The sequence below is a fragment of the Acinetobacter sp. 3657 genome, assembly GCF_031456775.1.
Classification (GTDB): domain Bacteria; phylum Pseudomonadota; class Gammaproteobacteria; order Pseudomonadales; family Moraxellaceae; genus Acinetobacter.
The window spans coordinates 115,344-173,014 of record NZ_JAVDVH010000006.1; the positions used below are offsets into that span (position 1 = coordinate 115,344).

Sequence of the window (57,671 nt, forward strand, 5' to 3'; positions counted from 1 at the left end):
GTTTGGGAGCAGTATAAATGCTCATACTGATCGCATAAACCCCAAGGAAGCCTCCGACCCATAAAAACCAAGGAATATGTGAAAGTTCACTTAAATCAGGTTTTGCTGTACTTTGAAAATAGACTAAAAATCCCAAGATCACTGTACCGACTAAAAATGATAGAAATGCAGCTTGCAGTGGAGAATGTAAATATTCTCTCAGTTGAGCATTAATCGCAGTTTGAAAGGCCATTGCCACACCGACACCTAGGGCGAGGGGGAGAAAAAGGAGCAATTGGCTAGAAATTTTCATCATATGATTGGTCTAATTGTTATTTATGCTGACAGTCTAACTGAATACAAACATGATGGTAAGTCAGTTGGCGTGTTTGAAGTCACAACAGCGTCTAAGGTAGTCGTGTTAAAATAATGAGGTTCTGTTATTGAGCCTGTACTTTGAGTCATTTAAACCCAGCAAATATTCCACTTTCACTGTATATCCATATGCCTTGGTGCGTGCGTAAATGTCCTTATTGTGACTTTAATTCGCATGCGGTACCTGATGGGCAATTGTCCATGGATTTAGAGCAGCAATACTTGGCTGCATTGGTGGCCGATTTTGAGACGCAAGTGAAAATGGCGCAAGGACGTTCAATTCATAGTGTATTTATTGGGGGAGGTACACCATCTCTCATTTCTGCCCAAGGTTATACATGGCTCTTTGATCAGCTCAAAGCGCGTCTAAATTTTGAAGCAGGATGCGAAATTACCTTAGAAGCCAATCCCGGCACCGTAGAACATGATCCCTTTGCAGATTATTTGGCTGCGGGCATTAATCGCTTGTCGATTGGCGTGCAGAGTTTTGATACCGAACATTTACAACGCTTAGGACGGATTCATTCCGCCAACAATGCGCTTGATGCGATTCAGCAAGCCCGACAAGCGGGTTTTGAACGGGTCAACGTGGATTTGATGCACGGTTTGCCACAACAGACGCAAGAACAGGCTTTAATGGATCTTAGGCTTGCGGTTGAGCACGGAGCGACACATATTAGTTGGTATCAACTGACCATTGAACCGAATACGGTTTTTTTCAGGACTCAGCCAGTATTACCAAAAGATGATGTTTTGGAATATATCCAAGAGCAAGGCGAGGCGTATTTAAAAACCAATGGTTATCTCAATTATGAGGTTTCCGCATGGCGTAAAGAATTGCCATCGACGCATAACTTGAATTATTGGCAATTTGGGGACTATTTAGCGATTGGAGCAGGGGCACATGGCAAAGTCACTTATCCTGATGGTGTTTATCGTTTCCAAAAAACACGTTTGCCTAAAGATTATTTAGCCAAGGTTCCTGCCGATCACGTACAAATGAAACGAATCGAAGCAGATGAGTTGCCATTTGAGTTTATGATGAATGCCTTGCGTTTAAATGAAGGTGTAAATGCTGAGTTGTATGCGCAACGGACTGGACTGGATTTGAATGATTTGAGCGAAACCTTAAATCAACTTCGTGACAAGAAGTTATTGGTTGCAGATCTCAATAAAATTGCTTGTACTGAACAAGGGCATGTCTTCTTGAATTCGGTATTAGAAAAGTTTTTATAAGGAGAGGGTGACTTTGAGTAAAAGTACTTGAAGTCATTCAATATATTTTGTCATCGTTTAGACATATACAATTTATATGATAGCCAATAAAAAAAACCTCATCAAAAATGATGAGGTTCTTTAGAATTTGGTGGGTCGTCCGCGATTCGAACGCGGGACCAACGGATTAAAAGTCCGCTGCTCTACCAGCTGAGCTAACGACCCTGAAAGAATTTTAGAGTAACACTCTAAAATTTTTGCAAGACAAGCGAAGCGCGTAGTCTTACAAAGTAAATCCTTTTCAGGAAATCAAAACAAATAAGTGGTGGGTCGTCCGCGATTCGAACGCGGGACCAACGGATTAAAAGTCCGCTGCTCTACCAGCTGAGCTAACGACCCTGAGCGAGGATAAGTAAAACAACGTTTTACCCGAGCGCAAGAGATGAGAAGCAACGCTTCGCAAGTAGATTTCTCTTACATTCATACTCGAACTGACTCAGAGAGAAGTAAAACTTCTAAACACTGTATCGTTTTGATGCTGCGTATTCTAGCAACTTATTCAGCTAACACAAGAGGAAATTTAAAAACAGTCGCATGATTGTTTATAAAAAGCACGATTTCCTCTTGTTTAGCTAAAAAACGAACTAGAAACGGTATTGATAACTTTGAATATTGTCAAAGATTTCAGCATTTACATCACAATAGCGCGTTGCGCCTGGTAGTAAAACCAATAAACGCTCATCGGTTTTACTTGGATTAAAGCCATCATCTTTCAGCTTATTCTTTTGATATTTAAAAGTACCTGTGGTTTCAACTTTAGCCTGTACACGTAGAAATACTGGGATTGCATATGCAGGTAAGCATTTCTTGAATACATCGACCATATCGGTGAGGTCGGATTCATTTAGCTTTTCACCATCTACAAGTGTGATGGCTGCCATACCTGCACGACCATTGGTATTTGGGATTTCTACTCCATACACTACTGCTTCGACAATTTTATCATATTCGCAAACCATGTTTTCAACTTCAGTTGTAGACACATTTTCGCCTTTCCAACGGAAGGTATCTCCTAAACGGTCTACAAACTGCGCATGACGGAAGCCAATATCACGAACTAAATCGCCAGTATTGAAGTATGAATCGCCTTTGACGAAGACATCTTTCAAGATCACAGATTTGTTCTTTTCTGGATCAGTGTAGCCATCAAATGGAGAACGGCTGGTAATTTTACCAACGAGTAAACCAACTTCACCTGTCTTCACTTTCTTGCAGTAGCCTTTTTGGTCACGAACAAGTTCATTCTTTTCTTTGTCAAACTCAACAATGGCATAAGGCGTAGGAGAGAAGCCAACGGTATTGTCAAAGTTGAAAATGTTGCTAAAGCCAACGTTACCTTCACTTGATGCATACAGCTCAAGGACTTCTTCAACACCGAAGCGCTCTTTGAATTTGCTCCAAATGTTTGGACGCATACCGTTACCAATCATTTTGGTGACACGATGGTTACGATCAAGCTCTGTGACAGGAGCATCCATGAGATATCGGCATAATTCACCAACATAACCAATCGCTGATGCATTGAATTTTTGTACGTCTTTCCAGAATGCACTGGTTGAGTATTTACGGCGTACCGCTAATGTTGCGCCACCTGCAATAACACCACACCAACAAACCACGACACCAGTGGCATGATAAAGGGGCAATGTCACGTACATCACGTCATCTTTACCTAGATTGAGGATATGACCGTAAGTACCGTAAGCTAGCGTCCAGCGGCTATGGGTAAAGATTACAGCTTTAGGCAAGCCGGTTGTACCTGAGGTGTAAATATAAAATAAACCATCTTTACCCATTACGGTACGTGTGGTTGAAGGATTGAACTTTGGAAATTGATCAATTTCTTGAGCGAGGTTGGCATAGCCTTTAGGTGCTGTTCCAGCATCTTTAAGCGTTTCTTGATCCGCAAACCAATGAAATCGATCTTGAGCAACCTTGAGGTCTTGACGAGCTTCATCAATTGCAGCACGAACTTCTTCACCTGCAATCACAGCGATTGGGTTGACTAAGTTGATGCTATGCGCCAGCACTTTACCAATTTGAGAGGTGTTGACCAGTGCAATAGTCACTCCAATTTTTGCTAAAGCAACGATCGTAGCAATCAATTCAGGACGGTTTTCCACCATCACCGCGATGACATCACCTTTTTTTGCACCAAGCGATAAATAGTAATGCGCAATTTGGTTGGCCCATTCATTCAGTGCTTGGTAGCTGTAGCTTTGATCTTCAAATAATAACGCGATACCTTGCGGGTTGCGCTTTACTGCTTTTTCAAAAGCGACCCCTAAGCCAGCTGGAGAAGTTGGCGTTCGCAAATATGCTTGTTTAAGACCATTCAGAATATGAGGTACTTTGGTGAGAAAGTTTGGAAGTCGAGTTGCGACATCACCAAGAGTAATAATATCGGTCTGCGTAGTTTGGCTCATATCAATCCTATTTATTTTTCGATCAATCCAAAGGTGGCTATCTGTGAGAACATAACCATTAACATCATTGTTAGCGATGTTGTTTTTAATCGCAAGTTCCTAGAGCAATCAACCTAATTTGACAAAATAACAAAAAAGCCTAGTCACCGAAATGACTAGGCTCTTGATTATTGAGTGCGATTTAGCAAATTACTCATTGCTAGGAACACTCTTTTTCGGTGGACGTCCACGTGGGCGACGAGGGCGGTTAGATTTTTCTTTCTCGATTCTAGCCGCAGCCTCTTCTTCTGATTCTGGTGTTTCAGGATCAGAAGTTGGCTCCTCAGTTTCAGTCGCTTGTGCTGGTTCTACTGTTTTCTCTACAGCAACTGCTTTTGATTTCGCAGCAGGTTGTGGTTTTTCAACCGTTTTAGCAGGAGTTGCTTCAACTTCAGAAACTTCGGTTGTTGCCAGTTCTAGCGGTTGTTGCTCAGGCGTTACCGCAACGGTTTCCTCAGCGACAGCAGCAGTGACTTCTGTTTCCTTCACTTCTTCTTTAACGTCAGTGTTTTCTACAGGTACAGGCACTGCTTCTACTGGAGCTGGAGCCGCAGTTGAGCTTAAATGCGCTTCTTTGGCTTGTTCAGCAGCAAGTTTAGCTAAACGACGACGCTCACGAGGGTCATTTGCAACACGAATAGAAGATGCTTCAGGTGGCGTGAGTGCTAACACTGGTGCCGGTTCTGCTTCTTCGGTTGGTTTTTGGCTCGGAAGTTCAACGTCACGAGTAACTGGGCGTTTCTCCTCAGTTTCGGTTGTTTCAACCACGAGGCTGCTTGCATATTGTTCAGCGAACTTTTGTAAAGCACGATTGAACGTCGTAATTAAACCAAATTGCTCAATTAAAATGGTGCAATCTTCACCATAGACATGACGAATCAAGCTGCTAAGTGTGTATTGTCCCAAGCTTGGAATTTGCGATGGGGCAATTTTCGGCACCGCTTTTTGGTTCGTTTGAGCTTTACGCTGCTGACGATGGCGCGAACGTGGATCATTCGCTGCACGTTTTGCTGGTGCTTGTGCGACTTCAGCGACTGGTGTTTCTACAACCACTGGTTGTTCTGACACAGGTGCTGTCTTCGCAGTTTCTACCACAGGTTGAGCTGGCTCTGCTTTTACTGCAGGAGCAACTTTCTGTTGTGGATTAAGTGCAACAATTTCACTTTGACCTTGATCAATGTTCACAATCAATGCTGTGTTCATTGGTTCAGTACGTGGCGCATCAATCACAGCAACTTTAACTTGTTGTGGATTCTCTGCTGCTGGAGCAGCAGGTGCTTCATTTAAAACGCTTTGATCACGGTGACGATTTGGTCGATTTGGTCGTTGTTGATTGCGTTCACGACGTGGCAACGGTGTAGCATCATTTCCATGAGCAGCATCATTCTGCTGTTGTTGGTTTTGAGGCTCTTGTGGTTGCTGACGTTTCTGCTGGCGCTTCATCTCACGTTGTTCGTGACGCTGTTCTTGACGAGAGAGCTGTACGACTTCTTCATGCACAGGAGCAGACGCTTGTGGTTCATGTGCATGAACATGCACGTGTTGTTCGCGTTGCTCTTTGTGTTTACGCTTCTTCTGATTTTGCGATTGGTTTTGAGATGCATGTGGACGATGTGGTTTTTCGTCTTTATCAAAAGATTCGCGTGCTTCTTGTTTCACAGGCGGTTGTGACATATAAGCATTGTTGCTTACAGGTGCTGTTACCACTTCTGATGCAACAGGTGTTGGGATCGCAACTTGACCAAATTGGCCACGACTAATCGCACCATTGTTCACCATTTGTTCAATGCTTGCCGCAGCATTTTGTGCAGAACGAGACTGATCAGTGGTTTGTGCTTGTTTTTGAACAAATAAGTTCTCTAACCATGCACATGGACTCGTTGAAGTCTGTGGTTTTGCTTGAGTTTGTGATGGTTGTTGAGCAGCTTGCGTTTGGCCAGCTTTTTTCTGTGGTGCCGCTGTCTGGTTTTTGACAGGTGCAGCATGTTGATGCTCAGCATCCTCTATATGCCATTCAGAAGATTCATAGCCCAGTTCTTTTTCACTTGAGCGAGTTGCTTCTGTACGTTCATAGCTTGAAGGTGCAAAACCTTCTGGATTGAACTGGATTTGATAATGCGGTGTTTCTAAGTGTGGGTGAGGAAGGATCGTAACCCGCACATTTGAGGTTTGTTCAAGATAAACAAGACTATGACGCTTTTCATTCAATAGGAATGCTGCGATTTCAACAGGCACTTCAACTTGAACTTCACCTTGACGTTCACGTAATGCAATTTCTTCAACTTTACGCATGATCGAAAGTGAAAGAGAACGTAAGTCACGAACCATACCTGTGCCATGACAGCGAGGGCAGACATAACCTGTTGCTTCTTCTAAAGACGGACGTAAGCGTTGGCGGCTCATTTCCATCAAACCGAAACGTGATAACTGACCGAACTGAATACGTGCGCGATCACTTTGCGTTGCTTCACGGAGTTTAGCTTCAACCATACGTTGGTTGCGGTCTTTGGTCATGTCGATAAAGTCGATCACCACCAATCCACCAATATCACGTAAACGCAATTGACGAGCGATTTCTTCTGCAGCTTCTAAATTGGTATTTAAAGCAGTTTCTTCAACATCATGTCCGCGTGTTGATTTTGCAGAGTTGATATCAATCGAAACAAGCGCTTCTGTTTGGTCGATTACGATTGAACCACCAGAAGGAAGCTTTACTTCACGTTCATAGGCAGTTTGGATTTGGCTTTCGATACCAAAGTGAGCGAATAAAGGCTCATTCAAGGTATAGGTTTTCAATTTGTCGAGTTGGCGTGGCATGACTGCTTTTACGAAGTTATAGGCTTCGTTATACGCCTGTTCGCTATCAATTAAGATTTCTGAAACATCATCACGTAAGTAGTCACGGATTGCACGTGTGACCACACCCGCTTCTTGATGTACCAACATTGGCGATGGGCCAGTGCTTGAGGTGCTTTGAATTTGAGCCCAAAGGTCAAGCAAATGTTGTAAGTCGAGTTGCAGTTCTTCTTGCGTACGACCGATACCGGCAGTACGTACAATCACGCTCATGCCGCGAGGAAGGTTTAGTGACGCTAAAATTTCTTTCAGTTCTTCACGCACTGAACCTGAAATCTGACGGCTAATACCACCACCTTTCGGGTTGTTTGGCATTAATACTAAATAGCGACCAGCAAGTGAGATGAAGGTCGAAAGTGCAGCACCTTTGTTGCCACGTTCTTCTTTTTCAACTTGAACCAGTAACTCAGTCCCTTCGGTGATGAGTTCACGGATATTTGAGGTTTGGCGAGGGTCAGCTTTGAAATACGAGTTTGCAATTTCTCGCATTGATAAAAAGCCTTGACGCTGTGCGCCGTACTCGACGAAAACCGCTTCTAAAGACGGTTCAACACGAGTGACATGACCTTTATAGATATTTGATTTTTTCTGTTCACGAGTACGATTTTCTAAATCGAAATCGTAAAGACGATTATCAGTGATAAGTGCAACGCGAACTTCTTCGGCGTGGGTTGCATTAATCAACATACGTTTCATGGGTGTGACACCTAATAGTGATGCACACAAACAACGAGCTCAATACTTTTGAACAAACATCAAGTTGGCGCGATCAAGACTCAGAAGCAACTTTATATATGATGCTCTGAAACCACTGACTGTAATATCCAGTTTCGGGCTTTGATACGATTCTTTCGATGTAAGCAATTCTGCTTCAATCTTGGAGCTATTGGTATTTCATCCATGTCATGCATCTGTGAAATACCACTAGACCCGATGTAATCAAAGTGTCCTGTACGCTTCACTGGCGGGTGAGCGGTGCATTGGATGGTGACTTTCATTGTCTTAAGCATTGAAGTCGATCCATCTGGAAGTCTCGATACGGAATGATCATCGTATCTGTGCTTGGCAGTTCCAATGCATCAACGCTTTAGCCTGAATGCGACATCAGGGAGCAAATTGTCTGATGTGGATCAGTTTACGTTTAATAACCAACAAATTTGCTGGCGACATATTTTTTATGAACAAACTGTATGTGCAGATGCACAATTAAACGCAACAGTTTGTCATTTTGCCGATATAATAAGCCTTCGGCGTCGGCATAATTCTTTAGGACCTATTCGAGCTATTGGTGAGTTTCTCATCTATTTGAAATTTTAACTAAATAAAATTTTTGATTTGACGCTCACTTACGAGGGTATCCGTGTGATGAATATACCAAACCTTGCGGCATCTGCCTATGGGCTAAGTTTAGGTTTCTTGTGAAATAACTTAGCTAAATGATCATTTTTTAATCATATTTAGTAAATCTTGGATTAATCGAGCGTATGAATTCTACACAGCAATGGCAAAGTGTCACTTGGTTTGAAGTGGATGAGCATCAATTAGGGCAGCGAATTGATAACTTTTTATTTACCCGATTGAAAGGTGTGCCAAAAAGTCGAATTTATCGTTTAATTCGCGAAGGGCAAGTTCGTATCAACAAAAAACGCGTGAAAGCAGAGACGCGTTTGGCGATTGGGGATCAAATTCGTGTCGCACCAATTCGCTATGAACAAAAAGATGAAAGCGATGTACCTGTGAGTGATGGTGTGGCGCAAAGCTTACTCAGTCGTGTCGTGTATGAAGATGAAGGTCTGTTGGTGGTGAATAAGCCATCCGGTATCGCAGTACATGGTGGTAGTGGTGTTGCGTATGGCTTAATTGAGGCTTTACGTGCCGCGACGGGGAAAAAATATTTAGAGTTGATTCACCGTATTGACCGTGATACCTCTGGTTTGGTGATGATCAGTAAAAAGCGGAGTACCTTAAAACTGCTACAGGATTTACTACGCGAGCACAAAATACAGAAAACATATACTGCGATTGTAAAAGGGCAAGTCAGTTTGGATCAACAAATGATTGATGCACCTTTACTTCGCTATGAACTTTCTAACGGTGAGCGTCGGGTTCGAGTCACCAAAGAGGGAAAACCGAGTAAAACCGAATGGAAGGTGGTAGAGCGCTTTAAAACAGCTACCTTGATCAATGCCTCACCGTTATCGGGTCGTACCCATCAAATTCGTGTGCACGGTTTAAGTATTGGTCATCCGCTGATTGGCGATGATAAATATGGACACAACACACCTTATGCGGGTCCAGAAGCAAGACGCTTGTGTTTACATGCGATGCGTTTGGAAATACCAAACTATCCCGTGATTGAAGCGCCGATGCCTGAGGATATGCAACAGGTGATAGACGAGTTGAGAAAAAAGCCTTGAGCCAAATTGATAAAATAGCAATCAGTCACAGCATTGAGCTGGTGATTTTTGATTGGGATGGCACTTTATTCGATTCAGTTGGGCAGATTGTGGCAAGCTTGCAACATGCAGCACAACGATTCGAGCAACCGTTAACGGATGAAGCTGCGAAAAGTATTATTGGTTTAGGCTTGCCTGAAGTGATGCAAATCTTATTTCCTCAAGTGCCACATTTACAGCAAGATATTTTGCAATGCTATGCAGATCATTATGTTGCTAACTCTAAAGGTGATGCTTGGTTTAGTGGCGTTGCTGAATTACTCATGGATTTAAAGCAGCAAGGTTTGAAACTTGCGGTTGCCACAGGAAAAAGTCGGAAAGGTTTAGATCGTGTACTCAGTCAAACCAGTAGCCATGATATTTTTGATATTACCCGTGCTGCCAGTGAAACCAAGTCCAAGCCGGACCCGTTGATGTTGCAAGAAATTCTTGCCGAAATGCAGGTGGATGCGGCACGTGCGATTATGGTGGGAGATACCAGTTATGATCTTGAGATGGCACAAAATCTGAATATGCATCGTATCGGTGTGAGTTATGGTGTGCATAGCATTGAAACTTTACAACGTTATCAACCTTTAGCGATTGCTCATAATGTTCAGGAATTACAGGGTTACTTACAGCGTATCTTGCAGGTGAATGCTTTAACAGAAAGTTAAGCCATTTGAAAATGATAAAAAGATGGGGAAGTACGCTTTCCCATCAGCCATAATAAAAATAGGAAAACCATGAGTCGTTCAATTCGTTTACTCAACCTTTTACAACTGTTAAGAGAATATCGCTTTCCTGTGACTGCACAGGTATTGGCTGAGCGTTTGCAGATCAGCCAACGTAGTATTTATCGTGACATTGAGAGTTTACGAGCACAAGGGGTCAATATAGAGGCTGCCGCTGGTTTAGGTTTTCAACTTAAAGAAAATTTCTTACTCCCGCCGATGACCTTAAATGAAACTGAAATAGAAGCGATTTTCTTGGCTTTAAATTGGTTGAATGACATTCCAGATCAAGCCTTAAAAGCTGCATCAACTTCGGTGTTAGCTAAGTTAAATGCAGTATTACCTGAACATTGCCAGCATTTATTGCAGCAGACGACATTAAGGTCAATCCAAACATGGCTACCTGTCGATGAGCGATTGGTTGAACAAGTTCGAGTCGCTATTCGTCAACAAGTCAAAATCTTGGTCGATTATGTAGATGAGCAGCAGCGAGTGAGTTCAAGAGTGCTGTGGCCATTTGCGCTCGGGTATTTTAATGATCGTATTGTGTTAGCGGCTTGGTGTGAGTTGCGTAACGGATTTAGACATTTCAGAATTGATCGAATACTACAACTGAGTTTAAGCCAAGAATTATATCCGCACATTAAACAACAACTTTTCCAACGATGGTGGCTACAAGAAGTCTGCCATTCGACTACTGACAAAAACTGACAATCAAAACCATTACATTTAAATAAGACCAACAAACAAGGAAAAATGAAAATGACACTTAAACTTTATACCAATTCTCAATCTCGTGGTGTGGTGGTCGATTGGCTACTGATCGAACTTGGCATTGAATGTGAACGCATTGAAGTTGCCTTTGAAACCGAAATGAAAACGCCTGAATATTTAAAAATTAATCCCTTTGGCAAGGTTCCTGTTTTGGTTGATGATGGGGTTGTCATTTATGAGTTAGGCGCTATTTGTGCTTATTTGGCAGATAAGTTTATAGAAAAAGGTTTAGCACCTGCATTGGATGATCCTCAGCGCGGTATTTACTATCGTTGGCTGATGTTTATTTCTGGACCGTGGGATGCTGCATCGACCAATAAAATGCTCGGTATAACTATAAAACCAGAACAGAAGATGTTTGTTGGATATGGTGACGATCAAGATGTTTATACTGCTTTTGTGCAGGGCTTAAGTGAAGCGGATCCATATTTATGTGGGGCCCAATTTACTGCGGCGGATGTGATGGTTGCCGCGATGTTATTTTGGCAGTTAAAAATGAATGAAATAGAACCTCATCCTGCAATAGAACGTTATTTAGAAAATGTCAGCCAACGACCAAGTTATCAACAGTTCGCTGCATTTTTTAGTAACGTATAAAAATAGATCTCTTTCTTCAATCCCCTTGCGGAACTTCAATCGTTCCTCATGCTCCCTATGGGAGAAATATAAAGAGGCTAAATAATGATGAAACAGTTCTAATAAAATAAAGCAGAAAACAGTCGTATTAATCGGCTGTTTTTTTTTATTCATTTTAGGTTTTAGAAAAAATGGATTACGTCAGCTTACATAAATTAAGTAAACAATGAGGATCAGCAATAAAATTATATTGACTCGACTAGAGAAAATCAGCATAACTAAGAACCTTATGTGAGGATTGAAGTCGATAATTTGGATGAAATAAAATCCTTTAAAAATTATACAATCTATTGATTTGATAAAATTTAGATTGAAAGACTTCTTATCATTTAATACATATTCGCTGATGCCTCATGCGATTGGATTCCACCAAAGAAGACGTACATGAAAGATAAGCCGACATTAACCTATCAATTGCCGACACAATCTTGCTTGAGCCACACTTGGGAGAAACCTCCATTTCCACACGAGGCTTCTGAGCATTCTGGTATTGATCGTTTTTATAATCTAGAAAGACCTTTAACATCGTTGGGTCGTAAAGCTTTATTTAAATGGCTTGCGACGCGTAAGTCTTTTACATGGCGTGTTGATCCTGCGCAAGAATTGAATCTGCGTAATCAGATGTTGGAATTGCCGCAAAACCGTCCGCATGCAGATCTCAATGATTGGCAAATGTGGTTTATTGGTCATGCTACTGTTTTGATTCAAATCGGCCCTTATAATTTTTTGACTGATCCAGTTTGGTGTGAATATGCCAGCCCAAGACAAGGGCGAGGGCCGCAGCGTGTGTGTACCGCAGGCATAGCTTTAGAGCATTTGCCAACTATTCATGGGGTTTTGCTGAGTCATAATCATTATGATCACATGGACTTAGCAACTCTGGATTGGTTACATCAGAAGTTTGAAATGCCAATTTATACAGGTTTGGGCAATGGCTATTACATGCCGAAGCACTTTCATGTCATTGAAATGGATTGGTGGCAGGAGATACCGTTTCATGATGAATTAAAGATCGCTTATACCCCTGCGCAGCATGCTTCTGGACGAGGATTTAGAGATCAAAATCGGGCGTTATGGGGTGGCTTTTCACTTTTAGCTAAAACGGGGCATTGTTTCTTTGCGGGTGACTCGGGCTATGGGGGACACTTCAAACAAATTCATGAACGTTATGGTGATGCAAGGGTTGCATTATTGCCTATTGGTGCATATGAACCGCGTAAATTGATGCATTATGTGCATATGAATCCACAGGATGCATTCCACGCTCATTTAGATCTCCATGCCCACCGTTCTTTGGCGATTCATTATCGAACTTTTCAGTTGACGGATGAAGACCGTGATACGCCAGAACATGAATTGATGCATGCAATGAAATCATCTTCAAGATTGATTAGTCCTTTTTATTGTATTCGTGAAGGGCATTTCATACGCGCTTAACATTTAAGCTAAATCTTGATTTGTTATTTTTAAATATGAGAAAACTATGCTCCTAGACGCTGTACATCCTGAAAACTATGCAGAACTACTAGCCGTTTGGGAGGATTCTGTTCGAGCAACACATGATTTTATTAGTGAAGATGATATTGCCTTTTTTAAGCCAATCATTATAGAACAGGCTTTTCCAGCAGTTACTTTAAAGTGTATGAAAAGTGATACAGGTGCGATTTTGGGCTTTGTTGGTGTGGCAGAGAAAAAGATTGAGATGTTGTTTATTCGAAATGCAGCACGAGGTCAAGGCATTGGCAAGCAGTTGTTATTTTATGCTGTTGAACAGCTTGGTGCGACTAACGTAGATGTCAATGAACAAAATCCACAGGCAGTTGGTTTCTATGAATGTTTAGGCTTTAAAGTCATTTCTCGTTCCCCACTGGACGGATTGGGCAAACCTTTCCCAATTTTGCATTTGAGTTTGTAGCTTTAAATTGTTTGGGTAAAAAAGCCATCCGAGGATGGCTTTTTTGTACTTCAAAAGTTAAAGAAAGCTTGGTAAATGTCTCGCTGGATCGGTTGCACGTGCGGCTTGAGCATCGGCCACCGTTAAACCTAATGCTTGTGCAACACCTTCACCATAAGCGGGATGACACGCATAGCAGTTACGAATATGGCGATATTTAATAAAGTCTAGTGCATCACCCATCGCGCCTGCTGTATTGTCAAACAATGCCTGTTGTTGCTCAGGTTTCATCAGTTCGAACAGGGCACGGGGTTGGCTAAAGTAGTCATTATCGTCTTCACGGAAATCCCAGAAATCAGCATCGCCATTGATTTTCAATGGTGGCTCTTTGTACTGCGCTTGCTCTTGCCATTGACCGAAACTATTTGGTTCGTAGTGTGGTAAAGCACCGTAGTTGGCATCGGTACGCCCTTGACCATCACGGTGATTACTGTGAACAGGGCAGCGCGCCGCGTTGACTGGAATTTGTTGATAATTCACACCTAAACGATAACGTTGGGCATCAGCATAGTTGAATAGACGTGCTTGCAGCATTTTGTCTGGTGAAACGCTAATGCCAGGAACGAGGTTGCTCGGTGCAAAGGCGGATTGTTCAACATCCAAGAAAAAGTTTTCTGAATTACGATTTAGCTCAAACTCCCCAACTTCGATGAGTGGGTAGTCACCATGAGGCCAAACTTTGGTTAAATCAAATGGATGGTAGGGAACTTTTTCAGCATCTTGTTCAGGCATGATTTGTACACACAACGTCCATTTTGGATAGTCGCCACGTTCAATTGCGTCAAATAAATCACGTTGATGGCTTTCACGATCTTGACCAACCAATTCACCTGCTTCTGCATCAGTGAGGTTTTTAATGCCTTGTTGTGTTCTAAAGTGGAATTTTACCCAGTAGCGCTCATTGGCTGCGTTAATAAAACTATAGGTGTGGCTACTAAAGCCATGCATATGACGATAGCTGGCAGGAATGCCTCGGTCTGACATTACAATGGTCACTTGATGCAGTGCTTCTGGCAGTAAAGTCCAAAAATCCCAGTTATTGGTTGCGCTACGCAGATTGGTTTTAGGGTCGCGTTTCACTGCTTTGTTTAAATCTGGAAATTTACGTGGGTCACGTAAAAAGAACACAGGCGTGTTATTTCCGACCATATCCCAGTTGCCTTCTTCAGTATAAAACTTAAGGGCAAAACCGCGAATATCACGTTCCGCATCAGCGGCACCGCGCTCACCAGCAACGGTGGTAAAACGGGCGAACATTTCAGTTTTTTTACCGATTTCACTAAAAATTTTAGCGCGAGTGTATTGGGTAATATCGTGGGTGACTGTAAATGTACCAAATGCACCTGAACCTTTGGCATGCATACGACGCTCAGGAATCACTTCACGCACAAAGTTGGCAAGTTTTTCATTTAGCCACAAATCTTGGGCAAGGAGTGGTCCTCGCGCGCCCGCAGTTAAACTATTTTGGTTGTCAACGACGGGCGCACCAAAGTCTGTTGTAAGTTGGCTATAAGGACATTTTTTGTCATCTTGGCTCATGTTTCTTCTCCATCAGGGTGATCTGCATGAAATCAGCCTGACTATTAGACCGTTATGAAAGTTGGACCGTTACAGCCTAATCATGGCTTGATTGGGTATCGTGATAGATGCCTAAATAATAATTACCATGATTAGGTGTAGCCTTTGTACTTTTTACTCTAGGTGGATAAAACTCTTTTTTCCAATGGATTAAAGTTGATGTCTTAAATGCTTTATTCGATTGAAGCTGTTTAAATCTTAAACTTTAACTTAATTCATGTTGATATATGAATTGTTAATAAAGTTAAAAAATATTTAAAAAATAGATGTTTATTCTATATTTTTCTGGGATGGTAGCGGTCAAAATGAAAAACTACTTGCATGAAGACAGCATGAATATATTTAGACGTTGTAGCGCAAATATATGTTGGTGTTGTGTAAATAAGGTGATTTTGCAACTTCAATTAATATGGGATTTCTAAGCTTAAATGCTAGAAATATGTAAGTGAAAATGAATTGATTTTATTTCATGGTATTTTTGAGTCTAACTGTTTTGGGATAGAAAAATGAAAAAAATTGCTTATGGCTTAGGTTTGTCAGTGACTCTTCTGGCTGGTTGTAGCTCAGTTGCTCCCCATAGTGGCTTGAAAACTACTCAATCAAATACAGTAGCGGTCGAATTTGTTGGAAATAATATCTATAGCGTGCCGGAACAGCAGGGTACAGTCAGTTTATATGCTTTGGAAACAGGTTTGGCCGATGCGCCTGCGACCTTAATTCAACAAAAGCAAGTGCAGGTTTCTCAAGTTCCGTTTACTGTGAATTTTACAGTGCCAGCAGATCATAAAAAGCTGATTCAACCGACGGTCCGCGAGGACGCTGAGATTACTTATTACGTAACATGGGAGTCGGCTACTCAGAATTTGACAGGCAAAGATGCGATTGTGATTGACTACGACCGAAAATTCCCTCGTGTTAAATTGGGAAGCGGCAAGCAACAGATTTATTTAAAATAATAAGATGTGGCAAGAAAGGGTGACACTCAGAAGAGGATCAACCTTTTTTATTAGTGTTGATACGCTAGATTTCTCTGTTCTAGGCGTTCACCAAACGATTTGATTTAACCATATCCGCTAAACCATGTGTTCTAAAATAATGCTCTAACCAGCTCTTAATCAGCAATGGATTATTCATACGCAAAACTTCATCTAATAGCCGTTTTGCATCACTCATTGGAATATGACAAATCGCCTTTCGTACCCTTAAAATATTACTTGAGCTCATAGAAAGGGTGTCGAAGCCCATTGCCATCAACAGAATTGCGGACAAGGGATCACCTGCCATTTCCCCACAAATACTGATCGGTTTTTGATACTTATGGCAATCTTGTACCAGTTGTCGCAGTGCGCGTAAAACCGAGGGATGCAGATGTGAGTAGACATTGGCCACATGCGGGTTATTACGATCGACAGCCAATAAATATTGCGTTAAATCATTTGAACCAACGGAAAAGAAATCAACCAGTTCCGAAAATTCATCAATTTGAAACAGCACGCTTGGCACTTCAACCATAATGCCGAGTTTGGGTTTGGTGATTTTGACTTGCTCTTCTTCTTGAACTGCAATCCAGTCACGCTCAAATAAGTACAGCACTTCTTCCACTTCACTGACACTGGTCACCATTGGCAGTAAGATATGAAGGTTGTTTAAACCAATACTGGCTTTTAGCATCGCACGGATTTGTGCAGAAAAAATCTCAGGATGATCCAGCGTAAAGCGCAAGCCACGCCAGCCCAATGCAGAGTTCTCTTCTTCAATACTAAAATACGGCAGATCTTTATCCGCACCAATATCCAGTGTTCGCATAGTCACAGGTTTATTGGCGAAATGACTGAGTTGTTGGCGGTAAATCGCACGTTGTTCTTCTTCACCAGGGAAGCGTTCACGCAGCATAAATGGAATTTCACTACGATATAGCCCGACACCTTTGGCACCGCGTTGCACCCCACGCACCACATCAATCATTAAACCGGTATTGACGAACAAGGGGATCGCGACGCCATCGGGTGTGATCGCATCTTTGGTCTCATACTGCTTTAAATCTTTGGCAATTTGTTCTTCTTCTTTTTGGACTTCTTTATAACGTTGGCGTAATCGACGTGGTGGATTGACGAAGATCCGTCCTTGATAGGCATCGACAATCATCTCAATGTCGTCAAGCGTGGTAATCGGTAACTCGGTTACGCCCACAACTGTTGGAATCCCGAGTGCACGTGCCACAATCACCATATGTGAATTGGCTGCACCTTCAGAGGTCACAATCGCTGCAATATTATCAACAGGAAGTTCAACGAGCGCAGCAGTACTGATTTCTTCACCGATGAGGATGCTATCAGGGCTAAGCTCACGATGACTGGTATCATTTTCCTGCAAGCAAGCGAGAATTCGACGACCTAAGTCTTTAAGGTCGGAAACTCGTTCTCGTAGGTAGTCATCTTCCATTTGTGCAAAGAGGGCGATGTGTTTATCAATCACCTTCCGCACCGCACCTTGTGCCCAACTTCCTGAGCGAATATGGTCTTTAATTTCACTTGGCAGTGCATTTTCATCCAACATCCGTAAGAACACGCTAAATAAAGCACGCTCTTCCGACATGAGGGAATCTTGCATTTTTTCATCTAAGGACTGAATTTCTATACGAACTGAAGCAATCGCTTGATCGAGTAATGCTAATTCATCGCTAATGTCTTCAGCTTCGCGATCTGGAATCACGGCTAAATCAGCAGGGGGGTAGAGTACAATCGCACGGCCTAAGGCGATGCCACCCGCACCAGACACACCCTGAAAGGTTTTATAGGTAGAGCCGCCATTGGGTTTGCGGAAAACGTCAATATTCCCTACGGCATGGGCATGCGCGATCACACCAGATAGTTGTGCACATAGCGTGACCAGAAAAGATTCAGCCGCTTCACTAAAGTCTTGTGATTCCTTATTTTGAACCACCAAAACACCCATGACCTTACGGCGATACATCACGGGTACGCCAAGGAATGAGTTAAATAGTTCTTCACCTGTTTCCGGCAAATAAGCAAAGCGTTCGTGTTTTGGTGCATTGTCTAAGTTGACAATTTCTTCACGTTGACCGACTAAACCGACCAAACCAGTACCGACACTTAAAGAGACTTGTCCAACGGATTCAGGGTTTAAACCTTTTGAGGCCATCAACACATAACGGCGATTACGCTCATCTAAGAGATATATAGAGCATACATCCACGTGCATCGCTTCAGCCACATGATTGACCATAATGTCCAAAGAGTCATGCAAACTGACGGACGCATTGATTTCTTGCACAATGCGTCTGAGGGTGTCGAGTTGCATGTTTGACATGGATGTTTACTCCAATTTATAAATCGTTATATGCCTATTTATAACAGCTCTCTTGTTGAAAATCATTGCTTAAAATGATGATTCTATAACAATTAACGCTGAGGTAATTGTATGCACAATTCCATCATGGCTTTACGGTAAACATCACGTTTGAAGTTGACCACTTGACCCAATGGATACCAGTAACTCACCCATTGCCATTCATCGAACTCGGGTGGGTCTGATAGGTTTAACTGAATATGATGGGGCGAAGCCGTTAATTTCAGTAAAAACCACTTTTGCTTTTGTCCAATACATATCGGATCTGAATCTGACCGAATGTACCGATGTGGCAAACGATAACGCAGCCAACCTTTAGTTTGCGCTATAATTTGGACGTGTTCGGGCAATAAACCGACTTCTTCTCTCAGTTCACGGTAAAGTGCCTGCTCAGGGGTTTCTCCAAACTGGATACCTCCTTGTGGAAATTGCCAAGCATTGTGACCAATGCGTTTTGCCCATAAGACGTGTCCGTCATCGTTTGCCAAAATGATCCCGACGTTGGGTCGGAAACCTTCTGAGTCGATCATTTGGCTACCTAAATTTTGTCTATATCGTTGACTTTGATATCGGGGACAGTCACGCTTGCACGTCCAACTCGAAAAAGATCAAAGTAAAATGTTTAAAATTGCTATGATCTTAACGAATTTTTAGTGACTTACGGAAATAGATTTACGTTTTTTTTCTTTAATTTGCATTTAAATGAGCATTTATATGAAATTGGCTTTGTTTGATTTAGATCACACCCTGTTAAATACCGATTCTGACCATTCGTGGGGTGAATTTTTGGTCAATGAAGCTTTGGTCGATCCAGTTCATCATCGTCAAATGAATGACAAGTTTTATGAAGACTATAAAGCAGGGCAACTTGATCCGATTGCTTATAATGAATTTGTTTTTGAGTTTTTGACCAAACATGACAATGAGTATTTAACGGAACTTCATCAGTTATTTATGCAAAAAGTGATTCGTCCACAAATGCGCCCTAAAGGTTTTGAGGCAATTCAACGACATCAAGCGTTGGGGCATGCGATTGTTGGGATTACTGCGACCAGTGATTTTATTACTGCACCGATTTTCCGTGAATTTGGCATTACCGAAATTATTGCCACCAATGCTGAAGTGATTGCAGACAAATACACAGGTAAAGTAACGGGCGTGCCATGCTATCAAAAAGGTAAGTTGGTGCGCTTGGATCAATGGTTAGCAGGTCGTGAAGTAGAGGAGTCTTGGGCTTATTCGGATTCGATTAATGACCGTTTCTTATTAGAGTATGCAACCCATGCCATTGCGGTGAACCCTGATGACCGTTTAGAAACACTCGCTCAAGAGCAAGCATGGGAAATCCAAGACTGGTCGATTTAGGTCATCATCCTAATTAACTCTTCAGCAGCTTTAGACTGAATGCGGGCAGGGTGCCACACCATGCCCAATTTGCGCTGCATATCTAGATTCAAATCTAATTGTTGTAAATCATGATTGAGTAATGTCTTTGGTAACACTGACCAACCTAAGCCAATCGAAACCAACATTCTGATGGATTCTAACGGGTTATTGCTCATGCTGATCTTAGGCTTTAAGCCTTTTTTCTCAAATTCAGCCAGAGTGATTTGACTGGTATAAGTGTGTGCTGCTGGAAGTAAGCTTGGGTAGGCAATCAGGTCTTCGAGCTTCAGGTTTTGTTGTTGTGCTAAAGGATGAAAGGGCGACGCGACAAAAACCAAAGGATCATTCCAAATCGTCACATAACGCAGACGATCATCCCCAACAGGTGGCAAGGTCAAAAATGCAAGTTCTAATTCGCCAGCGAGTACGTGCTCATGCGCTTGTTCAGAATCGACGAAATGAACATCTAAAGTGACTTTGGGAAAATGCTGCACAAAGTTTTTGAGTGGTTCTGCCAAATGATGCAATCCAATGTGATGGCTGGTTCCGATTTTTAAGCGACCTTGTACCTGCGCTTGCTCATGGCTTAAAGTATGATGAATCTCGCCAAGTTCGTTGAGCCAACCTCTTACTTTAGGCAACAGTGAGTGTGCAGCATAGGTAGGTTGTATTCCCCGTCCTGCGGATTCAAATAGCTTGACATCAAAGTACTGTTCTAAGCTATGAATCCGTTTGGTGACCGCAGGTTGAGTTATAAATAATTGTTCTGCCGCGATAGAAATAGAACCTGTTTCCATCACTTTTACAAATGCTTCAAATGCAGCAAGGTTCATAGGGATGTATCCAAGAACATTTTAAAAATTTAACCAAGAGCTTGATTTACTTTATGTCATTTAACCAAAACGACTCCAAACTTTTTCATGGAAGAAAAAAGCAAATGCCTGTACGGTTGGTTCAAGTAAGCTCAAGGTTGCGGACACGAGTAAGTTTCCTGTAATCGCATAGGCGACTAGCATAGCAACACTAATATGTAAGATGTAGTAACTCAAGGTCTTTTTGAGCGTCCGTTGATTGTTTATCACGAATTGTTGAATATTCGCCATTGTAAGCACCATCGTAAAACTTAATTATTTAAATGATAATCATTATTGTTTGTAAAGTAAAAAAGAAATTTTGATTTATGGTGATTGGATTTGTGAATGTATCTTTTACTGGTGCTGTAAAATCAACAACAACTTGAACACCCATTCTTATTCTAGTTGGATACTTTAATATACTTACTCATAAATTAAAGCGTCGCTTTACTTGGACAAGTTTCAAAAACTACACGACTTTTTATCCCATTTTTTGCGCATAGGCTCACTCTCCAAATTGAATATATGTGATCGCTTCCCTTCGACATGCTCAGGGGACATTACGCTGAGCATGTCGAAGGTTTTTTAATTGAATGACTACTTTTATGGATGAGCTTATGAAATTTTAGATTGAGCCTAAAGCATTTGTTTTAAATTCACTGATACATTCATCCGCATGTGATTTAAGAGCAGCCTTTAACACAGCAGCATTATTTGCAATTAATTGGTCATAAGATGGTGAATTTTTTTTGTCGTCTTGTTTTTTTGAACAAATGCTTTCAGCAATGACTTTTTTATTCTTAGTATCAATCAATCTTAGTTTTGCAGCGTATACAACTCGATAGTTATTCCAATCTGAAGTGTAGTAAATAGACTGCCAGTATGTTGTTTGAACATCGAGTAGAATATCTGCCTCTTTGTGCTGTTCAGCAAGTGTTTTAATATTATTCGTTGCGGTCGTAGATGTGCTTGTTGTGATATGCGTTATCCCTAGTTGGCTCTCTAGTGTTTTCGCTAGTTCATTCGCTATATAGATCGCAGGATCTTCTACCTGATTTTCGTTGATGATCTTGTTGCCACTAGATATCTGAGCAGCCAGTCCAAGAAGAGCAAACTGTACATTTAATGCCGTAGTTGCTAAGAAAGATGGTTTTTCTCTTTTGGAGATAATCAAGGATGTTGGATTTGATGCTTTTACAGTATTTACATTAAGTTTCTGAGTTGGGGTGCTTGCACATCCAGTGAAGAGAGAGACGAATATAAAAATAGATGGGAATATAAGTTTTTGCATTGATTTTGTATCCGAAAGGCGTGAGTTGCTTTATAAATTTCTGAGGAATTATACAAAATTAGTTATTTTTTGGTTAACTATATTTTTTTATGAGTTATTAGATAGGTATTGTCGTCTTATCTCATGGTTGATGTATTTAAAGTACATTAAATTTTATCAAGGAAATCCTAAGTCATTCCAAAAAGTTTGTTAATTTATAAAAATGATAAATTAGATTTATGTAAAACCATTGTTATAATCAGCTTAAGATTAAATTACCCAGTCCTATGACAAGCACGATGGAGAGCGATGACATGGCAGGCAAGACATTGTATGACAAATTATGGGATGACCATTTAGTAACGCAACGCGATGATGGTTCGTGTTTGATTTATATTGACCGCCACTTATTGCATGAAGTCACCAGTCCTCAAGCCTTTGAGGGTTTACAGCTTGCTGGTCGTCAACCATGGCGTTTAAGTGCCAATGTCGCAACACCTGACCACAATGTTCCAACCTCTAAAAAAGAGCGTGAACAAGGGATTGCAGGAATTGAGGACGAAACCTCTCGTATCCAAGTGCAAACCTTAGACGATAACTGTAAAACATTTAATATCGTTGAATTTGGGATTAATGACATTCGCCAAGGGATTGCGCATGTTGTAGGCCCAGAGCAAGGTTTAACTTTACCGGGTATGACCGTGGTTTGTGGTGACTCGCATACGGCAACGCATGGTGCTTTTGGTTGTTTGGCACATGGGATTGGGACATCAGAAGTTGAACATGTATTGGCAACACAATGTTTAGTACAGAAAAAATCTAAAAATATGTTAGTCCGTGTGGATGGTGTATTGGGCAAAGGCGTGACATCGAAAGATGTGGTTTTGGCCATCATCGGCAAGATTGGTACGGCTGGTGGTACAGGTTATGCAATCGAGTTTGGCGGACAAGTGTTCCGTGATATGTCGATTGAAGGTCGTATGACAGTGTGCAATATGGCAATCGAAGCGGGTGCCCGTGTTGGTATGGTTGCAGTGGATGACAAGACTATTGCCTACGTAAAAGATCGGAACTATGCACCTAAAGGCGAACAGTGGGAACAAGCGGTAGAATATTGGAACACTTTACATTCTGATGAAGACGCTGAGTTTGATGCTGTCGTTGTATTGAATGGCGCAGAGATCGAGCCACAAGTGTCTTGGGGAACCTCTCCAGAAATGGTGATTCCAGTTACGCAAGCAGTACCGACTTTAGAACAAGCCAAAGATGATGTACAACGTAATGATTGGACACGTGCTTATCAATATATGGGCTTAAACGCGGGTCAGGCTTTGGCTGATATCCAATTGGATCGCGTCTTTATTGGTTCATGTACTAACTCTCGTATTGAAGATATTCGTGCCGCTGCCGAAGTCGTGAAAGGTCGTAAAGTCGCTTCAAGTATCAAACAAGCGATGATTGTTCCGGGTTCTGGTTTGGTTAAACAGCAGGCAGAGCAAGAAGGTTTGGATCAAATTTTCTTGGAAGCAGGTTTTGAATGGCGTGAACCGGGTTGCTCAATGTGTTTGGCAATGAATGCGGATAAGTTACAACCAGGTGAGCATTGTGCATCAACCTCAAATCGTAACTTTGAAGGTCGTCAGGGCAATGGTGGGCGTACCCATTTAGTCAGTCCAGCGATGGCGGCTGCGGCAGCGATTGCAGGTCATTTCGTTGATGTTCGTTCATTCTAAGGGAGCAAAATCATGGAAAAATATACTGTAGAACAAGGTATTGTTGCACCTTTAGATCGTGCCAATGTGGATACTGATTTAATTATTCCGAAACAGTTTTTAAAATCAATCAAGCGCACTGGCTTCGGCGATAATTTATTTGATGAATTACGTTATTTAGATGAAGGTTATTTAGGTCAGGACATTAGTAAACGTCCTAAAAACCCTGATTTTGTCTTGAATCAGCCTCGTTATCAAGGTTCAACGATTTTATTGGCACGTACTAACTTCGGTTGTGGTTCAAGCCGCGAACATGCACCTTGGGCATTAAATGAATATGGTTTTCGTACCGTGATTGCGCCAAGCTTCGCAGATATTTTCTTTAATAACTGTTTTAAAAATGGCATGTTGCCTGTGATCTTGTCTGAAGAGATTGTAGATCAGTTATTTAAAGAATGTGCTGAAGAAGGTTATCAATTGACCATTGATTTGGAAGCACAACAAGTACGTACGCCAACAGGTGAAGCCTTCAATTTTGAAGTTGATCCATTCCGCAAACATTGTTTGCTGAATGGTTTAGATGACATTGGTTTAACTTTACAAGTGGCTGATGAGATTCGAGATTTTGAAGCGAAAGCCAAACAAGTGCGTCCTTGGGTATTTGATGAAATCAAAGCCTAATTGTTTGAATACAATTTGAACATAATCATGGCATAGCGATACAACTCTTGTTAACATGCAAACAAAGATTAATTTGCTTGCATGTTGATATGACATGAGGACTGGGCCCGAACAATGAGAAGGATATTAGCACGCAATATTTTGCTGTGTTTATGTGTTGGTACGACTTTAACTGCCTGTCAGAATACACAAAATGTGGTTGATCAAGTTCGTATTGCTCAAAATACTTTAGAGCAGAGAGCGAATAACGCAACTTTATATTGTTCAGGCGTAGAAAATTGTGAATTTGCACGTATCGATGATACTGAGGTGATTAATGCGACCTCGCATCGCATCAGTCGAGAGGCGATGGAGCGAGGCATTGTGAGACTACAAGGTTCGGTTTTTAGTCGAAAACAACAAGTCTATCTGAGTGTTCCTGCCAAAGAATATGAAGTCGTGATTCGCTTTTATCCAATCTCTTTAGATCGTGCGGAGACTTTTCATGTCATTCATGAATTCAAGCCTTATTTAAACTATACCTTTAAAATGTATAGAGATAGGCCATCTGGTTCGGGGAGTTTATTAAATGTCTCTGCACCTGACCCGCTATGTGTTGATTTGCAGCAGGAACAACGCACGATTCGCCGTTTTTGCCGATCTTATGATGTCCGTAAAGGCTTAGGCGAGTTTGTTGAAAGAAGAGTTTAATTGGCTTGCAGTGTAAACTGCTTATATCAAACTGGAAAAATAGATGTCTAAACATATTTTAATTTTAGCGGGTGATGGTATTGGCCCTGAAATCGTGGGCGCTGCTGAAAAAGTTTTAACCAAGGTCAATCATAAATTTAATCTAGGTTTGACATGGGAACATGGTTTGCTCGGTGGTTCAGCAATTGATGCACATGGCGAACCCTATCCAGCTGTGACCAGTGAACAAGCCAAAAAAGCAGATGCAATTTTATTAGGTGCTGTAGGTGGTCCTAAATGGGACAGCATCGAACGTTCGATTCGTCCTGAACGTGGTTTACTCAAAATCCGCAGTGAGCTGAATTTATTTGCCAATTTGCGTCCAGCGATTTTGTATCCACAATTGGCTGACGCTTCAAGCTTAAAACCAGAAATTGTTGCAGGTTTAGATATTCTGATTGTGCGTGAGCTGACAGGTGGTATTTATTTCGGTCAGCCTCGTGGTATCCGTGAACTCGAAAACGGTGAAAAACAAGGCTATAACACTGACGTTTATTCCGAAAGCGAAATCAAGCGTATTGCTAAAGTCGCGTTTGAGCTGGCTGGCTTACGTGGTGGTAAAGTGTGTTCAGTCGATAAAGCCAATGTGCTTGAAGTGACTGAGTTGTGGAAGCAAACAGTAACCGATTTACAGCAAGCGCAATATTCAAATATTCAGTTATCGCACATGTATGTCGATAATGCTGCGATGCAATTGGTTCGTGCACCTAAACAGTTTGATGTGATTGTAACAGGCAATTTATTTGGCGATATTTTGTCGGATGAAGCAGCAATGTTGACGGGCTCAATCGGTATGTTGCCTTCAGCATCATTGGATGAAAAGGGCAAAGGCATGTACGAACCATGTCATGGTTCTGCACCAGATATCGCAGGTCAAAATGTCGCAAATCCACTTGCCACTGTGCTTTCGGTTGCAATGATGTTGCGCTATACCTTCCGTGAAGAAGCAGCAGCCAAAGCGATTGAAGATGCTGTTGGTCAAGTATTGGATCAAGGTTTACGTACCGCGGATATTATGTCTGAAGGTATGACCAAAGTGGGTACAGATGCGATGGGTGAGGCGGTTGTTTCAGCACTGAGCTAGATTCTATATTGAAAAAACGCAGCTAAAAAGGCTGCGTTTTTTATTTGGTATATTGATTTAGCACGCTTTACCTTCATAGCGAATTGAACGCGCAATCTGTTGCTGATCTAACTCAAAAATAATATGGCAATAAAAATTCACATCGTAGGATTGTTGGCCCGTTTGAACCGCACCTATACGTGCAGAACTCCCCATGCCTGAACCAGATTCACCAAATGATTGTGGCATCGGCACTGGAATGTTGATTGGACGCAGTACGGTGAAAATCAAAGAACGATCAGTTTTTTTAGGTTGTTTTAACGTTTGAAAGCCTAAATCGTTCAAATTGAGCTTGTTTTGAATGTCATCGGCTGACTGCCCAATATAAGGCTGTAAGTAATCTTGCAGTTGAACAGATTGCCATCCCGGTGTTGCGCAACCTTGTAATAGTAATGCGAAGAAAATAATAAAAAATTTATAATGCATTGTGACTATTTCCTTATTTTTGGAATAAATAATTTTTATATTTTTGAGCAGCGAGCGGGAGAGACGTATTTAAATCTATCCGTTCTGGAGACGATATTATATTACAGCAATACTGACATATCGCTGAGGATACCTTAAACATTTAAGTGATTGCTAGACCGTTAAATAGCGCATTCGCTTATCGCTTGTAAAAAAAGCCACGAGATGTGGCTTTTTTGCATTCACTAATTCTTAGCGCGCACGATAAGTGATACGACCCTTTGTCAAATCATAAGGTGTCATTTCAACTTTTACACTGTCACCTGTCAAAATACGGATATAGTGTTTACGCATTTTACCAGAAATGTGAGCAATAACTTCGTGACCGTTTTCTAAACGTACACGGAACATCGTATTAGGAAGCGTTTCGGTGACAACGCCTTCGAACTCAATGAGTTCCTCTTTATTGGCCATAGCCTACCTGAGATCAAATTGGAAAGGCGCAAATTATAGTCAATTTATTTAAAATTTACAAGATATAAGCTAAGCAAGGCTGTCAGATATTAATCAAAAGAACTGTCAGACAATTTATAAATTTTTTTTAACAAAAGAAGCAGAATAGTGTTGTCAGTTTGGTCAATCAACGTTAATCTAAATTTATTGTTCATTGTCACAATAAAGTATCTACAGGGAAGGGCACTGCGTGGGTCAGTTAACAGATGCATCGGTTGTATTGCGCTTTGGTTATCAGGCAATTCGTAAAGCAGGATTACCAACCGAAGAGATTTTAACAAAGGCAGGGGTTGCACTCAATCAAGTTGATACCAATGCGAGAACGCCATTAAGTGCACAGCATGCATTTTGGATTGCTGCTCGGGATGTGAGTAATGATCAAGATATCGGGCTGCATTTAGGGGAATATTTACCGCTATATCGTGGTCAAGTGATTGAGCATTTATTTATCAGTAGTGAAACCTTTGGTGAGGGCTTAAAGCGAGCACTGGCTTACCAACGTCTGATTAGTGATGCTTTTGATGCGAAACTTATTGTTGAAGATGGGCGCTGTTATTTAAGTAACGGTGAACAATTATGGCCTGACCAATTTGTTAATCGTCATTTTTCTGAATGTGTATTTTCTGGTATTTTACGTTTCTTTAAGTTTATTACTGAAGGTCAATTTCAGCCAATTTATATTGATTTTAATTTCAGTGAAGGGGCTGAGGATGACGAATATTTTAGAGTATTTGGCTGCCCCGTTAGCTTAGGACAAAAAGAGACCCGACTTTATTTTGATGCTGCGGTGTTAGATTATCCTTTGTGGCAAGCTGAACCAGAGCTACTACAATTGCATGAACAGCTTGCCATTGAAAAATTACAAGAGCTTGCACGCTATGATCTCGTTGGTGAAGTTCGTCGTGCGATTGGTTCGACCTTGGAAAGCGGTGAGACCACATTGGAAACTGTTGCAGCGCAACTCAATATTACACCGCGCCGTCTAAGAACACAGCTCAGTGAAGCAAATACCAGTTTTCAGCAAATTCTTTCAGATTATCGCTGTCGTCTAGCGAAAAAATTACTCGCAAATACCACTGAAAGTGTTGAGCGTATTGTGTATTTAACAGGTTTCTCTGAACCAAGTACTTTCTATCGTGCATTTAAACGTTGGACCAACGAAACCCCAGTGGAATATCGTAAACGTAAACAGCGCCAGTGATTTAAACTGATTCAACGAAGCCTTATCAAAAAGATAAGGCTTTTTTATTCAGCCAAGTTTAACCACTGCGGTCCCAGTGGCGGCTGTGGTAAGTCAAAGTGTTCTGGATAATACGCCTGAATAAAATAAAGCCCATCCGCTGGTGCTGTTACACCAGCCGCCTTGCGATCTTCAGCCGCAAACATGGTGTCAATATGTTCAATCTCATAGAGCCCTTGTCCGATTTCAAGCAAACATCCCATAATATTTCGGACCATATGATGTAAAAAACCATCGGCTTGAATATCGAGGACGAGATAGCGACCATGTTCAAACAGACGACAATGTTTGACATGACGCACGGGTTGATTGGACTGACATGCAGCGGCGCGGAAAGATTCAAAATTATGAGTGCCTTCAAACTTTGCTGCGGCAGCGATCATTTTTTTTACATCTAAGTTTTGATAGAGATGAGTGACTTGTTTGTGTAGTAGCGCAGGTCGCATTGGAGCGTTATAAACAACATAGCGATAACGTCGCGCAATTGCTTTAAAACGTGCATGGAAATTTTCATCCATACATTTGATCCATTGAATCGAAATATCTTTAGGAAGTTGACTATTTGCACCCATGATCCAACCACGTTCAGGGCGGATGGCTTCAGTATCAAAGTGTGCCACCATATTGGTGGCATGTACGCCTGCATCGGTACGTCCTGCACCATGTAAAATAATGGTTTCGTTGGCGACTTTGCTGAGGACTTTTTCAATGGTTTCTTGAACACTTGCAATGCCCGCTTGTTGGGTTTGCCAACCACGGTATTGAGTACCGCAAAATTCAATACCGATTGCATAACGTTGCATGTCTTAACCTCAAGATTAGTGTTGCTGCCAATGCTCAAACCATTGATCATGGGTCGGGTATTTTAAATACATTTGCAGCACTTTTGCATATAAATCAGCATGGCAGTGACAATCATTGATCAAAACTTTAGCTGATTTAATCCAAGCGCTCACCGCATAGCGCTGATCAAGCTGTCCAAAGGTCACTTGAGTGCTAATAATTGAAAGACATTGCTTGTGATACAGAGCATCAAATAACGCTAAAATCTCATCATTCACTGCGATATTGCCAGTGCCGAATCCTTGTAACACGAGGAAATTTGGTGGTGCAGCCAAGATATTATTTAACTGCGATAACAGTTGCTCTTTGCCAATCGGTTGTAGCATAAGATTGAGCATACTGAGTTGTGCGGCTTGTTCAATATGTTCATTTTGAACAATAAAATAATCAGCCGTCGTTTTACAGGTTTCATTTGCATCTTTACCTGCAAAAGCATCAAGTTCAGTAGTGTGAACCTTTAATGTCGTTTGTGCGTGGAAAACTTGCTGATGGAATGCCAGATAAACCCCAGCAGGCCGTTGTATGACTTGCTCAAGTGCAAGAGATAAGTTGCTCAATGCATCTGTAAACTCTCTGGTATCATTGCCTTCAATATTGAGTAAGGGGTATTGGCTGCCCGTAATAATCGCGTGGCAAGAATGCCCCAAAAAGCGTGCAAGCGTTGCTGCCGCATAGCTTAAAGTATCAGTGCCATGAATAATCACGAAATGCTGATAATTTTTGAGTTGTAACTGTTGAATTTGTTGTACTAACTGCAACCAATCAGTCGCTGTACATGCGCTACTATCTTGAATACTGGGTGCGGCAAAACACTCTACATCTAAGTGAGGTGGAATCACTTTTTTGAGTGCTGGTAAAAAATTTTGCTCTGGCATTGGCATCAGTGGTTCACCCACACAGCCAAAAGTTCCACCCATATAAATTAAAGCGATCTTTTGCATAATAAAAAGTTTTTCATCATAAAAAAAGCAGTCATAGAGACTGCTTATATTAGACCGATACGCTTCAAGACGCTATTTTATTGAGTAATTTTTCTGAACGTTGTTGTTGTTCTTGGTTGAGTTGAAGCTGATGGTTTTGTAATAGTTCACGGGCAGATGCATAAGCACCAAGCTCAATATATTGTTCAGCTAGATCTAAGTTAAGTTGAGCTTCATCTAACTGTTGTAAATCTGGGAATGATTGAGCTAAAGGATCGTTGAGTTCTACAGCTGGTGTTTGTGGAATCGGCTCAGCGACTTCTAGGCTTGGTTCAGTAGCTGTGGTTGGTTGTGTAAGGTCAAAAGAAAACTCGGTTTTTTCAGTCGCTGCTTGTTTTTCACTATGATGTTGTGGTTGATCAATATTGAAATCTAAGCCAGGCGTTTCGGTGATATTGTCATTCTTGATTTCACTTTGGCTAGATGTTGCATCTAAATTAGAGAAATTAAAATCTAAGTCAGGCTTTGCGTCATTGCCCGATAATGCTTCAGTCGCAGGTGCTGAGTCGGATGAAAAGTCTAAAGCAGGTTGCTGTTGTAGCTCAGTCGTCGGTTTGACGGTTTCTTTCTGTTCAAATGAAAAGTCGAAATCTAAAGCTTGAACCTGTGCCGCTGCTTCAGCAGGTTTCTCTTGCTCAGCAGGAGCAGTGTATTCAGATTGTATATCCTCAAAAGTTGGTTTGGCCGATGTTTGGACTAATGCATCAAAGTCGGCCGTTTTATTTGGTATTTCTGCCGTTTCAATAACTGATGGTGTTGAATGCGATTTGAAATCGATACTATCAAATGATTGCGTATTTCTGATGCGTTCTTGATTTTTTGCTTCAGCGGCTTGTGCAATATCCTCAAGCTTTAGTGCGTGTACATGCTTGATCAATTGATCAATCGCAAAGTCATCCTTTTGTGCTAAATGGATATCAAGTAAAAATAGATAAAGCTCATGTTGGGAGTTGTCTTGCTTTAAAGCTTGATTGATTTGTGCTTCGGCAGATTGATAGTTACCGCTTTGAATTTGTTGCGTAAGTTTTTGACGCAAGCTTTCTGAAATTGCAGTCGTTGCTGGAGGGGCAGACTCTCGTTCTTCACGTGCGAGTGCAGTGCGCGTCGCCGCTTTCTTTGCTGTCTTGCTGGTACTTTTCTTGGATGCCGCATGATTTTGAGTGTTCTCACGTTTCTTTAAAACGATCGCAATGACCAATACGATGACGAGCAATACAATTATTATCGTTGACATGATCCATACCCCTTTAAAAAATAGAACCGCTTTTATCCAAATCTTTGAGAATCTTCTTCCATAACTCAGCGTGTTGGTTTTTTAGTTTCCTGCTGCGCTTTCAGTTGATCTTGCAGCTCAGCAAGTCGAGCATTTAAAAGCTGAATCCGTTGATCCTTCTGGCGTAAGGCCAATTCCAACTGTGTTACGTTTCTTTGTAATGTAACGGTTTTTTCCCGTGCTGTCATAACTTTTAATGATAAGTCAGCGCTGGTTTTCTGTTGTAATGTGTCTTTTTTGGCACTTCCTATGCTCGAATCTTGATTGCTTTCAGCGACCAAAGACATTTCTGCTTGTTGTAAGCGATATTTGGCTTTTTCGGCAGGTGCAGCTAAAGTTTTTGCTGCAACTTGATTGGCATTTTGATTTTTGCGAGCAGGGATTGAATTAAGATCGAAGTTTAAATGTGAGCCTTGTCTAAGTCGGCTGGCACTTCCTCCGATAAAGGCATGTTCATTTTGTGCTTTAATCTGTTTCATTACTTGTGGGAGGGGTTGTTGGGTTTCAGCAGAAATCCGCTGAGCAATACTCCACAATGATTCATTGCGTTGAACTACATGCTTTTGGTTATTTACGAGTGTTGAATGGTCTGCTGCGGTTTTTTTCTTTGCTGGTGGAGTGGTATTTTTAGCTTGGTGTTGAGTTTTACTGTTTTGTTGCGCATTTTCAATCTCCGTGCCCTTCAGCTCGCTCTCAGAGATTATAGGGTTTATTTGCGCTGGAGTACTTACTGTTTGATTTTCTGATGCGAATGTTGTGCTGTCATGCTTCACGGCTGTTGCTTGTTGGTCTTGGGCTGTGGAAGCAACGGAGGCCACTTGAGTATTCGTAGTTTGTTCGATTGGCTGCACTGCGGTATTGGTGGTTGCAACAATGCGGGTCTCAGAAATATTCAATACCGGCGGAAGTGCAAAGGGCACATTCAGCAGTTTTTCATGTTTTAAATCAGGTTGGGTGCTTGCGATATAGCGTGTGCTTTCAGGTAGATTTAAGGCAATATCTTTTTCACTGACAATAAACTTGGGTGTCAGTGATTTCTCACTACTGGTTTTGGTCTCTGATGCAGTTATTATATTTTTACGTATCGGTTGTCGAATATGCTTTAAGTGTGCAGATTCGCCTTCTTTAATTTTAAGGATAATATTCAGTTCAGGATCAATCATCGGGCGTGATGAAGTAATGACAATGACTCCTTCACCTCGATTATTGTGACGTGTAAAAAAATTGAGTTGTGACGGAGGTTGATGCATAGCTCCCATCATGCGTAAATCCTCTGGTGTGGCTAGACTTACGTCAAATTTAGAATTTCGATCTGCTTGATGGAAGCTCATTTCTGCATAAAGTAACTCACCCGGTGCAGACTTGATTTGCAGTGGGTCAAAGGTAATCGCATAAAGTTGTTGCGAAGATAAAATGGCTAAAATGGCAATTTTTAATTTGTTATTAACAGTCATCTCGATCCATGAAAAGTGATGTTTTAGTTAGGTCATAAAGCCTGCTGATATTTCAGCCATGGTGAAAGATCAACAAGGTCTGAGTATACATTATCGTGATGTAAATGAATTGTAAATTGTTCATATTTAATAATAATAAAAAGCCGATCAAGTGTGATCGGCTTTTGGTTTTTGGTGTTATTTTGCTTAGGCGTTCTTGTATTCAACTAAAATACGTAGCATACGACGCAATGGCTCTGCCGCACCCCAAAGGAGTTGATCGCCTACTGTAAATGCGCCTAAATACTCTTTACCCATATTGAGTTTACGTAGACGGCCAACAGGAACGGTTAAAGTACCCGTTACCGCTACAGGAGTAAGATCAGTCATCGACGCTTCACGAGTATTCGGAACAACTTTCGCCCATTGGCTTGAGTTGCGAATCATCTCTTCGATTTCATCAAGTGGCACATCTTTTTTGAGTTTCAATGTGATGGCTTGAGAATGGCAACGCATTGCACCGATACGAACACAGTGACCATCAATTGGCACGATTTGCTGATTACCCAAAATCTTGTTGGTTTCGACTTGACCTTTCCACTCTTCTTTTGATTGACCACTTTCGAGTTGTTTGTCGATATATGGAATCAATGAACCCGCCAATGGCACGCCAAAGTTTGCTTTAGGGAAATCGTCGCCACGTTGTAAGTCAGCGATTTGACGGTCAATATCTAGAATCGCAGATTTTGGATCATCTAATAATGTTTTGGTGTTGTTATACAAATAACCCATACCCGTGATCAGTTCACGCATATTTTGTGCACCAGCACCAGATGCTGCTTGATACGTCATCGAGGTTGCCCATTCCACCAAATTATTTTGGAACAGTGAACCTAAGCCCATCAACATTAAAGAAACAGTACAGTTACCACCAACGAAGGTTTTAGTGCCATTGACTAAACCATCTTTGATCACATTTAAATTGACAGGATCAAGTACAATAATGGCATCATCAGCCATACGCAGGGTTGATGCTGCATCAATCCAGTAACCGTTCCAACCTTCTGCTTTCAGTTTTGGAAAAACTTCAGAGGTGTAGTCACCACCTTGACAGGTTAAAATGACATCCATTTGCTTCAGACTGCTAATGTCTGTTGCATCCATAAGTGCTGGGGCAGTCTTACCACCAAATGAAGGAGCTTCGCCACCTGCATTACTGGTAGAGAAGTAGAATGGCTCAATGTGAGCAAAATCATTCTCTTCAACCATACGTTGCATCAGGACAGAACCAACCATCCCACGCCAACCGACCAGACCTACTTTCATGTCATTTGCCTCGGTATGTAAAAACTTTTAAGGGGCTTGAGTGTATCAAAAGTGAACGCAACTGCAAGTGTTACATGAATAAAACAGTTGATTTATTGTGTGGAATTATTTGTTTGTGTTAGATGAAAAATTGATAAAGCCGTAACTTTATTGAAAATCCACGAAATCTCCAAGAGTAAAATGAACATGATATGGATTGAGATTTGCGCAGTATTGGTTATTTGGTTAAGTGTATGGTCCTTGATTCCCCGTGATGAATGGTGGTTTAGGGGAGCAGACTTTCCTCGATTACAGATCTTAGCGTTTGGAATAGCGACTTTAGTTGCTTTACTTTTTATACCCGCTGAGTGGACTTTACAAAGAGAAATATTACTTTTAGGTGTGATCGCAGCAGTCGCCTATCAATTAAAAATGGTGTTGCCTTATACCCCGATATGGAAGAAACAAGTTCAACAGGTGGGTCAGGATCAATTAAATCCTGAACAACAAATCTCTTTACTTGTTGCCAATGTCTTAACACCCAATGATAAATATCACTTATTACTGCAACAGATTGAAAGTTTAAAACCTGATGTTGTGTTAACACTTGAGTCAGATATTGCTTGGCAAGATGCATTAAAGCCGATAGAGGAAGATTATCCCTATCGAGTAGCAGTGCCGTTGGATAATCTTTATGGCATGCATCTATATAGCCGTTTGCCGTTAAATAACACTGAAGTTAAATTTATTTTAAGTGATGAAATTCCATCGATTCATGCAACTTTACAGTTACGTTCAGGGGTTCAGGTTCAACTATATTGTTTACATCCTAAACCACCAAGCCCTACTGAAGCCAAAGATTCGACCTTGAGAGATGCTGAGCTTTTAATTGTAGGTGATCGAATTAAAGACTTAGATCAAAGCTGTATTGTGATGGGGGATTTAAATGACGTGGCTTGGTCAAGAACAACTCGCTTGTTTCAGCGTATCAGTGGTTTACTCGATCCACGAGTAGGTCGCTACTTTATGAATACTTTCCATGCTGATTATTCATTATTACGGTGGTCTTTGGATCATATTTTCCATAGTGCTGATTTTGGTTTGGTCGATATGAAGCGATTACCTTATATTGGTTCAGATCACTTTCCTGTGTATGTTGTATTGCAGACGGGGCGGATTTTTGAGCAACAGCAGCAAGAGTTGGAGCAAACGCAAGCCGATGAAGAAGAAGCACAGCAAGCAATTCAAGAGGGAATAGAAAAGGCGGAGCGAGAAGAAAAGGCGGTGGTAGATGAGCTTGCCCAACCACATAAGGCGATGATGGCGACGCCAGATAAACAATGAACGGTGTAAGCAATATCGTACAATGATTTAGGTCTGTAGCGAATAGTCCTACAAGTTTAAAAGGTTTATTCTAAATACATCAGCACAAGGACGCAGGAATGGATTTCCGCTTAAGGATAGCAACGCTGAGATGGAAAAAGTCATCATGGATATGATGCATGCGATGGAAGCAAGATAATAAAAAACAGAGCGAAAGCACAACCTCATTTGCCCGAGTTTTGCAGGATGCAGAACTCGGGTTTTAATTTTTAATAAATCTGCTCATACCCTTCAGCACGTGTTTTAAAACGACGATGGAACCACATCCATTGTGTTGGCGCGATTCTGAGTTGTGCTTCAATAATTTTATTGACGCGAATCGCATCAACAACTTCATCTTCGCTTGGCATATTTTCCACAATAGGTTCAATCAACACTTTATATTTTGGGTTGCGTATATCACCGTAGCGATAAAAATAAAGCGGGATTGCCACAGCGTTAGAAATTTTTAATAAACGACGATGGGCAGTGACGGTTGCTGCGGGTACGCCAAAGAAAGGAGCCATTACCCCTTGTTTTAAACCAAAATCTTGGTCTGGGCTATACCAAATCGCACCGCCATTTTTGAGTCTGCGAATGAGTCCACGCATATCATCGTGATCAATTTGATGATTATAAATCGTGGCTCGACAGCGATAAATAAACATATCCAGCATCGGATTATCTTGTGGGCGATAAACCACATCTGGTTCAAAGTATTGAGAACAGAGATAGCCTCCTGCATCGAGTAGGGTACTGTGCGTTCCTAGCAATAGTACGCCATGACCTTGTGCTTGGGCATTTTGAATGTGTTCCAGACCTTCAATATGGTGACGGTTCTTAAACCATTTGGGGCTATACCACGCATTCAGGGTTTCAAACATGCCAAGCATCATGTCAATGAAGACTTTTTTTGCATTGGTTTCAACTTCCGCTGACGACCATTCAGGGAAACATACTTCCAAATTCCTTAGCGTGGTTTTACGACGTGATCGGAGTAAAGACCAACATATATGCGCCAAGCCATGTGCCAAGCGCCATTGTATTGCCCAAGGAAGGATTGCCAATAACACGAGAAAGAAAATGCCAATCCAATTCTTCCAATATTTTGGTAATAAAAATTCCCATCGAAATTCGCCAGGAATATAAGACTGTTGTTGGCTCATAGAACTTTGATATGTGAATTAAGTTGAATTTTTGAAAAGTGTAACATGAAGTGGGTTTTTAATTCACGAATGTAACTGCAGAATCAATCTATTCTATTGTAGAGTGTATATTTGAAAGTAAATCGGAAAGGAAAAATTTTGAAAAAAATAACAATTGAACAAGGTGATATTACTCAAATGAGCGTTGATGCAATTGTCAATGCAGCAAATACCTCTCTCTTAGGTGGCGGCGGTGTTGACGGCGCAATTCATCGAAAAGGTGGTGCTGAAATTTTAGCAGAATGTCAAAAGATTCGTGCGAAGCAAGGTGGTTGTAATGTTGGCGAAGCTGTTATTACGACCGCAGGAAATTTGCCAGCTAAACATGTCATTCACACTGTTGGTCCAACGTGGGTTGATGGGCAAAATAATGAAACTGTATTATTAAAAAATGCGTATAGAAATAGTTTTAAGTTAGCAGAAGGTTTACAACTAAAAACGCTAGCATTTCCAAATATTTCAACAGGTATTTATCGTTTTCCGAAACAACTCGCAGCGCAAATTGCATTGGAAATCATAAGTGATGAATTGGATAAAGCAGATTTTGTTCAAGAAGTTATTTTTGTATGTTTTGATGATGAAAATTTTAGAATTTACCAATCGCTTGCAAGTGAGTTTATAGCCAAAGGAATTGCGTTTAATTAAATTGAGTGAGCATCTACTCTATAAAGAATAGATGCTCAGTGAACTTAGCTTAATTGCCTTTCGACATATTTTCTAAGATATCCCAACGTTCTAACTTTTCGAGCAGTAATTCTTCAATTTCTGCGAGACGTTGACTTGCCAATGTAGCTGCATTGGCATCGCTAAGAAACCATGATCCATCAGCCAACTTTTCTGAAAGTTCCGTTTGTTCCGCTTCTAGCTTTTCCATTTCTGCTGGAAGCTGCTCTAACTCACGTTGATCTTTATAACTGAGTTTGACTTTCTTCGGTGCAGTTGCGGCTTCAGCCTTAGCTTGTGCTTTTTTTACATCGCTTTTCTGATCAACCACAGTTTGATCAGGGCGTTGTTCTAAATAGTCTTGATACCCGCCAATGTACTCATCAATATTTCCTTTACCATCAAATACCCAAGTTGATGTCACGACATTGTCCATAAAGGCACGGTCATGCGAGATCAATAATAATGTACCTTTATAATCAGAAAGCATTTCTTCAAGCAGTTCAAGCGTGACCATATCCAAGTCATTGGTTGGTTCATCCATCACAATTAAATTCGATGGTTTTAGCAATAATTTTGCCAACAAGATACGGTTACGCTCGCCGCCAGAAAGTGCTTTTACAGGTGTGCGGGCACGTTCTGGAGAGAATAAAAAGTCTTGTAAATAGCTATAGATATGGCGACGATTGCCATTCACATCGACAAAGTCAGAGCCTTCTGAAACGTTTGCCATGACTGACTTTTCAAGATCTAAGGCATTACGTAATTGGTCAAAATAAGCAACTTCAAGCTGTGTACCCGTTTTAACTGAACCACCATGCTCAATGGCACCTAAAATCGCTTTGATGAGTGTGGTTTTACCGACACCATTGTCACCGACGAGACCAATACGATCACCACGTAAGACCAGTGCTGAGAAGTCTTTAATAATCGGTGCATTGTTGCCAAAAGTAACACTCAGATGTTCAATATCAAATACCAACTTGCCAGAGCGGTTTGCATCCTGAGTTGCCATGCTGACTTTGCCTTGTTGCGAGCGACGCGCTTTAGATTGTTCACGTAAATCTTTCAACGCGCGAACACGACCTTCATTGCGGGTACGACGTGCTTTAATGCCTTGGCGAATCCAGGTTTCTTCTTCAGCTAACTTTTTGTCAAATAAAGCATTTTGTTTTTCCTCTGCTTCCATTTGCTGTGCTTTAAGCTCTAAGTAGCGAGAGTAGTTACCTTCGTAGCTACGTAAAACACCACGGTCAAGCTCAACAATACGGGTCGCAATGCTGTCTACAAATGAACGGTCATGCGAAATGAACAGTAACGTTAGATTATTTTGGTCAAGCAAAAATTTCTCTAACCATTCAATACTTTCAACATCTAAATGGTTGGTTGGTTCGTCGAGTAACAGTACGTCAGGTTGGGTCAACAGCGCACGCGCCAATAACACACGACGCTTACGGCCACCCGATAAATCAGCCAAATCAGCATGGGGGTCGAGGCCCATTTTACTCAGAATAGAGTTCACTTTATTTTCTAGTGCCCAACCATCTAACTGATCAAGCTTATGCTGTAACATGCCCATCCGATCGCAGGCATCCATATCACCCAGTACACAGCTATCGCTGGCTTCATGGTAGGCTTTGAGTACCGCTGCTGCTTCGCCTGCACCGTCAGCTACAATGTCAGCGACCTTGCCTGAATCCATAGGTACATCTTGGGCTAACATCGAAACAGTTAAACCATTTTGAATCGAAACTTCGCCGCTATCGGGCAATAAGCTTCCCTCAATCAGTTTAAGTAAAGTAGACTTACCTTCACCATTACGACCGATTAAACAGACTCGCTCGCCACGTTCTAGGTTAAAGTGTGCGCCATCGAGTAGGGCAGGCCCACCAAATGCGAGGTGGACATCCCTTAAAGTAATATAGGCCATAATGTTTCCTAAAAGCTCAGATGAGGTCTGAAATGACTAAACAACAAAATTTTGATGATCAAGCGTCATTGTCCGCACCCATTGAAGATTTGCAAGTCCGAATTGCATTTTTAGACGATTTAGTTGAACAACTGAACCAACAATTGGTGATTCAGACACAAGAAATTGCAGATTTAAAAAAACAAATGCAGTTCTTGTATCGTCGCATAGAAGCATCGGATTTGTCAGAGGGCATTGCAACTTTTGATCCAATGAGTGATAAACCACCGCATTATTGATTGAAATAGGCATCCTGAACACATACTGTAAGGAAAACTTGCCTTTTAACTCAAACTTATGTAACGCTAATAAAAGGACGTTTTGAGCGACTTTAATGAGTAATGTTGGAATTTGGATCACGGTAGCGATTGTACTGTTTGTACTTGGCTCGATTTTTGGTTTGCGTGTTAGCCCTCGAGAAAAAGCACTCGGTATAATGCGTGACCAAGCGCGAAAAATGGGATTGCATCCGCGCGTCATCGTTGCGCCAGAGTGGACCAAGATACCAATGGCGACAGAACATCGTGCCAGTATGGTGACTTATTATAGTGTACTGATCCCAGATGCTCGATTGCCACTTATGCGGGCAAGAGTGGTCGATGGGAAACTCCAAGTCGTGCAAGGTGAGCAGAAATTTAATGACTTAGCTATTGCATTAAAAGGAGTTTATGCTATTGATATGCAGGCGAACTGTGTCGGCATGTACTGGGATGAAGAAGTTGATCTTAGAGCTACACAACTCGAAGCTATGAAAGCTTATTTATATGAATTAGCCCAGCGCTAATTATTTGATTTACCACAGGAAAAACGGTTCATTATGGCGAATACTCCACGCTCTGCTGCAAAAAGCACAGCAGCTTCAACCTCTGCTGCAACTAAACGTGCCTTAGTGATTGTGGAGTCGCCTGCAAAAGCGAAAACCATTAATAAATATTTAGGTTCACAATTTATCGTGAAATCATCAGTAGGTCACGTTCGTGATTTACCGACTGGTGGGGGAAGTAAGGCAACTGAAAAGAAGCCTGTTACCCGCGTTAAACTCACCGATGAACAAAAGGCTGAGAAAGCACAATCAGCACTGATTAATCGTATGGGTGTCGACCCAGAACATGATTGGGTTGCACACTATGAAGTGTTACCCGGTAAAGAAAATGTCGTTGCCGAACTGAAAAAACTCGCCAAAGATGCTGATGCAATCTATCTCGCAACGGATTTGGATAGAGAAGGGGAAGCGATTGCTTGGCATTTAAGAGAAGTCATCGGTGGCGATGATAGCCGTTACCATCGTGTGGTCTTTAACGAAATTACCAAAAACGCCATTCAAGAAGCTTTTAAGCAGCCAACACGCTTAGATTTAAATCGCGTCAATGCACAACAAGCACGTCGTTTTCTTGACCGTGTGGTTGGCTTTATGGTTTCGCCGTTGTTATGGGAAAAGATTGCCCGTGGTTTATCGGCAGGACGTGTTCAGTCAGTTGCGGTTAAGCTCGTCGTCGAGCGTGAGCGTGAAATTCGCGCATTTATTCCAGAAGAATACTGGCAAGTCTTTGCAGATACTAAATCGAAAAAAGATGACATTCGCTTAGAAGCGGTGAGACAAGCAGGTAAAACGCTCAAGCTTAAAAATAAAGCGCAAACTGATGCTTTGCTCAGCGTATTAAAAGATGCTGAATATAAAGTTGCATTGCGTGAAGACAAACCAACCAAAGTTAATCCAAGTGCACCATATATCACTTCGACCTTACAACAAGCAGCAAGCACACGCTTAGGTTTCTCAGTCAAAAAAACCATGATGCTGGCGCAACGGTTGTATGAAGGTGGTTTTATTACCTATATGCGTACTGACTCGACTTTTTTGAGTGATGACGCAGTCAATATGGTACGTAACCATATTCAGCAGACCTTTGGCGATCGATATGTGCCTGAAAAGCCAAATCGCTATGGCAATAAAGCGGGTGCACAAGAAGCGCATGAGGCGATTCGTCCATCTGATGTGGTATTAACTGGCGATAAACTTGCTGGTGTAGAGCGTGATGCTCAGCGTTTATATGATTTGATTTGGCGTCAATTTGTTGCGTGTCAAATGACACCAGCCGAATATTTATCTTCAACTTTAACTGTTGAAGCGGCAAATGTAGAGCTTAAAGCCAAAGGTCGTACTTTAGTCTTTGATGGTTTTACCAAAGTCCGCGGTGCCAATAAATCTGATGATGATGTATTACTTCCTGCTGTTAAAGTCGGAGAAGTGCTGAAATTAGAACAACTTGATCCAAGCCAGCATTTTACCAAGCCACCTGCACGTTTTACAGAAGCATCATTGGTTAAAGAATTAGAAAAACGTGGCATTGGTCGTCCATCGACTTATGCTGCGATTATCTCGACTATTCAAGATCGTGGTTATGTCAAACTTGAAAACCGTCGTCTGTTTGCAGAGAAGATGGGTGAAATCGTTACAGATCGCCTCGATGAAAGCTTTAACAACCTTATGAATTATGCGTTTACCGCAGATTTAGAAGGGCAACTTGATAAAGTGGCAATGGGTGATCGGAACTGGAAAGAGCTACTGGATGAATTCTATGGCGATTTCAAAAAGCGTTTAACCAATGCACAAGGCGAAAGCGGTATGCGCCGTAATCAGCCTGTCGAAGTGGCTGACGTGCAGTGCCCTGAATGTTCTCGTCCGATGCAAGTGCGTACTGGTACAACTGGGGTATTCCTCGGCTGTTCAGGTTATAACTTGCCGCCTAAAGAACGTTGTAAAGGAACATTGAATCTGACACCTGTTGAGTCTTTAGCTGTGCTGTCCGATGATGATGGTGCTGAAACAGCAGACTTGATGTCAAAACATCGTTGTCCTAAATGTGGCACTGCCATGGATAGCTATGTGATTGATGGCGGTCGTAAACTGCATGTTTGTGGTAACAATCCTGACTGTGATGGTTATGAGCTTGAGGAAGGTCAATTCAAGATCAAGGGCTATGATGGTCCAACCATTCCATGTGATAAATGTGATGGCGAAATGCAGCTTAAAACAGGTCGTTTCGGTCCATATTTTGCGTGTTCAAGCTGTGACAATACCCGTAAAGTATTAAAGAGTGGTCAGCCAGCGCCACCTCGTGTTGATCCAATCAAGATGGAACATTTACGTTCAACTAAACATGATGATTTCTTCGTGTTACGTGATGGTGCAGCAGGTTTGTTTTTGGCAGCAAGTAAATTCCCAAAAATTCGTGAAACACGTGCACCAAAAGTGGCTGAGTTACGTAGCGTGGCTGAGCAATTGGACGAGAAGTATCAATTCTTATTGCAAGCACCTGATGTAGATCCTGAAGGTAATCCAACAGTGGTGAAGTTTAGCCGTAAGAATCAAGTGCAATACGTGGGTTCAGAAACCTTAGAAGGTAAGCAAACCAAATGGAGTTTAGTTTTCCAAAATGGAAAATGGGTTGAAGCTTAATCATTGATAAAATAAAAATGCTAGCGATTTGCTAGCATTTTTTATAGAACAAATAAAAGCAATAATTAAATTCTACTTGGGGGGTAAGCAATGTGGAAAAATATTCGAGTGGCATGCTTATTGATGGTGCTCTTGGTAGTTGCGGTGAATGCTTATCGAGATCAAAACCAAGATTGGAATCAGCCGATTATCATCCTTTTACATCCGATTAATGCCGATGGTTTAGACACAACGCAACACTATATTCAGCAATTACGATTAGATGACTTTATTGAAGTAAAACAATATTTAGAGCGCAATAGTCAGCACTATCGAGGGCAAAGCAGTTATTTTATGCTGCAAATTGGGCGTGAGCTTTACCATACACCTCCCGCAATGTCAGAGCAGCAGAGTATCTTCAAAAATATTTTATGGAGTTTGAAGTTTCGGTTTTATGCATGGAAACAACGTCAATCGATTGATGGTTATCCAAGTTTAACCTTGTATTTGAATTTTCATGATCCAAAGCAAACCAATATGTTAAAGCACTCTACTGCATTGCAACGTGGTCGAATTGGTTCAGTGAATCTGTTTGCATCACAGAAACAAGTAGATCAAAACAATGTGGTCCTTGTGCATGAGTTACTTCATGGATTTGGTGCCACCGATAAATATGCTTTAGATACGGGTGAGCCCATTTTCCCCATTGGTTATGCACAAGCAGATCAGAAGCCATTGTACCCACAAACCAAGGCTGAGATTATGGGTGGGCGTATTCCACTTTCAGAACACAAAAGTAAAATGCCAAATGATCTAGAGCAAACGATGGTTAGTATGCTTACGGCAAAAGAAATAGGTTGGATCAAGTAAAGTTGGGGCTTTAAAAGGATGGCGAGGACAATGTGTGGATAAGTCTCGATTTACCCACATATAAACAAAACACTTCTTAAATAAAAATGATGAAATAAAACACCAGTTTTCCTGACATTACATCATGAATTATCAACATGCCTTATACAGAAGTTCGGATAAAAGACGCTCAGAATATAAATATAAACTTGATGATAAAAGAGTAAATAATGATGAAAACAGTGGGTAATGACTTGATTCGCAATCAGCTACACGCTGATCGTAAATGGTATCTGTTATTGGGCGTGGTATTGATTATTATTGGTTTGATTCTTTTGGCTGCTTTGCCTTTCGCAACGCTTTCAGCCGTACTTTTATTCGGTGTACTCATGATGTTGGGCGGGGTTTTACATTTTCTTGCTGCATTTATGGTCTTCAAAGGTGGTACACGCTGGTTGTGGGCATTGTTTGGTGTGTTGTATCTCATCGCAGGTTATTTTGCATTTACCACACCTGTGATTACCGCCGTGGTTCTGACTAGTTTTTTAGCAATTGCTTTAATTATTGCAGGGATTATTCGGACTGTGAACGCCTTTATCCTTAGACCGATGTCGGGTTGGGGCTGGGTGCTTTTTTCAGGTGTCGTAACGTTATTCACTGGGGTTTTGATCTTATCCTCACCAACTTCACCTTTCTGGGTACTCGGTATGTTCCTTGCGATTGATATCTTATTTCAAGGCATCAATTATCTGACCTTTGCTGGAGCAATTAAGCAACTCCCACATAGCTCGACTGTGGTTTAAACTGAGTTGTTTGGGTATTAGGAGCATGTGTTGAGCATGCTCTTTTTGTTTTTGTAGCGTGAAATGTTTCATTTCCCTTAGTCTGCTAAAATACCACTTCACTTCAAACTGACCGACTTTATGACGCTTGCCAAGCTAATTGATGAACTGAATCCACAACAGAAACAAGCCGCAACCACGGCAGCACAAAACTGCTTGGTTTTAGCAGGGGCGGGTTGTGGAAAGACCAAAACCATTGTGGCTAGAGCAGCGTATTTGATCGATCAGGGCTTAGCAGCACAACAGATTCAGATATTGACCTTTACTCGTCGTGCAGCAAGTGAAATCGTTACCCGTGTGGAGCAGCATATGGGCGCACAAGCCAAGGGTTTACGGGCATCAACATTTCATACTTTTTGCATGTATTTATTGCGTCGCAATCCTAGAGCTTTTGGTTTAACACAATTTAGTATTATTGATCGTGATGACCAGTTGTTGATGTTTCGTTTATTGCGTGGCAAAGATAAAGGCAATGTGCTACCCAAAGCTGCTGAACTTTGTGATTTGTATTCCTATGCGCGTAATACCAAGACCAAACTTTCCGATGCACTGATTCAACAGCTTCCTCAGGCAGTCGAATATAAAACGCAAATTGCTGAACTGATGCAGGCTTATGAACAGCGCAAGCAAGCACGAAATTTTCTTGATTATGATGATATTTTATCGATTGTCGCAGTGCACTTACAAAGTTCACCTGAGTTGGTGAAATGGGTGACAGGCTTCTGTTCTGCTTTATTGGTTGATGAGATGCAGGATACCAATCCACTGCAATGGGCTTTGCTGCAACCCTTAGTTGGAAAAGTGAAACTGTTCTGCGTAGGGGATGATGCTCAGTCGATTTATGGTTTCCGTGGCGCAGATTTTGAAAATATTCATCATTTTAAAGAACGAGTGCCTGACGCTGAGGTGCTGACTTTGGCAATGAATTATCGTTCAACGCAGGAAATTTTAGACTTATCTAATTGGTTATTAGAGCAGAGCCAGATTCGTTATGACAAACACTTGTTGGCTTATCGTGGTAAAGGGTTGAAGCCACAATTACATATTTTAGGCAATGAATTTGAAGAAGCCAATTGGATTATTCAAGATTTAAATCAACGACATTACCAAGGCGCAGCGTGGGCTGAACACATGGTTTTACTCCGTTCAGGGTTTAGTGGTCGATATTTAGAAGGGGCTTTAATTGCTGCCAATATTCCGTATCGTTTTATTGGTGGGGTGAAACTACTCGAATCCGCACATGTCAAAGATGTATTAAGTTTTCTTCGGGTCAGTGTCAATCCGCAGGATGATTTGGCTTGGATGCGATTTCTGACCTTATGGGATGGTGTTGGCGATGTTGGTGCGAGTAAATTGGCGCAAGAGTTGATCCAACTCGCAGACATTGATGCGCGTTGTCAACGTTTAGAGCGACATGGCAAAGTGCCACAACACGCAATTTTAATTTTGAAACAACTCGATGTATTGCAGCAGCATGTTGAAGCCTGTATTGGCTTGGCACTGGATGCGTTGAGTGAACAATTAGAAAATAACTATAAAAATAAAGATTGGAGTCGTCGGGTCAAAGATTTTGATCTGGTAAAACAACTGGCACGGAAACATCAGTTGCTGGGCGAGTTCTTGGAAGAATATGTGCTTGATCCTATTTCTGTTTCCGAAATAGATAAAACCCCTGATCAAGATCTAGTGACTTTGATTACGATTCATTCCGCCAAAGGGACGGAACAAAAAGTGTGTTATGTCCCGCATGTTTCGCCGAATCAATATCCGCACGCACGGGCGCAAGGTGATTTTGATGATGTAGAAGAGGAGCGCCGTGTGCTCTATGTGGCACTTACACGTGCCGAAAATGAATTGATTTTGACCAAACAAAATTTAAATCTATGGTCACAAGATCAATATGATGAGCTAGGGCGGAAAGTAGAAAGCTATTTTCTTAATGATTTACCTCAACATTTGCTAGATGTGCAGATTCATCGTCAAGTTCCGTCTTCATTTAATAAAAGTAGTTGGCAGCGTAACTCAGCAATAAGTTTAGGTTTTGGTATTGATCTCGATTAAACTAGGCATATTCAATTATTTTGATTCATTTCTTTAAAAAATGAATCATTTTTTAGGTTTTAGCATGAAAATTTTAGTTCGTAATTTAGATCGTTCTGTGACCGATGCAGAAGTCCTTGAGTTGTTCAAACAGTATGGCAAAGTCGAATCTTGTGTCGTGGTGAAGGACGAGGCAACAGGAAAATCTAAAGGTTTTGGTTTTGTAGAGATGACCAATCCAAGAGAGGGTGTCAAGGCGATTAAAGGTTTAAATACCTTACGTGTCAAAGGTGTTGGCATCCGAGTGAAAGCTGCGGACGATAAAGCTTAATTCTTAATGTTTAAGCAATATGCAGCTTTATCTATTGTTGCACCGAACGGTGAGCGAATTGCACAAGGGCTTAAAACTTTAGAAGTTCGCTCATGGTTACCTGAGGAATTGCCGCTCAGAAATCTCGTTATCGTAGAAAACCAAAGCTATCTGTTGAAAGATGGCGATGAGGAAATGGGCAGAGCGGTTGCTTTGGTTGACATTGAATCTGTGCATGCTTGGCAACAACATGAAGTTGAAGCAGCACAGGCATCTCGTTGGGCTGAAGGTTATTATGCTTGGGTGATCAGCAATGTTCGTCCTTTTGCTGCACCTGTAGCATGTATTGCAAAGCGTAGAATTTATCCTGTCGAATTGATGTGATGATCACTATTTGTTTAATCGTCAATTCGCTTTACAATTGCTCATGATTTAAATGAAATAAAATAGGGATTTAAGATGTCTCGTGTTGCTCGCTACCATGCCGATCGTACCAATCAAAAACTTTATTTTGCTCGACTTGCATGTCAACAAGCAGAGCAAACTGAACATATTCAACAGGCACAGGCTTATCGTGAAGCTGCGGTATTTCATTTGCATGGGGCGATTTTAGCGTTCTTGCAAGAATTGGTGCGTTACTACCGTCTCAATGATTTACAACCGACCTTTAAATCCATTGAAGCGCATATGGCGGATAAGGGTCAGGTCTCTCCAGAAATTTCAGTGTTACAACATTTGGCAAAAGATGGTTTTGTGGCTGAATTAAAACGTGCTTATCGGATGTGCCAATATGCACCAGAGCCGACTTCGCCAGAGCCTGAGAATGAAACCTCATCTAATTTGATCATCAAAGTCACCCAAAGCCCACAAGCATGGTTACCTGATGCCAAAATTTTGCGTGAATGGCATCGCGAGTTAAGTCACTTAATTGATGGTTTTCGTAACGAAATGGTTGAGTTCTAAGTTAAACCAGTGAGATACTTGAAATTCATGCAAACAGCACTTATATAAATAAGACGTGAGATCGCAAAGTGCACACGTGCTTTGCCACCATGATTGAAGCATGGAGAATATATATGTCAATGCAGCAGTTAAAAGAATTATTTGGTAACCAAGAAGCGGTGCTAGAATTGGTTCAACTCGAAGGTGGTGAGCTCGCGTTACGTAATGCCGGTTCTGAACAAGAGCCTTTAGTAAAGATACAATTTAGTGACGAAGTGAAAGAAATTCTTGGCGATCAAACACCAGCAGTCGCGCAACATATGATTCAAGCGGCTTTATTTGGTTTGCTAGAAAAGCAAATGAACCAGTGGCAAGCGGAAGTTATGGATGAGCAGCCACCTCATTTAAGCTAATATTTATAAGCAAAAAAGCGTACTTGAGAGTACGCTTTTTTTTATGGTATCTAAAGCGTTTAATAGCCAGTGGATTGGTGTGCCAGCTCGATCCGACTTAGGATGAGATGGCTCATATTCTTTGCCATTTCCTCTTTCGCATAGAAGACTTCACCGATATTTTCCTCTCGAATCACCGCCGCTTCTTCCTTGCTTTCAGCACAAATCAAGACTTGGATTTCAGGATTTAACTGTTTGGAAATGTCGACGATCCGATGAATATCCAAAATATCCATTGGGGAGATAACCAATAAACGCGCATGCTGAATATGTGCCTGAATCAAAACATTTGGTTCGGTGGCTTCACCGCTGACCGCAGCGATGCCTTGAGTACGCAATCGTTCCACGATCTCACGGTTTTCTTCGGCGATCACTACTTTGATATTTTGTTGTATTAGATTGTCACTAATGCGACGACCGACCCCACCATAACCAATAATCACCACTTGATCGCGTAAATAGTCTTGATCCATCTCATCAGGTAGCATCGCCAGTGGATCGCTACTGCGCTCTAATAAACGTGCCAGATGCGAACGTTGGCGAATCCACTGTTGTGTTGGTTCGATAGCGGAGAAAATAAACGAGTTCAAGGTGATGGAAAATAATGCGCCTGCCAGAATCAGATTTTGAGCCTCTAAGGTCAGTAAACCGAGTGCAACACCCATCGTGGCTAAAATAAATGAGAACTCACCAATCTGAGCCAGACTTGCACCGACAGTTAAAGCGGTGTTGATCGGGTAACGGAAGAATAAAACCAAGGCAATCGCTGCCAATGTTTTACCTACCATAATAATCGCAACTACAGCCAGAATATGTAAGGGCTCTTCTAGCAAGATACTTGGATCAAATAGCATCCCGACAGATACGAAGAATAAAATTGCAAAGATTTCACGTAAGGGTAGGGTTTCTTCTTCCGCTCGATGACTAAAGTCGGACTCTTTGACTACCATACCTGCGAAGAATGCACCAAGCGCCATCGAAACGCCAAAAACAGCATAAGAACCATAAGCAATAGAGACCGCAGCTGCTACAACGGTTAAAGTAAATAACTCACGTGAACCGAGACGAGCGACAAACTGCATAATCATCGGTACAAGGCGCTTACCCACAATCAGCATGAAAGCGATAAAGCCTGTGACTTTTAATAAGGTAATGCCAATAGTCATCCAAATGCTTTGTGATGTATCCGTACCATGTAAAGCTTGTCCTCCCAGTAGCACGGCGATAGCGGGTAAAAGCACCAATGCCAACACCATGACCAGATCTTCAACCAAGAGCCAGCCAACAGCAATTTTACCGTTAACGGATTCGAGTAAGCCTCGATCGCCGAGTGCTTTGAGCAGTACCACAGTACTAGCACAAGATAAGCTTAAACCAAAGACGAGGGCCGAACCAAAGCTCCATCCCCAAAGCATGGAAACACCCACACCGAGTAAGGTTGCGACGCTGATTTGCAGAATTGCACCAGGTATGGCAATACGGCGGACTTGAAGTAAGTCTTTGATGGAAAAATGCATGCCCACGCCAAACATGAGAAACATGACACCAAGTTCAGCCAACTGATTGGCAAGTTTGATATCACCCACAAAACCTGGGGTGTTCGGGCTAATAATAATGCCCGCAATAAGATAACCAATTAAAGGAGGTAAGCGTAAACGTGCTGCGATATAGCCAAAAATAAGCGCAAAACCAAAACCAACAGCAAGTAATATAATTAAACCAACATCATGTGGCATTAGAACTCCTTAATCGTTGCGGTTAAGGTATAAATAAATCAGCATAAAACATGCCAACAAGAAATCGAATAAATTGTAACAAGTAAAATAGAAATTGTTGATGACAATTTTTTTAATTATCAAAAAAAATCATGTAAATCTCGATTATGTTGCTATAAGCGCATTTGACTGTGGGGCTGCTACTTTTTTTTAGAGCAAAAAAAACGACCTCAAAAGAAGTCGTTTTTTTAAAGAAACCAAAATTATTTAATTTTAGCTTCTTTGAAGATTACGTGTTGACGGATTTTTGGATCAAATTTTTTGATTTCCATTTTTTCCGGCATTGTACGTTTGTTCTTAGTCGTGGTATAGAAATAACCAGTACCAGCGGTAGAAACGAGACGGATTTTATCACGCATTGTTCAGACTCCTTAGATCTTTTGACCTTGAGCACGGAGATCAGCAACAACTTTCTCAATACCCAATTTATCAATAATACGCATACCTTTAGTGGTTAAACGAAGACGTACAAAACGTTTTTCGCTTTCTAACCAGAAACGGTGGTGGTGCAGGTTCGGCTCGAACCGGCGTTTGGTTTTGTTGTTTGCGTGCGATACGTTGTTACCAACGATAGGACGCTTGCCGGTAACTTGGCAAACCTTAGACATGGTGAACTCCATTGCTAGTTTTATAGCACTGTTTCGTGCAACTAGCCATTCAAGTAAACGGATGAAATCATTCAAGGGGCGTTTTATACCAAAAATACGATTAAAAGACAAGCGAAATTGGTAAAAACAAGGCATGAACTTGTTTGATAGGTCATGCCTTGATCAGCCTAGCGAAATAGTGTTTTCAAAAGCAGTTTGTGCGCCGCTTTATTATATGGCGGCAGAATGAATTTTAAACTATAAAGTTTAGGGCTTACAGGATTAGACATCATCGAGCGTTCATGTGAGAAACTAAAGAATCCTTCCTTACCATGATATTTGCCCATACCTGATGCACCGACACCACCAAATGGCAGGTCGTCTTGAGCGACATGAGTTAAGACTTGGTTAATACCAAAATGTCCTGAATGAGTACGCCCCGCAACATATTCTGCACGCGCACTGTCAACATCGAAATAATAGAAAGCCAATGGACGAGGACGACTATTAATGAATTGAAGCGCATCTTCGATGTGTTCATATTCTAAAATAGGCAGAATTGGACCAAAGATCTCATTCTTCATAATTTCCATGTCAGTGCTGACACCAGTCAATAAAGTCGGTGCTATTTTACGAGCTTCAGTTAAAGACTCGTTCTTGCTGTTTAACTCAACAATATGAGCACCTTGCTTTTGTGCATCCTCAAGATAACCTTGTAGACGGTTATATTGTTTGTCATTGACAATCGAGGTGTAGTCATTGTTGTCAGCCAAAGTTGGATACATGCTATTCACAAAGTCTTGATAATGCTTCGTGAATTCAGCCGTCTTACCTTTAGGCAAGAACATATAATCTGGCGCAACGCAGGTTTGACCTGCATTCCAAAGCTTTCCAACCGCAATGCGTTGAGCGACATCACGAATATTCATGGATGAGTGAACGAGTGCTGGAGACTTACCTCCCAGTTCCAAAATAACCGGAACAAGGTTCTGAGCAGCAGCGGCCATGACCGTTTTACCGACAGAGGTCGAGCCAGTAAAAATCAGTTTGTCGAATGCAAGATGACTAAATGCATCTGAAATAGGACCGCCACCATTTACAACGGCAACTAATTCTTGAGGGAAGGCTTCTGAAAGCGCATTTTCGAGCGCATAACCAAAGTTTGATGAGGCACTAGAAATTTTAATCATGGCATGATTGCCCGCAGCCAATGCACAAATCAGTGGGCCAACGGAGAGCAATAGTGGATAGTTCCATGGTGCAATAACACCAATCACGCCTAAGGGCTGATATTGTACCCAGCCTTTAGCTGGTTGGTGTAACATGCTGATATGTCGTTTAGATGGTTTCATCCATTCGGTCAAGTTCTTGCTATAGTATTTAATATGTTCTAAGCAGGTAAGAACTTCACCAATTTTGGTTTCCATAATGGCACGATTGCCATAATCTTGACTAATTGCATTCGCAAATTCATCTTGGTACTTTACCAAAATGTTTTTAAGTCGAGCCAAGCGCTCAATACGTTCTTTTGCGCTTGGGACAGGATGACGTTGGTAAGCAACTCTTTGCTGTTCAAGCAAATCATGTAGCCGTTTTACATCAACATGAGGTGTCATTGCGGTTGTTTTTGTTTGACTGTTCATAGGAGTAGACCAAAAGAAAACTTATTTACTTTTTCATTTTTAGAGTAAATACTCTAAAGTGTCAAGTCGCCTTGTGGGTTTGTTTTATAACTCATTGATAATCTTATAGATGGTTAAAAACGATGTCGAATGCTAAACCGAACAAAACTAAAGACAAAATTTTGCAGATCAGTTTGCAGCTATTTAATGAGCGTGGCGAACGTTCCGTCACGACCAATCACATCGCGGCTGAACTCGGTATTAGTCCAGGCAATTTGTATTATCACTTTCGTAATAAGCAAGAAATCATTAAGGAACTTGCGCTGCAATATCAGGCTGAGACCTTAGGTATGTTGGCGTTACCTGATGATCGTCAACTCAATGCTAATGACAAGATTAGTTATTTTCAGGTGTTAAGTAATCAACTTTGGGCTTATCGTTTCATTCATCGTGATGTTTATCATCTTGTTGAAAATAATGATGATTTTAGAAAGATTTATCCGCGTTTTGCGGGGCAGGTCATGCAACAAGGGCAAAGAATCTATCGTGCATTCGTTGATGCTGGGTTGATGAAAATGACTGATTCTGAAATTGAAGCGTTGATTATCAACTTATGGATCGTGCTGACCAACTGGACCAATTTCCTCTATATGTCAGGTCATATTAGTGACAATAACCACTTAGAAGAAAAGTGGGTATGGCAAGCATTACGACAAATGTTGTTTTTAGAAGGGCCTTATTTAATGGGTGAAAGTCGTCAGACTTATGAGCTGTTACTTCAATCGCTTGGTCCCTCTGATCTTTTTGCAAGCTTGTCAATGCTTAAAAATGATGGCGGGTAGGCGACAGCTATTTAGTCCGTGACAAAAAAGCGTTAGAATGCTCGGCTTGATTTTAATTTGATTTGAATAAGTGATATTAACCACATGAACACGACTACTGCCCATACAGCACGACTACTGATTACTTGTGAAGACAAGCCGGGCATCGTGCAAGCTGTATCGAGCTTTTTGTATCATCAGGGAGCAAACATTACCGCACTTGATCAGTACGCAACAGAAGCTCAAGGCGGACGTTATTTTATGCGTGTTGAGTTTGAGTTGGATCATTTGCAGTCTCGCAAAGAAGCATTGATGCAAACCTTTGCCGCCAACGTTGCTGAACGTTATGGAATGCAATGGAAACTCGCATTTGTAAATGAGCTGAAAAAAGTCGGGATTTTAGTCTCTAAAGTTGACCATGCTTTGCTTGAGCTGTTATGGCGTCATGCGCGTGGTTCATTGGAGTGTGAAATTACCCATGTGATTTCAAATCATGAAGATTTGCGAGAAGCGGTTGAGAATTTTGGTATTCCATTTACCGTGATAAAAGTGACCAAAGACAATAAAGCAGAAGCTTATGCGCAAATCAATGAGATGATGCAAGGCAATGATTTACTTGTTTTAGCACGTTATATGCAAATTTTGAGTGAAGACTTCGTCGCGAAATGGGAAATGAAGATCATCAACATTCATCATTCATTCTTGCCTGCTTTTGTTGGCGCGAATCCATATAAGCAAGCCTACGAAAAGGGTGTGAAATTGATTGGTGCAACAGCGCATTATGTCACTGCGGACTTGGACCAAGGGCCAATTATTGAGCAGGATGTTGAGCGTGTGAGCCATGATTATAACGTTGAACAATTACGTGAGTTAGGCGAAGATGTTGAACGTAATGTATTGGCACGTGCAGTCAAATGGCATTTAGAAGACCGTATTATTGTCGATGGAAATAAGACCGTCGTTTTCTAATAGACCTAAAGCTCTATGTCATAAGAAAGAACATGCCGATCGGCATGTTTTTTTACCACACGGTACTGTTATGTTATAATATTGCTTTTTAAGTGGGTTGAGTTATTAATTTAATTCATATTCACAAAAAAATAGTTGCAAATGAAAACACTTCTCATTTATTATTGCAGCACTTTAATTGTTCTATCCGATGTGTGTGATCGTTTTTTTACGAACACCATCTATTAGGTACTTTGATTTTTATGAGTCCATCTCCTGCAGCATTCAACACGTCAAGCCCGATGAAAAAGAAAATCATCACTGCCTTAGTTGCAGTTGTGATTGGACATGTGGGAGTTTTGTGGGCGGTTAGCCACATCAAAACGATTGAGTTGAAACCAATCGAAAAAGAGCCGCTTAAGGTTAAATTCGTTAAAATTAAAGAACCGCCAAAAGCTGAACTCCCTAAACCTAAAGAGACACCAAAGCCTGAACCTAAGAAAGAAGTGAAAGAGGTTAAGGTTGTTGAAAAACCATTACCTCCACCACCGAAGAAAATTGAAAAAGTGCAGCAAGTAAAAGCTGAAGCACCTAAGCAAGTGATTCAAAAAACCGAACCAAAAGTTGAAACGAAGATTGAAACGACAGTTGTTAGTACAACTGTAACGGAAAAGGTGGTTGAAAAACCAAAACCTGTTCAAGAAGCCGCTAAACCTCAAGCTGCTGCTGATCCATCACCAAAAAGTGTATCAATTGGTGGTGCTGGTATCCAATGGAGTCGTACACCGAAGCCAACAGCAACTGCAAAAGACATGGAAAACCAGCCACGGTCTGCCGTGCTTGCGATTGAAGCAGATGAGAAAGGCAAGATTACCAGTGTTCGTATTGTACGTAGTACCGGTTTACCTGCATTAGATGAAAAGCTGGTAAGGCAGGTTCGAAGTGGAAGATTCAAACCGTATATGGAAAATGGCGTTGCTTATCCGATTAAAGCAGAGCTACCATTAGATTTAACCCTTTAAAAGATTTAAGCCTTAACGGCTAACTTTAATTAGGAGTTCGAGTATGAACTTTTCAGTTTATTGGCAACATGCAGATGCAGTGAGTAAGACGCTGTATTTCATTCTTCTTGCAATGTCGATTGCGACGTGGACGATTTTTATTCTACGTATTTTAGGAACACGCCAATTAAAACAACAGGCTTATGCTCAGCTTGCTCAGGCTTTGACGACGCTTAAAGCGAAGTTACAACCATTAACCTTTGAGCAGCGTAAAGCAGTCGCTGAACAAGCCCTACTGCGCCAAATCTCTGCTGAGAAATCACAAGCAGAAAAAGGTGTGTCTGTACTTGGAACAATTGCTTCACTTGCACCGTTCGTTGGCTTGTTTGGTACAGTGTGGGGGATCTTCCATGCACTTGTAGCGGTCGGTAAAAGCGGTCAGGCAGGCTTAGCACAAGTTGCGATTCCTGTTGGTGAGGCATTGATCATGACGGGTCTAGGTCTTGCGGTTGCGATTCCTGCGGTATTGGCTTACAACATCTGTATGCGTTTCAATCGTGGTTTGGCACATGATTTACAAGATCAGGCACATGGCTTGTTGATTGATACCATGTTGCAGCAAGAAAGCACAGCAAAGACAGAAACTAAAGCGACTCAACAAAGTTTAGTTGGAGGTCAAGCTTAAAATGGGCTTTCAATTGGGTGAAGATCACGACAGTGGCATGAATGAGATGAACCTCATTCCTCTGATCGATATTATGTTGGTATTGATGATTATCTTTTTAGTCACGGCAACGGTTGCTAGCCCATCAATTCCATTGAGCTTACCAAAGACAACGGCTGAAATTATAGATCCGCCACCAAAAGCAATTACCATTAGTATTAATGCGAGTGGTGCGGTGGCTTGGGATACGCAAATTATTAGTTTAGATGAGCTAGAACAGCGTTTCCAAGAGGCAGGTCAAGCAGAGAATAAACCGACTGTACAATTACGCGCAGACAAAGAATCAAAATACGATACAGTTGCGCAAGTGATGTCTCGTGCCAGTGAAGCAGGCTTAAGTGATATTGCTTTTGTTAGTGAAAATTAATTTAATTCAGCCTGATAAAAAATTGAAAGCAACGCCAAGCGTTGCTTTTTTTATGTCTACTCAGTTTTGAGTAAATCCATAAACTTTGCCCGCAATTTAGAGAGCTTCGGCGGAATGCTAAAGTTGCAATAGCCTTGTGAGGGATTGCGCGCATAAAAATTTTGATGCTCATCTTCAGCAGGATAAAAGATCGGGGCAGGACTCAGTTCAGTGACAATATTTAAGCTTTCATCTTCCAAACTTTGAATCACCTGCTCTGCAAGTTGTTTCTGTTCATCATTAAAGTAATAAATAACAGAACGGTATTGTGTACCGATATCATTGCCTTGACGGTTTAATGTGGTTGGGTCGTGCGTGGTGAAGAATACATTTAAAAGTTGAACATAGCTGATCTGCTGTTCATCAAAATCAATGAGTACGACTTCAGCATGTTGTGTCGTGCCCTGACAGACTTGCTCATAGCTTGGGTGTTGAACAATTCCGCCAGCATAACCACTGACCACTTTCTCAACTCCTCTGAGTTGTAGAAATACAGCTTCTACACACCAAAAACATCCACCACCAAACAGTGCTTGTTGCATAAAGTTCCCCAATTTTTATTTTTTAAGAATGTGTCTAAAGTAAACCAAGTGCTCAAAAAGTAAAAGCCCGTGTTTGAAACGAACTTTTACTTTTTTATGATAAAGCATTAAGGCAATGGTTGAGTCACTGTCATGAAACTGACGAGGGCTTTGCCAGAACTGTCTAAGAATTGAAGTTTGTGTCCTTTGATCTTATAGCTTGTAGTATTGGTTAAGGCGTCGGAATATTGACGAGAAAGGGTTGCATTGTCGTTGCCAATACAAGCCATTTTGGTCGATGCAATTGGACCAAGTTGTAACTGTTTAGCACTACTTTCAAAGCTACCAAAAATCTTGTTACAGCCGTCAGCACCAGTAAAACGTTTTGCTTGAGCATCCAATTGGATCGATGGTTGTTTACCAGAGAGCGCATTGCTTTCGATCTCAACGCCATTAATCTGTGCCGCGACCCACGTACGATTATATAAGCCGATACTTTCTTTTTGAGATGCATTGGATGAGGTATGCAGCGATTCAGTGCCTGCACAACCAGACATGACAACCGCAACCGCCAAAGTACTAGAAGTTAACAATGTTTTTAACATAAAAATTGAAATCCAAGTCGTTGTGTTTATATGGCTATGATTTAAATCAATATTGATGTAGAAGCATGGTATGTAGCGTATTCTTTTGTAAATATTAATTCATTTCTAATAAAACTAGTATGAGGTTTATTCAGTTTTAGGCAGGCCAGTACGAATAACGGCCGAAAAAAACTCGCTACTTTGATTGGGTTGTTTAGCGTATTGTTCTGAACGAGGGTTGATATGAGCCAGTTGATACCACTCTTTCATACTGTAGTTTTGATTCAGTGCTTTCAGATCATGTAAATAATTGGGTAAATAGCCCGAAGCCAAAAGGCGGTAATCTTTCGGCAATCTGTGTGGGTTGATGGCCTGTGCCATGTCAAAAATGAGGGTGGTACAGTTACTGGTTAGCGTGTTGTACCATTTTGCTTC

At 41.4% G+C, this 57,671-nt stretch carries 57 protein-coding genes and 2 tRNA genes (2 of these 59 cut by a window edge); 31 read left to right on the top strand and 28 right to left on the bottom strand.

Annotated features, from left to right (window positions below; all coding sequences use genetic code 11):
• Positions 1-295, bottom strand: the 5' portion of a protein-coding gene (locus J2Y37_RS08975; RefSeq protein ID WP_349032599.1) for a DMT family transporter. The gene continues 167 nt to the left of window position 1, outside the view; only the first 295 of its 462 coding nucleotides appear in the window; its start codon is at positions 293-295; its stop codon lies off the left edge, out of view.
• 140 nt (positions 296-435) lie between these two features.
• Between J2Y37_RS08975 and hemW the strand changes: the two genes are divergently transcribed.
• Positions 436-1,590, top strand: a complete 1,155-nt coding sequence (hemW, locus tag J2Y37_RS08980; RefSeq protein WP_349032600.1) for a radical SAM family heme chaperone HemW — start codon at positions 436-438, stop codon at positions 1,588-1,590.
• A 128-nt stretch (positions 1,591-1,718) separates the two neighbouring features.
• Here hemW and J2Y37_RS08985 read toward each other — a convergent pair.
• From J2Y37_RS08985 to J2Y37_RS09005, 5 genes are all read right to left on the bottom strand, one after another.
• Positions 1,719-1,794, bottom strand: a tRNA-Lys gene (locus J2Y37_RS08985).
• Positions 1,795-1,892: 98 nt separating this feature from the next.
• Positions 1,893-1,968, bottom strand: a tRNA-Lys gene (locus tag J2Y37_RS08990).
• Positions 1,969-2,213: 245 nt separating this feature from the next.
• Positions 2,214-4,055 carry a long-chain-acyl-CoA synthetase gene (locus tag J2Y37_RS08995; RefSeq protein ID WP_349032601.1) on the bottom strand — a complete coding sequence of 614 codons (1,842 nt, stop codon included), beginning with the start codon at positions 4,053-4,055 and terminating at the stop codon, positions 2,214-2,216.
• 189 nt (positions 4,056-4,244) lie between these two features.
• Complete coding sequence (locus J2Y37_RS09000; RefSeq protein WP_349032602.1) at positions 4,245-7,646, bottom strand: Rne/Rng family ribonuclease; 3,402 nt, start codon at positions 7,644-7,646, stop codon at positions 4,245-4,247.
• A 92-nt stretch (positions 7,647-7,738) separates the two neighbouring features.
• The gene (locus tag J2Y37_RS09005; RefSeq protein WP_171063372.1) at positions 7,739-7,960 is read right to left on the bottom strand and encodes a hypothetical protein; all 222 of its coding nucleotides are present in this window, start codon (positions 7,958-7,960) and stop codon (positions 7,739-7,741) included.
• A gap of 474 nt (positions 7,961-8,434) precedes the next feature.
• Here J2Y37_RS09005 and J2Y37_RS09010 point away from each other — a divergent pair, with 474 nt between their 5' ends.
• From J2Y37_RS09010 to J2Y37_RS09035, 6 genes are all read left to right on the top strand, one after another.
• The gene (locus J2Y37_RS09010) at positions 8,435-9,367 is read left to right on the top strand and encodes an RluA family pseudouridine synthase (protein ID WP_121929757.1); all 933 of its coding nucleotides are present in this window, start codon (positions 8,435-8,437) and stop codon (positions 9,365-9,367) included.
• A complete protein-coding gene (locus J2Y37_RS09015) occupies positions 9,364-10,062 on the top strand; it encodes an HAD-IA family hydrolase (protein ID WP_004668491.1) in 699 nt (232 codons plus the stop codon). The genes J2Y37_RS09010 and J2Y37_RS09015 overlap by 4 nt, the downstream gene beginning before the upstream one ends.
• 69 nt (positions 10,063-10,131) lie before the next feature.
• Complete coding sequence (locus tag J2Y37_RS09020; protein ID WP_349032603.1) at positions 10,132-10,830, top strand: YafY family protein; 699 nt, start codon at positions 10,132-10,134, stop codon at positions 10,828-10,830.
• Positions 10,831-10,881: 51 nt separating this feature from the next.
• Positions 10,882-11,490: a glutathione S-transferase family protein gene (locus J2Y37_RS09025; protein WP_005194913.1), complete on the top strand. Its 609-nt coding sequence runs from the start codon at positions 10,882-10,884 to the stop codon at positions 11,488-11,490.
• Between the two features lie 423 nt (positions 11,491-11,913).
• Positions 11,914-12,966, top strand: coding sequence for an MBL fold metallo-hydrolase (locus tag J2Y37_RS09030; protein ID WP_004668495.1), 1,053 nt, complete (start codon positions 11,914-11,916; stop codon positions 12,964-12,966).
• A gap of 46 nt (positions 12,967-13,012) precedes the next feature.
• Positions 13,013-13,444: a GNAT family N-acetyltransferase gene (locus J2Y37_RS09035; protein ID WP_004668497.1), complete on the top strand. Its 432-nt coding sequence runs from the start codon at positions 13,013-13,015 to the stop codon at positions 13,442-13,444.
• Positions 13,445-13,501: 57 nt separating this feature from the next.
• On the opposite strand, the gene J2Y37_RS09040 is transcribed toward J2Y37_RS09035, so the two are convergent.
• The gene (locus J2Y37_RS09040) at positions 13,502-15,022 is read right to left on the bottom strand and encodes a catalase (RefSeq protein ID WP_004668500.1); all 1,521 of its coding nucleotides are present in this window, start codon (positions 15,020-15,022) and stop codon (positions 13,502-13,504) included.
• Between the two features lie 545 nt (positions 15,023-15,567).
• On the opposite strand from J2Y37_RS09040, the gene J2Y37_RS09045 reads away from it, so the two are divergent.
• Complete coding sequence (locus tag J2Y37_RS09045) at positions 15,568-16,017, top strand: hypothetical protein (protein ID WP_349032604.1); 450 nt, start codon at positions 15,568-15,570, stop codon at positions 16,015-16,017.
• Between the two features lie 79 nt (positions 16,018-16,096).
• Here J2Y37_RS09045 and ptsP read toward each other — a convergent pair whose 3' ends face one another.
• Together ptsP and J2Y37_RS09055 are read right to left on the bottom strand one after the other, a co-directional pair.
• Positions 16,097-18,391, bottom strand: a complete 2,295-nt coding sequence (ptsP, locus tag J2Y37_RS09050) for a phosphoenolpyruvate--protein phosphotransferase (protein WP_004668504.1) — start codon at positions 18,389-18,391, stop codon at positions 16,097-16,099.
• 92 nt (positions 18,392-18,483) lie between these two features.
• Positions 18,484-18,960 carry an RNA pyrophosphohydrolase gene (locus J2Y37_RS09055; protein ID WP_004668505.1) on the bottom strand — a complete coding sequence of 159 codons (477 nt, stop codon included), beginning with the start codon at positions 18,958-18,960 and terminating at the stop codon, positions 18,484-18,486.
• Between the two features lie 184 nt (positions 18,961-19,144).
• Here J2Y37_RS09055 and J2Y37_RS09060 point away from each other — a divergent pair, with 184 nt between their 5' ends.
• Positions 19,145-19,795, top strand: a complete 651-nt coding sequence (locus tag J2Y37_RS09060; RefSeq protein ID WP_349032605.1) for an HAD family hydrolase — start codon at positions 19,145-19,147, stop codon at positions 19,793-19,795.
• Here J2Y37_RS09060 and J2Y37_RS09065 read toward each other — a convergent pair.
• The 3 genes from J2Y37_RS09065 to J2Y37_RS09075 all read right to left on the bottom strand — a co-directional run bounded on the left by J2Y37_RS09065 (position 19,792) and on the right by J2Y37_RS09075 (position 21,961).
• Positions 19,792-20,649, bottom strand: a complete 858-nt coding sequence (locus tag J2Y37_RS09065; RefSeq protein WP_004668510.1) for a LysR family transcriptional regulator — start codon at positions 20,647-20,649, stop codon at positions 19,792-19,794. The genes J2Y37_RS09060 and J2Y37_RS09065 overlap by 4 nt on opposite strands.
• A gap of 60 nt (positions 20,650-20,709) precedes the next feature.
• Positions 20,710-20,919 (bottom strand): DUF2061 domain-containing protein, encoded by a 210-nt coding sequence (locus J2Y37_RS09070; RefSeq protein ID WP_212749344.1) that lies wholly within the window; start codon positions 20,917-20,919, stop codon positions 20,710-20,712.
• A gap of 376 nt (positions 20,920-21,295) precedes the next feature.
• Positions 21,296-21,961 (bottom strand): hypothetical protein, encoded by a 666-nt coding sequence (locus J2Y37_RS09075; protein WP_004668515.1) that lies wholly within the window; start codon positions 21,959-21,961, stop codon positions 21,296-21,298.
• 293 nt (positions 21,962-22,254) lie between these two features.
• Between J2Y37_RS09075 and leuC the strand changes: the two genes are divergently transcribed.
• The 4 genes from leuC (at position 22,255) to leuB (ending at position 26,146) form a co-directional block, all read left to right on the top strand.
• Positions 22,255-23,673, top strand: a complete 1,419-nt coding sequence (gene leuC / locus J2Y37_RS09080) for a 3-isopropylmalate dehydratase large subunit (RefSeq protein ID WP_004668517.1) — start codon at positions 22,255-22,257, stop codon at positions 23,671-23,673.
• A gap of 12 nt (positions 23,674-23,685) precedes the next feature.
• The gene (gene leuD / locus J2Y37_RS09085) at positions 23,686-24,333 is read left to right on the top strand and encodes a 3-isopropylmalate dehydratase small subunit (protein ID WP_004668518.1); all 648 of its coding nucleotides are present in this window, start codon (positions 23,686-23,688) and stop codon (positions 24,331-24,333) included.
• 114 nt (positions 24,334-24,447) lie between these two features.
• On the top strand, positions 24,448-25,023 hold the full coding sequence (locus J2Y37_RS09090; RefSeq protein WP_004668520.1) for a hypothetical protein: 576 nt from the start codon (positions 24,448-24,450) through the stop codon (positions 25,021-25,023).
• A 43-nt stretch (positions 25,024-25,066) separates the two neighbouring features.
• The gene (gene leuB / locus J2Y37_RS09095; protein ID WP_004668521.1) at positions 25,067-26,146 is read left to right on the top strand and encodes a 3-isopropylmalate dehydrogenase; all 1,080 of its coding nucleotides are present in this window, start codon (positions 25,067-25,069) and stop codon (positions 26,144-26,146) included.
• 57 nt (positions 26,147-26,203) lie between these two features.
• On the opposite strand, the gene J2Y37_RS09100 is transcribed toward leuB, so the two are convergent.
• Positions 26,204-26,611 (bottom strand): hypothetical protein, encoded by a 408-nt coding sequence (locus tag J2Y37_RS09100; RefSeq protein WP_349032606.1) that lies wholly within the window; start codon positions 26,609-26,611, stop codon positions 26,204-26,206.
• 231 nt (positions 26,612-26,842) lie between these two features.
• Positions 26,843-27,064 (bottom strand): translation initiation factor IF-1, encoded by a 222-nt coding sequence (infA, locus tag J2Y37_RS09105; RefSeq protein ID WP_001284370.1) that lies wholly within the window; start codon positions 27,062-27,064, stop codon positions 26,843-26,845.
• Between the two features lie 229 nt (positions 27,065-27,293).
• Here infA and J2Y37_RS09110 point away from each other — a divergent pair, with 229 nt between their 5' ends.
• Complete coding sequence (locus tag J2Y37_RS09110; RefSeq protein WP_004668526.1) at positions 27,294-28,304, top strand: AraC family transcriptional regulator; 1,011 nt, start codon at positions 27,294-27,296, stop codon at positions 28,302-28,304.
• A 44-nt stretch (positions 28,305-28,348) separates the two neighbouring features.
• Here J2Y37_RS09110 and truA read toward each other — a convergent pair whose 3' ends face one another.
• From truA to asd, 5 genes are all read right to left on the bottom strand, one after another.
• On the bottom strand, positions 28,349-29,146 hold the full coding sequence (gene truA / locus J2Y37_RS09115; protein ID WP_004668529.1) for a tRNA pseudouridine(38-40) synthase TruA: 798 nt from the start codon (positions 29,144-29,146) through the stop codon (positions 28,349-28,351).
• Positions 29,147-29,161: 15 nt separating this feature from the next.
• Positions 29,162-30,127, bottom strand: coding sequence for an asparaginase domain-containing protein (locus J2Y37_RS09120; protein ID WP_349032607.1), 966 nt, complete (start codon positions 30,125-30,127; stop codon positions 29,162-29,164).
• A gap of 64 nt (positions 30,128-30,191) precedes the next feature.
• Positions 30,192-31,400 (bottom strand): hypothetical protein, encoded by a 1,209-nt coding sequence (locus tag J2Y37_RS09125; RefSeq protein WP_349032608.1) that lies wholly within the window; start codon positions 31,398-31,400, stop codon positions 30,192-30,194.
• 65 nt (positions 31,401-31,465) lie between these two features.
• The gene (locus J2Y37_RS09130) at positions 31,466-32,893 is read right to left on the bottom strand and encodes a hypothetical protein (protein ID WP_349032609.1); all 1,428 of its coding nucleotides are present in this window, start codon (positions 32,891-32,893) and stop codon (positions 31,466-31,468) included.
• Positions 32,894-33,079: 186 nt separating this feature from the next.
• Positions 33,080-34,198: an aspartate-semialdehyde dehydrogenase gene (asd, locus tag J2Y37_RS09135; RefSeq protein WP_004668535.1), complete on the bottom strand. Its 1,119-nt coding sequence runs from the start codon at positions 34,196-34,198 to the stop codon at positions 33,080-33,082.
• A 180-nt stretch (positions 34,199-34,378) separates the two neighbouring features.
• Here asd and J2Y37_RS09140 point away from each other — a divergent pair, with 180 nt between their 5' ends.
• The gene (locus J2Y37_RS09140) at positions 34,379-35,521 is read left to right on the top strand and encodes an endonuclease/exonuclease/phosphatase family protein (RefSeq protein ID WP_349032610.1); all 1,143 of its coding nucleotides are present in this window, start codon (positions 34,379-34,381) and stop codon (positions 35,519-35,521) included.
• Between the two features lie 248 nt (positions 35,522-35,769).
• On the opposite strand, the gene J2Y37_RS09145 is transcribed toward J2Y37_RS09140, so the two are convergent.
• Entirely contained in the window at positions 35,770-36,705 is a 936-nt protein-coding gene (locus J2Y37_RS09145; protein WP_349032611.1) for a lauroyl acyltransferase, read from the bottom strand.
• Positions 36,706-36,843: 138 nt separating this feature from the next.
• Between J2Y37_RS09145 and J2Y37_RS09150 the strand changes: the two genes are divergently transcribed.
• Positions 36,844-37,389, top strand: coding sequence for an O-acetyl-ADP-ribose deacetylase (locus J2Y37_RS09150; protein ID WP_349032612.1), 546 nt, complete (start codon positions 36,844-36,846; stop codon positions 37,387-37,389).
• A gap of 49 nt (positions 37,390-37,438) precedes the next feature.
• Here the strand turns inward: J2Y37_RS09150 and J2Y37_RS09155 are convergent, their stop codons facing one another.
• Positions 37,439-39,337, bottom strand: a complete 1,899-nt coding sequence (locus J2Y37_RS09155; RefSeq protein ID WP_349032613.1) for an ATP-binding cassette domain-containing protein — start codon at positions 39,335-39,337, stop codon at positions 37,439-37,441.
• Positions 39,338-39,369: 32 nt separating this feature from the next.
• Between J2Y37_RS09155 and J2Y37_RS09160 the strand changes: the two genes are divergently transcribed.
• The 10 genes from J2Y37_RS09160 (at position 39,370) to J2Y37_RS09205 (ending at position 48,208) form a co-directional block, all read left to right on the top strand.
• On the top strand, positions 39,370-39,615 hold the full coding sequence (locus tag J2Y37_RS09160) for a SlyX family protein (protein ID WP_004668540.1): 246 nt from the start codon (positions 39,370-39,372) through the stop codon (positions 39,613-39,615).
• Positions 39,616-39,710: 95 nt separating this feature from the next.
• Positions 39,711-40,160, top strand: coding sequence for a hypothetical protein (locus tag J2Y37_RS09165; protein ID WP_349032614.1), 450 nt, complete (start codon positions 39,711-39,713; stop codon positions 40,158-40,160).
• Positions 40,161-40,193: 33 nt separating this feature from the next.
• Positions 40,194-42,833 (top strand): type I DNA topoisomerase, encoded by a 2,640-nt coding sequence (gene topA, locus J2Y37_RS09170; RefSeq protein WP_241323284.1) that lies wholly within the window; start codon positions 40,194-40,196, stop codon positions 42,831-42,833.
• Positions 42,834-42,923: 90 nt separating this feature from the next.
• Positions 42,924-43,682, top strand: a complete 759-nt coding sequence (locus tag J2Y37_RS09175; protein ID WP_349032615.1) for a hypothetical protein — start codon at positions 42,924-42,926, stop codon at positions 43,680-43,682.
• Positions 43,683-43,891: 209 nt separating this feature from the next.
• Positions 43,892-44,464: an HdeD family acid-resistance protein gene (locus J2Y37_RS09180; RefSeq protein WP_349032616.1), complete on the top strand. Its 573-nt coding sequence runs from the start codon at positions 43,892-43,894 to the stop codon at positions 44,462-44,464.
• A 120-nt stretch (positions 44,465-44,584) separates the two neighbouring features.
• Positions 44,585-46,564, top strand: a complete 1,980-nt coding sequence (locus J2Y37_RS09185; protein ID WP_004668550.1) for an ATP-dependent helicase — start codon at positions 44,585-44,587, stop codon at positions 46,562-46,564.
• A 64-nt stretch (positions 46,565-46,628) separates the two neighbouring features.
• Complete coding sequence (locus tag J2Y37_RS09190; RefSeq protein WP_004668553.1) at positions 46,629-46,874, top strand: RNA-binding protein; 246 nt, start codon at positions 46,629-46,631, stop codon at positions 46,872-46,874.
• Positions 46,875-46,880: 6 nt separating this feature from the next.
• Complete coding sequence (locus J2Y37_RS09195; protein WP_004668555.1) at positions 46,881-47,237, top strand: ASCH domain-containing protein; 357 nt, start codon at positions 46,881-46,883, stop codon at positions 47,235-47,237.
• Positions 47,238-47,312: 75 nt separating this feature from the next.
• On the top strand, positions 47,313-47,816 hold the full coding sequence (locus J2Y37_RS09200) for a DUF6586 family protein (protein ID WP_005194988.1): 504 nt from the start codon (positions 47,313-47,315) through the stop codon (positions 47,814-47,816).
• Positions 47,817-47,929: 113 nt separating this feature from the next.
• The gene (locus J2Y37_RS09205; protein ID WP_004668558.1) at positions 47,930-48,208 is read left to right on the top strand and encodes a hypothetical protein; all 279 of its coding nucleotides are present in this window, start codon (positions 47,930-47,932) and stop codon (positions 48,206-48,208) included.
• Positions 48,209-48,267: 59 nt separating this feature from the next.
• On the opposite strand, the gene J2Y37_RS09210 is transcribed toward J2Y37_RS09205, so the two are convergent.
• The 4 genes from J2Y37_RS09210 to J2Y37_RS09225 all read right to left on the bottom strand — a co-directional run bounded on the left by J2Y37_RS09210 (position 48,268) and on the right by J2Y37_RS09225 (position 52,252).
• A complete protein-coding gene (locus J2Y37_RS09210) occupies positions 48,268-49,983 on the bottom strand; it encodes a cation:proton antiporter (protein WP_349032617.1) in 1,716 nt (571 codons plus the stop codon).
• Positions 49,984-50,225: 242 nt separating this feature from the next.
• Positions 50,226-50,381 (bottom strand): 50S ribosomal protein L33, encoded by a 156-nt coding sequence (gene rpmG / locus J2Y37_RS09215; protein ID WP_003654787.1) that lies wholly within the window; start codon positions 50,379-50,381, stop codon positions 50,226-50,228.
• A 12-nt stretch (positions 50,382-50,393) separates the two neighbouring features.
• Positions 50,394-50,630, bottom strand: a complete 237-nt coding sequence (gene rpmB / locus J2Y37_RS09220) for a 50S ribosomal protein L28 (protein ID WP_004649871.1) — start codon at positions 50,628-50,630, stop codon at positions 50,394-50,396.
• A gap of 167 nt (positions 50,631-50,797) precedes the next feature.
• Positions 50,798-52,252, bottom strand: coding sequence for a coniferyl aldehyde dehydrogenase (locus J2Y37_RS09225; RefSeq protein WP_349032618.1), 1,455 nt, complete (start codon positions 52,250-52,252; stop codon positions 50,798-50,800).
• 122 nt (positions 52,253-52,374) lie between these two features.
• Here J2Y37_RS09225 and J2Y37_RS09230 point away from each other — a divergent pair, with 122 nt between their 5' ends.
• From J2Y37_RS09230 to J2Y37_RS09250, 5 genes are all read left to right on the top strand, one after another.
• Entirely contained in the window at positions 52,375-53,073 is a 699-nt protein-coding gene (locus J2Y37_RS09230; protein WP_004668564.1) for a TetR/AcrR family transcriptional regulator, read from the top strand.
• Between the two features lie 84 nt (positions 53,074-53,157).
• The gene (purU, locus tag J2Y37_RS09235; protein ID WP_004668566.1) at positions 53,158-54,021 is read left to right on the top strand and encodes a formyltetrahydrofolate deformylase; all 864 of its coding nucleotides are present in this window, start codon (positions 53,158-53,160) and stop codon (positions 54,019-54,021) included.
• Between the two features lie 242 nt (positions 54,022-54,263).
• Positions 54,264-55,022, top strand: coding sequence for a TonB family protein (locus tag J2Y37_RS09240; protein WP_349032619.1), 759 nt, complete (start codon positions 54,264-54,266; stop codon positions 55,020-55,022).
• Between the two features lie 43 nt (positions 55,023-55,065).
• On the top strand, positions 55,066-55,686 hold the full coding sequence (locus tag J2Y37_RS09245; protein ID WP_004668569.1) for a MotA/TolQ/ExbB proton channel family protein: 621 nt from the start codon (positions 55,066-55,068) through the stop codon (positions 55,684-55,686).
• 1 nt (position 55,687) lies between these two features.
• Positions 55,688-56,092 (top strand): biopolymer transporter ExbD, encoded by a 405-nt coding sequence (locus J2Y37_RS09250; protein WP_004668571.1) that lies wholly within the window; start codon positions 55,688-55,690, stop codon positions 56,090-56,092.
• A 56-nt stretch (positions 56,093-56,148) separates the two neighbouring features.
• Here the strand turns inward: J2Y37_RS09250 and msrA are convergent, their stop codons facing one another.
• The 3 genes from msrA to J2Y37_RS09265 all read right to left on the bottom strand — a co-directional run.
• A complete protein-coding gene (gene msrA, locus J2Y37_RS09255; protein WP_004668572.1) occupies positions 56,149-56,673 on the bottom strand; it encodes a peptide-methionine (S)-S-oxide reductase MsrA in 525 nt (174 codons plus the stop codon).
• A gap of 107 nt (positions 56,674-56,780) precedes the next feature.
• Positions 56,781-57,257 (bottom strand): META domain-containing protein, encoded by a 477-nt coding sequence (locus tag J2Y37_RS09260; protein ID WP_349032620.1) that lies wholly within the window; start codon positions 57,255-57,257, stop codon positions 56,781-56,783.
• Positions 57,258-57,383: 126 nt separating this feature from the next.
• A protein-coding gene (locus J2Y37_RS09265) for a DUF4105 domain-containing protein (protein WP_349032621.1) crosses the window boundary here: on the bottom strand, positions 57,384-57,671 show its 3' portion. Its footprint extends 768 nt past the window's final position; the window shows 288 of its 1,056 coding nt (coding positions 769-1,056); its start codon lies beyond the right edge, outside the window — the gene reads right to left on this strand; it ends in the stop codon at positions 57,384-57,386.

Excerpts from the sequence above, each read along its gene's own strand:
- J2Y37_RS09195 (WP_004668555.1), top strand. The coding sequence starts at position 46,881 with ATGTTTAAGCAATATGCAGCTTTATCTATTGTTGCACCGAACGGTGAG.
- J2Y37_RS09045 (WP_349032604.1), top strand. The coding sequence starts at position 15,568 with ATGAAAAAAATTGCTTATGGCTTAGGTTTGTCAGTGACTCTTCTGGCT.
- leuD (WP_004668518.1), top strand. The coding sequence starts at position 23,686 with ATGGAAAAATATACTGTAGAACAAGGTATTGTTGCACCTTTAGATCGT.
- J2Y37_RS09155 (WP_349032613.1), bottom strand. The coding sequence starts at position 39,337 with ATGGCCTATATTACTTTAAGGGATGTCCACCTCGCATTTGGTGGGCCT.
- J2Y37_RS09055 (WP_004668505.1), bottom strand. The coding sequence starts at position 18,960 with ATGATCGACTCAGAAGGTTTCCGACCCAACGTCGGGATCATTTTGGCA.
- J2Y37_RS09075 (WP_004668515.1), bottom strand. The coding sequence starts at position 21,961 with ATGCAAAAACTTATATTCCCATCTATTTTTATATTCGTCTCTCTCTTC.
- J2Y37_RS09065 (WP_004668510.1), bottom strand. The coding sequence starts at position 20,649 with ATGAACCTTGCTGCATTTGAAGCATTTGTAAAAGTGATGGAAACAGGT.
- J2Y37_RS09070 (WP_212749344.1), bottom strand. The coding sequence starts at position 20,919 with ATGGCGAATATTCAACAATTCGTGATAAACAATCAACGGACGCTCAAA.
- infA (WP_001284370.1), bottom strand. The coding sequence starts at position 27,064 with ATGGCCAATAAAGAGGAACTCATTGAGTTCGAAGGCGTTGTCACCGAA.
- J2Y37_RS09140 (WP_349032610.1), top strand. The coding sequence starts at position 34,379 with ATGAACATGATATGGATTGAGATTTGCGCAGTATTGGTTATTTGGTTA.
- J2Y37_RS09260 (WP_349032620.1), bottom strand. The coding sequence starts at position 57,257 with ATGTTAAAAACATTGTTAACTTCTAGTACTTTGGCGGTTGCGGTTGTC.
- purU (WP_004668566.1), top strand. The coding sequence starts at position 53,158 with ATGAACACGACTACTGCCCATACAGCACGACTACTGATTACTTGTGAA.
- J2Y37_RS09100 (WP_349032606.1), bottom strand. The coding sequence starts at position 26,611 with ATGCATTATAAATTTTTTATTATTTTCTTCGCATTACTATTACAAGGT.
- J2Y37_RS09040 (WP_004668500.1), bottom strand. The coding sequence starts at position 15,022 with ATGAGCCAAGATGACAAAAAATGTCCTTATAGCCAACTTACAACAGAC.
- J2Y37_RS09180 (WP_349032616.1), top strand. The coding sequence starts at position 43,892 with ATGATGAAAACAGTGGGTAATGACTTGATTCGCAATCAGCTACACGCT.
- J2Y37_RS09185 (WP_004668550.1), top strand. The coding sequence starts at position 44,585 with ATGACGCTTGCCAAGCTAATTGATGAACTGAATCCACAACAGAAACAA.
- J2Y37_RS09145 (WP_349032611.1), bottom strand. The coding sequence starts at position 36,705 with ATGAGCCAACAACAGTCTTATATTCCTGGCGAATTTCGATGGGAATTT.
- J2Y37_RS09190 (WP_004668553.1), top strand. The coding sequence starts at position 46,629 with ATGAAAATTTTAGTTCGTAATTTAGATCGTTCTGTGACCGATGCAGAA.
- J2Y37_RS09000 (WP_349032602.1), bottom strand. The coding sequence starts at position 7,646 with ATGAAACGTATGTTGATTAATGCAACCCACGCCGAAGAAGTTCGCGTT.
- rpmG (WP_003654787.1), bottom strand. The coding sequence starts at position 50,381 with ATGCGTGATAAAATCCGTCTCGTTTCTACCGCTGGTACTGGTTATTTC.
- J2Y37_RS09125 (WP_349032608.1), bottom strand. The coding sequence starts at position 31,400 with ATGTCAACGATAATAATTGTATTGCTCGTCATCGTATTGGTCATTGCG.
- J2Y37_RS09210 (WP_349032617.1), bottom strand. The coding sequence starts at position 49,983 with ATGCCACATGATGTTGGTTTAATTATATTACTTGCTGTTGGTTTTGGT.
- asd (WP_004668535.1), bottom strand. The coding sequence starts at position 34,198 with ATGAAAGTAGGTCTGGTCGGTTGGCGTGGGATGGTTGGTTCTGTCCTG.
- J2Y37_RS09230 (WP_004668564.1), top strand. The coding sequence starts at position 52,375 with ATGTCGAATGCTAAACCGAACAAAACTAAAGACAAAATTTTGCAGATC.
- J2Y37_RS09060 (WP_349032605.1), top strand. The coding sequence starts at position 19,145 with ATGAAATTGGCTTTGTTTGATTTAGATCACACCCTGTTAAATACCGAT.
- J2Y37_RS09245 (WP_004668569.1), top strand. The coding sequence starts at position 55,066 with ATGAACTTTTCAGTTTATTGGCAACATGCAGATGCAGTGAGTAAGACG.
- J2Y37_RS09205 (WP_004668558.1), top strand. The coding sequence starts at position 47,930 with ATGTCAATGCAGCAGTTAAAAGAATTATTTGGTAACCAAGAAGCGGTG.
- J2Y37_RS09005 (WP_171063372.1), bottom strand. The coding sequence starts at position 7,960 with ATGCTTAAGACAATGAAAGTCACCATCCAATGCACCGCTCACCCGCCA.
- leuC (WP_004668517.1), top strand. The coding sequence starts at position 22,255 with ATGGCAGGCAAGACATTGTATGACAAATTATGGGATGACCATTTAGTA.
- J2Y37_RS09225 (WP_349032618.1), bottom strand. The coding sequence starts at position 52,252 with ATGAACAGTCAAACAAAAACAACCGCAATGACACCTCATGTTGATGTA.
- J2Y37_RS09120 (WP_349032607.1), bottom strand. The coding sequence starts at position 30,127 with ATGCAAAAGATCGCTTTAATTTATATGGGTGGAACTTTTGGCTGTGTG.
- J2Y37_RS09020 (WP_349032603.1), top strand. The coding sequence starts at position 10,132 with ATGAGTCGTTCAATTCGTTTACTCAACCTTTTACAACTGTTAAGAGAA.
- topA (WP_241323284.1), top strand. The coding sequence starts at position 40,194 with ATGGCGAATACTCCACGCTCTGCTGCAAAAAGCACAGCAGCTTCAACC.
- truA (WP_004668529.1), bottom strand. The coding sequence starts at position 29,146 with ATGCAACGTTATGCAATCGGTATTGAATTTTGCGGTACTCAATACCGT.
- J2Y37_RS09010 (WP_121929757.1), top strand. The coding sequence starts at position 8,435 with ATGAATTCTACACAGCAATGGCAAAGTGTCACTTGGTTTGAAGTGGAT.
- J2Y37_RS09160 (WP_004668540.1), top strand. The coding sequence starts at position 39,370 with ATGACTAAACAACAAAATTTTGATGATCAAGCGTCATTGTCCGCACCC.
- J2Y37_RS09175 (WP_349032615.1), top strand. The coding sequence starts at position 42,924 with ATGTGGAAAAATATTCGAGTGGCATGCTTATTGATGGTGCTCTTGGTA.
- J2Y37_RS09250 (WP_004668571.1), top strand. The coding sequence starts at position 55,688 with ATGGGCTTTCAATTGGGTGAAGATCACGACAGTGGCATGAATGAGATG.
- leuB (WP_004668521.1), top strand. The coding sequence starts at position 25,067 with ATGTCTAAACATATTTTAATTTTAGCGGGTGATGGTATTGGCCCTGAA.
- msrA (WP_004668572.1), bottom strand. The coding sequence starts at position 56,673 with ATGCAACAAGCACTGTTTGGTGGTGGATGTTTTTGGTGTGTAGAAGCT.
- ptsP (WP_004668504.1), bottom strand. The coding sequence starts at position 18,391 with ATGTCAAACATGCAACTCGACACCCTCAGACGCATTGTGCAAGAAATC.
- J2Y37_RS09090 (WP_004668520.1), top strand. The coding sequence starts at position 24,448 with ATGAGAAGGATATTAGCACGCAATATTTTGCTGTGTTTATGTGTTGGT.
- J2Y37_RS09200 (WP_005194988.1), top strand. The coding sequence starts at position 47,313 with ATGTCTCGTGTTGCTCGCTACCATGCCGATCGTACCAATCAAAAACTT.
- J2Y37_RS09240 (WP_349032619.1), top strand. The coding sequence starts at position 54,264 with ATGAGTCCATCTCCTGCAGCATTCAACACGTCAAGCCCGATGAAAAAG.
- J2Y37_RS09025 (WP_005194913.1), top strand. The coding sequence starts at position 10,882 with ATGACACTTAAACTTTATACCAATTCTCAATCTCGTGGTGTGGTGGTC.
- J2Y37_RS08995 (WP_349032601.1), bottom strand. The coding sequence starts at position 4,055 with ATGAGCCAAACTACGCAGACCGATATTATTACTCTTGGTGATGTCGCA.
- J2Y37_RS09130 (WP_349032609.1), bottom strand. The coding sequence starts at position 32,893 with ATGACTGTTAATAACAAATTAAAAATTGCCATTTTAGCCATTTTATCT.
- J2Y37_RS09165 (WP_349032614.1), top strand. The coding sequence starts at position 39,711 with ATGAGTAATGTTGGAATTTGGATCACGGTAGCGATTGTACTGTTTGTA.
- rpmB (WP_004649871.1), bottom strand. The coding sequence starts at position 50,630 with ATGTCTAAGGTTTGCCAAGTTACCGGCAAGCGTCCTATCGTTGGTAAC.
- J2Y37_RS09030 (WP_004668495.1), top strand. The coding sequence starts at position 11,914 with ATGAAAGATAAGCCGACATTAACCTATCAATTGCCGACACAATCTTGC.
- J2Y37_RS09035 (WP_004668497.1), top strand. The coding sequence starts at position 13,013 with ATGCTCCTAGACGCTGTACATCCTGAAAACTATGCAGAACTACTAGCC.